The sequence below is a fragment of the Amycolatopsis acidicola genome, from assembly GCF_007713735.2.
Taxonomy (GTDB): domain Bacteria; phylum Actinomycetota; class Actinomycetes; order Mycobacteriales; family Pseudonocardiaceae; genus Amycolatopsis_E; species Amycolatopsis_E acidicola.
Genome location: NZ_VMNW02000074.1, coordinates 1 through 48,053, shown reverse-complemented (window position 1 = coordinate 48,053; position 48,053 = coordinate 1). Strand labels below are relative to the sequence as shown.

Annotated in this window: 45 protein-coding genes; 21 read left to right on the top strand and 24 right to left on the bottom strand. The window is 69.7% G+C overall.

The features are described from left to right. Positions 1-138: 138 nt before the first annotated feature. Together FPZ12_RS47145 and FPZ12_RS34205 are read right to left on the bottom strand one after the other, a co-directional pair. On the bottom strand, positions 139-255 hold the full coding sequence (locus FPZ12_RS47145) for an MFS transporter small subunit (RefSeq protein ID WP_424923665.1): 117 nt from the start codon (positions 253-255) through the stop codon (positions 139-141). Beyond that, entirely contained in the window at positions 252-1,616 is a 1,365-nt protein-coding gene (locus FPZ12_RS34205; RefSeq protein WP_144750081.1) for an L-lactate MFS transporter, read from the bottom strand. The genes FPZ12_RS47145 and FPZ12_RS34205 overlap by 4 nt, the downstream gene beginning before the upstream one ends. A gap of 109 nt (positions 1,617-1,725) precedes the next feature. Here FPZ12_RS34205 and fdhD point away from each other — a divergent pair, with 109 nt between their 5' ends. Further along, entirely contained in the window at positions 1,726-2,568 is an 843-nt protein-coding gene (gene fdhD, locus FPZ12_RS34200) for a formate dehydrogenase accessory sulfurtransferase FdhD (RefSeq protein ID WP_144750083.1), read from the top strand. A 9-nt stretch (positions 2,569-2,577) separates the two neighbouring features. Beyond that, positions 2,578-3,498 carry an alpha/beta hydrolase-fold protein gene (locus FPZ12_RS34195; RefSeq protein WP_144750085.1) on the top strand — a complete coding sequence of 307 codons (921 nt, stop codon included), beginning with the start codon at positions 2,578-2,580 and terminating at the stop codon, positions 3,496-3,498. Between the two features lie 7 nt (positions 3,499-3,505). Here the strand turns inward: FPZ12_RS34195 and FPZ12_RS34190 are convergent, their stop codons facing one another. From FPZ12_RS34190 to tig, 5 genes are all read right to left on the bottom strand, one after another. Then, a complete protein-coding gene (locus tag FPZ12_RS34190; protein ID WP_144750087.1) occupies positions 3,506-3,907 on the bottom strand; it encodes a hypothetical protein in 402 nt (133 codons plus the stop codon). A gap of 49 nt (positions 3,908-3,956) precedes the next feature. Further along, the gene (gene clpX / locus FPZ12_RS34185; protein ID WP_144750089.1) at positions 3,957-5,252 is read right to left on the bottom strand and encodes an ATP-dependent Clp protease ATP-binding subunit ClpX; all 1,296 of its coding nucleotides are present in this window, start codon (positions 5,250-5,252) and stop codon (positions 3,957-3,959) included. Between the two features lie 345 nt (positions 5,253-5,597). Next, positions 5,598-6,224: an ATP-dependent Clp protease proteolytic subunit gene (locus tag FPZ12_RS34180; protein ID WP_144750091.1), complete on the bottom strand. Its 627-nt coding sequence runs from the start codon at positions 6,222-6,224 to the stop codon at positions 5,598-5,600. A gap of 28 nt (positions 6,225-6,252) precedes the next feature. Beyond that, positions 6,253-6,867: a ClpP family protease gene (locus tag FPZ12_RS34175; RefSeq protein WP_144750093.1), complete on the bottom strand. Its 615-nt coding sequence runs from the start codon at positions 6,865-6,867 to the stop codon at positions 6,253-6,255. 137 nt (positions 6,868-7,004) lie between these two features. Beyond that, the gene (gene tig, locus FPZ12_RS34170) at positions 7,005-8,426 is read right to left on the bottom strand and encodes a trigger factor (protein ID WP_144750095.1); all 1,422 of its coding nucleotides are present in this window, start codon (positions 8,424-8,426) and stop codon (positions 7,005-7,007) included. Positions 8,427-8,626: 200 nt separating this feature from the next. Here tig and FPZ12_RS34165 point away from each other — a divergent pair, with 200 nt between their 5' ends. Continuing rightward, positions 8,627-10,195: a fatty acid desaturase gene (locus FPZ12_RS34165; RefSeq protein ID WP_243770183.1), complete on the top strand. Its 1,569-nt coding sequence runs from the start codon at positions 8,627-8,629 to the stop codon at positions 10,193-10,195. A 348-nt stretch (positions 10,196-10,543) separates the two neighbouring features. Here FPZ12_RS34165 and FPZ12_RS34160 read toward each other — a convergent pair whose 3' ends face one another. Genes FPZ12_RS34160 through FPZ12_RS34135 form a run of 6 tightly spaced genes read right to left on the bottom strand, consistent with a single transcriptional unit; the run spans position 10,544 to position 14,304 of the window. Continuing rightward, positions 10,544-10,756 (bottom strand): ferredoxin, encoded by a 213-nt coding sequence (locus tag FPZ12_RS34160; protein ID WP_144750099.1) that lies wholly within the window; start codon positions 10,754-10,756, stop codon positions 10,544-10,546. Continuing rightward, positions 10,753-11,952, bottom strand: coding sequence for an NADH-ubiquinone oxidoreductase-F iron-sulfur binding region domain-containing protein (locus FPZ12_RS34155; RefSeq protein WP_144750101.1), 1,200 nt, complete (start codon positions 11,950-11,952; stop codon positions 10,753-10,755). Before FPZ12_RS34155 ends, FPZ12_RS34160 begins: the two co-directional genes overlap by 4 nt. Beyond that, positions 11,949-12,515: a ferric reductase-like transmembrane domain-containing protein gene (locus FPZ12_RS34150; protein ID WP_208026117.1), complete on the bottom strand. Its 567-nt coding sequence runs from the start codon at positions 12,513-12,515 to the stop codon at positions 11,949-11,951. The genes FPZ12_RS34155 and FPZ12_RS34150 overlap by 4 nt, the downstream gene beginning before the upstream one ends. After that, a complete protein-coding gene (locus FPZ12_RS34145; protein ID WP_144750105.1) occupies positions 12,512-13,417 on the bottom strand; it encodes an FAD:protein FMN transferase in 906 nt (301 codons plus the stop codon). The genes FPZ12_RS34150 and FPZ12_RS34145 overlap by 4 nt, the downstream gene beginning before the upstream one ends. After that, positions 13,417-13,659, bottom strand: a complete 243-nt coding sequence (locus FPZ12_RS34140) for a hypothetical protein (RefSeq protein ID WP_144750107.1) — start codon at positions 13,657-13,659, stop codon at positions 13,417-13,419. The genes FPZ12_RS34145 and FPZ12_RS34140 overlap by 1 nt, the downstream gene beginning before the upstream one ends. A gap of 3 nt (positions 13,660-13,662) precedes the next feature. Beyond that, entirely contained in the window at positions 13,663-14,304 is a 642-nt protein-coding gene (locus tag FPZ12_RS34135; RefSeq protein ID WP_144750108.1) for a hypothetical protein, read from the bottom strand. 143 nt (positions 14,305-14,447) lie between these two features. On the opposite strand from FPZ12_RS34135, the gene FPZ12_RS34130 reads away from it, so the two are divergent. The 5 genes from FPZ12_RS34130 (at position 14,448) to FPZ12_RS34110 (ending at position 22,255) form a co-directional block, all read left to right on the top strand. After that, entirely contained in the window at positions 14,448-16,037 is a 1,590-nt protein-coding gene (locus tag FPZ12_RS34130) for a sensor histidine kinase (RefSeq protein ID WP_144750110.1), read from the top strand. Beyond that, complete coding sequence (locus tag FPZ12_RS34125; protein WP_144750112.1) at positions 16,034-18,007, top strand: ArnT family glycosyltransferase; 1,974 nt, start codon at positions 16,034-16,036, stop codon at positions 18,005-18,007. Before FPZ12_RS34130 ends, FPZ12_RS34125 begins: the two co-directional genes overlap by 4 nt. A 140-nt stretch (positions 18,008-18,147) precedes the next feature. After that, entirely contained in the window at positions 18,148-19,398 is a 1,251-nt protein-coding gene (locus FPZ12_RS34120) for a bifunctional glycosyltransferase family 2/GtrA family protein (protein ID WP_166462997.1), read from the top strand. A 20-nt stretch (positions 19,399-19,418) separates the two neighbouring features. Then, a complete protein-coding gene (locus FPZ12_RS34115) occupies positions 19,419-21,401 on the top strand; it encodes an ArnT family glycosyltransferase (RefSeq protein WP_144750114.1) in 1,983 nt (660 codons plus the stop codon). A gap of 137 nt (positions 21,402-21,538) precedes the next feature. Further along, the gene (locus tag FPZ12_RS34110) at positions 21,539-22,255 is read left to right on the top strand and encodes a PP2C family protein-serine/threonine phosphatase (protein WP_144750116.1); all 717 of its coding nucleotides are present in this window, start codon (positions 21,539-21,541) and stop codon (positions 22,253-22,255) included. Between the two features lie 108 nt (positions 22,256-22,363). Here FPZ12_RS34110 and FPZ12_RS34105 read toward each other — a convergent pair whose 3' ends face one another. From FPZ12_RS34105 to FPZ12_RS34085, 5 genes are all read right to left on the bottom strand, one after another. Beyond that, positions 22,364-22,846, bottom strand: coding sequence for an NUDIX domain-containing protein (locus FPZ12_RS34105; RefSeq protein WP_144750118.1), 483 nt, complete (start codon positions 22,844-22,846; stop codon positions 22,364-22,366). Positions 22,847-23,020: 174 nt separating this feature from the next. Next, positions 23,021-24,412, bottom strand: coding sequence for a GH1 family beta-glucosidase (locus FPZ12_RS34100; protein WP_144750120.1), 1,392 nt, complete (start codon positions 24,410-24,412; stop codon positions 23,021-23,023). A 2-nt stretch (positions 24,413-24,414) separates the two neighbouring features. Beyond that, positions 24,415-25,242 (bottom strand): carbohydrate ABC transporter permease, encoded by an 828-nt coding sequence (locus tag FPZ12_RS34095; RefSeq protein ID WP_144750122.1) that lies wholly within the window; start codon positions 25,240-25,242, stop codon positions 24,415-24,417. Next, positions 25,239-26,210, bottom strand: coding sequence for a carbohydrate ABC transporter permease (locus FPZ12_RS34090; protein WP_144750124.1), 972 nt, complete (start codon positions 26,208-26,210; stop codon positions 25,239-25,241). The genes FPZ12_RS34095 and FPZ12_RS34090 overlap by 4 nt, the downstream gene beginning before the upstream one ends. Positions 26,211-26,277: 67 nt before the next feature. Further along, a complete protein-coding gene (locus tag FPZ12_RS34085) occupies positions 26,278-27,564 on the bottom strand; it encodes an ABC transporter substrate-binding protein (RefSeq protein ID WP_144750126.1) in 1,287 nt (428 codons plus the stop codon). A 99-nt stretch (positions 27,565-27,663) separates the two neighbouring features. Here FPZ12_RS34085 and FPZ12_RS34080 point away from each other — a divergent pair, with 99 nt between their 5' ends. From FPZ12_RS34080 to glmS, 10 genes are all read left to right on the top strand, one after another. Further along, positions 27,664-28,713: a LacI family DNA-binding transcriptional regulator gene (locus FPZ12_RS34080; RefSeq protein WP_144750128.1), complete on the top strand. Its 1,050-nt coding sequence runs from the start codon at positions 27,664-27,666 to the stop codon at positions 28,711-28,713. Between the two features lie 330 nt (positions 28,714-29,043). After that, positions 29,044-30,228, top strand: a complete 1,185-nt coding sequence (locus FPZ12_RS34075; protein ID WP_144750130.1) for a metal-dependent hydrolase family protein — start codon at positions 29,044-29,046, stop codon at positions 30,226-30,228. 39 nt (positions 30,229-30,267) lie between these two features. Beyond that, positions 30,268-30,510 (top strand): DUF2630 family protein, encoded by a 243-nt coding sequence (locus FPZ12_RS34070; protein WP_144750132.1) that lies wholly within the window; start codon positions 30,268-30,270, stop codon positions 30,508-30,510. A 191-nt stretch (positions 30,511-30,701) separates the two neighbouring features. Beyond that, positions 30,702-31,406 carry a response regulator transcription factor gene (locus FPZ12_RS34065; RefSeq protein WP_279537845.1) on the top strand — a complete coding sequence of 235 codons (705 nt, stop codon included), beginning with the start codon at positions 30,702-30,704 and terminating at the stop codon, positions 31,404-31,406. After that, positions 31,403-32,890 (top strand): sensor histidine kinase, encoded by a 1,488-nt coding sequence (locus FPZ12_RS34060; RefSeq protein WP_144750134.1) that lies wholly within the window; start codon positions 31,403-31,405, stop codon positions 32,888-32,890. Before FPZ12_RS34065 ends, FPZ12_RS34060 begins: the two co-directional genes overlap by 4 nt. A gap of 53 nt (positions 32,891-32,943) precedes the next feature. Further along, positions 32,944-33,885: a glycoside hydrolase family 18 protein gene (locus FPZ12_RS34055; RefSeq protein ID WP_144750136.1), complete on the top strand. Its 942-nt coding sequence runs from the start codon at positions 32,944-32,946 to the stop codon at positions 33,883-33,885. A 12-nt stretch (positions 33,886-33,897) separates the two neighbouring features. Beyond that, positions 33,898-34,146, top strand: coding sequence for a hypothetical protein (locus FPZ12_RS34050; RefSeq protein ID WP_144750138.1), 249 nt, complete (start codon positions 33,898-33,900; stop codon positions 34,144-34,146). Next, positions 34,143-36,359 (top strand): bifunctional polysaccharide deacetylase/glycosyltransferase family 2 protein, encoded by a 2,217-nt coding sequence (locus tag FPZ12_RS34045; protein ID WP_243770182.1) that lies wholly within the window; start codon positions 34,143-34,145, stop codon positions 36,357-36,359. Before FPZ12_RS34050 ends, FPZ12_RS34045 begins: the two co-directional genes overlap by 4 nt. Positions 36,360-36,361: 2 nt before the next feature. After that, positions 36,362-36,793: a response regulator transcription factor gene (locus tag FPZ12_RS34040; RefSeq protein WP_144750140.1), complete on the top strand. Its 432-nt coding sequence runs from the start codon at positions 36,362-36,364 to the stop codon at positions 36,791-36,793. 10 nt (positions 36,794-36,803) lie between these two features. Further along, a complete protein-coding gene (gene glmS, locus FPZ12_RS34035; protein ID WP_144750142.1) occupies positions 36,804-38,618 on the top strand; it encodes a glutamine--fructose-6-phosphate transaminase (isomerizing) in 1,815 nt (604 codons plus the stop codon). A gap of 44 nt (positions 38,619-38,662) precedes the next feature. Here the strand turns inward: glmS and FPZ12_RS34030 are convergent, their stop codons facing one another. Further along, on the bottom strand, positions 38,663-39,283 hold the full coding sequence (locus FPZ12_RS34030) for a histone deacetylase (protein WP_243770181.1): 621 nt from the start codon (positions 39,281-39,283) through the stop codon (positions 38,663-38,665). Between the two features lie 97 nt (positions 39,284-39,380). Between FPZ12_RS34030 and FPZ12_RS34025 the strand changes: the two genes are divergently transcribed. After that, the gene (locus tag FPZ12_RS34025; protein WP_243770180.1) at positions 39,381-40,259 is read left to right on the top strand and encodes a MurR/RpiR family transcriptional regulator; all 879 of its coding nucleotides are present in this window, start codon (positions 39,381-39,383) and stop codon (positions 40,257-40,259) included. Here FPZ12_RS34025 and FPZ12_RS34020 read toward each other — a convergent pair. Continuing rightward, positions 40,256-40,939 carry an HAD family hydrolase gene (locus tag FPZ12_RS34020; protein ID WP_243770179.1) on the bottom strand — a complete coding sequence of 228 codons (684 nt, stop codon included), beginning with the start codon at positions 40,937-40,939 and terminating at the stop codon, positions 40,256-40,258. The genes FPZ12_RS34025 and FPZ12_RS34020 overlap by 4 nt on opposite strands. Positions 40,940-41,037: 98 nt before the next feature. Here FPZ12_RS34020 and FPZ12_RS34015 point away from each other — a divergent pair, with 98 nt between their 5' ends. Further along, on the top strand, positions 41,038-41,877 hold the full coding sequence (locus FPZ12_RS34015; RefSeq protein ID WP_166462996.1) for a metallophosphoesterase family protein: 840 nt from the start codon (positions 41,038-41,040) through the stop codon (positions 41,875-41,877). On the opposite strand, the gene FPZ12_RS34010 is transcribed toward FPZ12_RS34015, so the two are convergent. Genes FPZ12_RS34010 through FPZ12_RS33995 form a run of 4 tightly spaced genes read right to left on the bottom strand, consistent with a single transcriptional unit; the run spans position 41,843 to position 47,027 of the window. Next, a complete protein-coding gene (locus FPZ12_RS34010; RefSeq protein WP_144750152.1) occupies positions 41,843-43,072 on the bottom strand; it encodes a cysteine desulfurase-like protein in 1,230 nt (409 codons plus the stop codon). The two genes, FPZ12_RS34015 and FPZ12_RS34010, sit on opposite strands and share 35 nt — an antisense overlap. A gap of 18 nt (positions 43,073-43,090) precedes the next feature. Beyond that, positions 43,091-43,369: a hypothetical protein gene (locus FPZ12_RS34005; RefSeq protein WP_243770178.1), complete on the bottom strand. Its 279-nt coding sequence runs from the start codon at positions 43,367-43,369 to the stop codon at positions 43,091-43,093. Between the two features lie 49 nt (positions 43,370-43,418). Beyond that, a complete protein-coding gene (locus FPZ12_RS34000) occupies positions 43,419-45,647 on the bottom strand; it encodes an arylsulfatase (RefSeq protein ID WP_144750156.1) in 2,229 nt (742 codons plus the stop codon). A gap of 15 nt (positions 45,648-45,662) precedes the next feature. Then, positions 45,663-47,027 carry an MFS transporter gene (locus FPZ12_RS33995; protein WP_144750158.1) on the bottom strand — a complete coding sequence of 455 codons (1,365 nt, stop codon included), beginning with the start codon at positions 47,025-47,027 and terminating at the stop codon, positions 45,663-45,665. 93 nt (positions 47,028-47,120) lie between these two features. Here FPZ12_RS33995 and FPZ12_RS33990 point away from each other — a divergent pair, with 93 nt between their 5' ends. Then, complete coding sequence (locus FPZ12_RS33990) at positions 47,121-48,038, top strand: LysR family transcriptional regulator (RefSeq protein ID WP_144750160.1); 918 nt, start codon at positions 47,121-47,123, stop codon at positions 48,036-48,038. Positions 48,039-48,053: the final 15 nt, after the last annotated feature.

Sequence of the window (48,053 nt, the reverse complement as noted above, 5' to 3'; positions counted from 1 at the left end):
GTCCTCGCCAGGAACCGCCCACCCGCCGCCCGCCACCGCCCTCAACGGACACGCTCCGCGCGGCTCCACCGATTCAAACCCCCGGCGGTGCCGGTTGACGGCCCACCGCAAGCGGCTCCGCCACTTACAAAACAGAACCTAGCCTCCGAAGAGCTGCACCATCTTCTGGATCAGCTCGTACAGCCCGTACGCGAAGGGCAACCCGACCCACAGCCACGCCAGGGTCATCAGCCACGGACGCCCGCCCTCGTTCATTCCGCCTCCTTGACCGCGGTCCTGCCCGGCGCCGCGGCCGGTTCGTGGTAGCGCTCGTTGACCGGCCGCACCAGTTCGTTGGCGATGAAGCCGAGCACCAGCAGCGCGATCATGATGTAGAACGACATCGTGTAAAGGTCCGGACCCTGCTTGCCTGCCCGCTTCTGGCTGTCCGCGATCGCGTTCACGATCAGCGGCCCGAGCACCCCGGCCACCGACCACGCGGTGAGTAGCCGCCCGTGGATGGCGCCGACCTGATAGCTGCCGAACAGGTCCTTCAGGTACGCCGGGATCGTCGCGAAACCCGCCCCGTAGAAGGAAAGGATCACCATCGCGCACAGGATGAAGATCACCTTGGACGAGTTCCCGGTGAGCGCGATGACCAGGTACAGCAGCGCGCCGATGCCCAGGTAGCACCGGTAGATGTTCTTGCGCCCGATGACGTCCGAAGTGGACGACCAGACGAACCGGCCGAGCATGTTGGTCAGCGACAGCAGCGCGACGAACCCGGCGGCGGCCGCGGTGCTCACCGGGGCCGGGGTCTGCTTGAAGAAGTCGATGATCATCGGCGACGCCTTCTCCAGGATGCCGATGCCCGCGGTCACGTTGAAGCACAGCACCACCCACAGGCACCAGAACTGCGGCGTCTTCAGCGCGTTGGCCGCCGACACGTTCGCCGTCGTCATGAGCTTGTTGCCGCTGGCGGCCGGCGGTTCCCAGCCCGCGGGCCGCCAGCCTTCGGCCGGCACGCGGATCAGGAACACGCCCAGCGACATGAACACCGCGTAGACCACGCCCATAACGAGGAACGTGGTGGCGATCCCGCCCGTGCCGGTGCCGAAGGTCTCCAGCAGCTGGCTCGACCACGGGGACGCGATCAGCGCGCCGCCGCCGAAACCCATGATCGCGATGCCGGTGGCCATGCCCGGCCGGTCCGGGAACCACTTGATCAGCGTGGACACCGGCGAGATGTAGCCGATGCCAAGCCCGATCCCGCCGACCAGCCCGTAGCCGAGCACGACCAGCCAGTACTGCGAAGTGACGGCGCCGAGCGCGGAGATCAGGAACCCGCTGGAGAAGCAGGTCATCGACACGAACATCGCCCACCGCGGCCCCTTGCGCTCGACCAGCGTCCCGCCGAACGCGGCGGACAGGCCGAGCATCACGATGCCGAGCTGGAAGGGCAGCGCGCTGAGCGTGCCGGTCAGGTTCAGCGACTTCTCCAGCGGCGGTTTGAACACGCTCCACGCGTAGGCCTGGCCGATCGCCAGGTGCACCGACAGCGCGGCGGGCGGGATGAGCCAGCGACTCCAGTTCGCCGGCGCGACCGTGCGTCCACGGTCCAGGAAGGTGACGGCCACAGTGACGCTCCCCTAGGCTGGTGATTGAGAGTGCAATCTAGTCCCGAAAGCGTGGCGGCGCACCAGTCATTTGTGGAACTTTCGGACACCGGTTTCGGAGGGAGCGGACATGGGACGCGTCACAGTGCGGCGACCGGTGCGGAAGCTGTCGGCCGGCGGACAACGCCGCCGGCCGGATTCACTCGCGGCCGAGGAGCCGCTGGAGATCCGCGTCGGCGGCAAGGCGCTGGCGGTGACCATGCGCACCCCGGGGCACGACGTGGAGCTGGCGCACGGATTCCTGCTCTCGGAGGGCGTGCTGGGCTCGTCGTCGGACGTGTTCGCGGCGCGGTACTGCGATGGTGTCGACGATCAGGGCCGCAACACCTACAACGTGCTGGACCTCACCCTGGCCGAGGGCGTGGCCCCGCCGGAGACCGGCGTGGAGCGGAACTTCTACACGACGTCGTCCTGCGGCGTCTGCGGCAAGGCCGCCCTGGACGCGGTGAAGCTCAAAACCCGTTTCCCCCCAGGGGATTCCACGTTCTCGGTCACCCCGGAACTGCTGGCCGGGCTGCCGGACAAGCTGCGCGCCCGGCAGCGGGTGTTCGCCAGCACCGGCGGGCTGCACGCGGCCGGACTGTTCACCTCGGACGGTGAACTGCTCGCCGTGCGTGAGGACGTCGGCAGGCACAACGCCGTGGACAAGGTGCTCGGCTGGGCGCTGCTGGAGAACAGGGTGCCGCTGGGCCAGGTGGGGCTGATGGTGTCCGGGCGGGCGTCCTTCGAACTGGTGCAGAAGGCCGCGATGGCCGGGATCCCTTTGCTGGCAGCGGTTTCCGCCCCCTCCTCGCTCGCGGCGGAGCTCGCCGAGGAGAACGGGATGACCCTCGTCGGGTTCCTGCGCGGGGAAAGCATGAACCTCTACACCGGTGAGCACAGAGTGCTGGAGACGGCGACGGCGTTGTCCTGAGCTGGTTCAATGGACGCTGTGGATCAGGAAGGGAAGCGGCCGCGGCGGCAGTGGTCCCGGAGATCCTTGCTGATCGCGGGAGGTTCCGGGCTGGGCATCGCCGGGTTCACGGCCGCCACCGCGACGGGAGCGCTGCCGTTCGGTGAAGCGGTGCAGCGCGCGCTGGGCGTCACGTCGACAACCCCGGTGAGCCAGCTCGGCGTGGCGAAGGTCGAGCGCGTCTGGTCGCAGGCGCGCAACCGCCAGGTCGACCTCGTCATGCTGCTGCCGAACAAGAACCCGCCGAAGAACCTGCCGATGTCGCTGCTGCTGCACGGGTTGCACGGCCGCGCACGCACAGCCGCGCCCACCGGCACGCTCGCCGAGCTGAGCAGCCAGGTCGCCCGGCACGCGTCACCGTCCTACGGGTTCGTCGCCGTCGACGGCGGGGACAACTACTGGCACCAGGCCCACCCCGGCGACGACCCGATGGCCATGCTGCTGGAGGAAGTGCCGCAATGGCTCAGCCGGCGCGGCCTCGGCGGCACGGACGGGCTGCCGTTCGCGTGCACCGGGATGTCGATGGGCGGGTTCGGCGGGCTGCTCTACGCCCGCCGCCGCGCCGAAAACAGCCAGCCGGTGCGCGCACTGGCGCTGCTCGCGCCGGCGCTGATCCTGTCCTGGGCCGAAATGGCCAAGCGCGGCATCTTCCACGACGAGGCCGAATGGTCGTCGCTGGATCCGTTGAAGCACCTGGACTCCACGGCCGGTATCCCCATGGCCACCTACTGCGGCACGGAGGATTCGTTCATCGCCGGCGTGCGGCAGTTCAACGCCGCGACCCACCCGGCGATCACCTACACCGCGCACGGCAAACACGGCGATTCCTTCAACCGCACCGTGGTGCCCAGCTTCGTGAGCTTCATCGGCAAACACGTGCCCACGGTTTAGGAACCGTTCAGGACACCCACGTTCCGACCACCGACAGGAACCAGAACCCGACGACGACGGCGGCCAGCAGCGTCGACGCCCAGATCACCAGCAGCCTGTCCGAGGAAGCCGTCCGCATCCGGCGCAGCGCGTAGTAGGCCACCCCGAACAACGGGATCGGCAGCAGCGGCAACGGGGAAAGCCGCACGCCCGTGGCGATCAGGCACACGACGGCGAGCACCACGAGCACCACCTGGACGCAGCGGTGCACGAGTGAATCCTTCAGGTACGGGGTGATGATCCGGTACGTCAGATCACTGATCCCGCGCACGTCACCCCGGCCCTCCGGAATGACCTTGTCCTCGCCGGCGGCCTCGGCCGCGCTGCCGTTGTCGGCATCCTGGCGGGGACCCGCCCCCTCGACGCTCATCCAGTCAGTTTATCCAGCAGGGCTCTGGCCCGTCCGGGCTACCGGTCAGTTATGCGGTCTTCTCGCCGCGCTCCGTGCTACGCCGGCGCGAAGGCTGACGCGACACGATGGTCGGGTTCACGTTCTCCCGCACCGTCTGCTCGGTGATGACCACCTTGGCGACGTCGTTGCGGCTCGGGATGTCGTACATCACCGGCTGCAGGACCTCTTCCATGATGGCGCGCAGCCCACGGGCGCCGGTACCGCGCAGCACCGCCTGGTCGGCGATCGCCTCGAGCGCCGTCTTGGTGAACTCCAGCTCGACGGCGTCCATCTCGAAGAGCTTCTTGTACTGCTTGACCAGCGCGTTGCGCGGCTCGGTGAGGATCCGCACCAGCGAGTCCTTGTCGAGGTGGGTCACGTTCGCCACGATCGGCAGGCGGCCGATGAACTCCGGGATCAGCCCGAACTTGATCAGGTCCTCCGGCATCGTGTCGGAGAAGACGTCGCTCTCCTCGATCTCGGTGCGGGTGCGGATGTCCGCCCCGAACCCGAGGCCCCGCTTGCCGACCCGCTCGTTGATGATCTTCTCCAGCCCGGCGAACGCGCCGGCCACGATGAACAGCACGTTCGTCGTGTCGATCTGGATGAACTCCTGGTGCGGGTGCTTGCGCCCGCCCTGCGGCGGGACCGAGGCGGTGGTGCCCTCGAGGATCTTCAGCAGCGCCTGCTGCACGCCCTCGCCGGAGACGTCGCGAGTGATCGACGGGTTCTCCGACTTGCGGGCGATCTTGTCGACCTCGTCGATGTAGATGATGCCGGTCTCGGCGCGCTTCACGTCGTAGTCGGCGGCCTGGATCAGCTTCAGGAGGATGTTCTCGACGTCCTCGCCGACATACCCGGCCTCGGTGAGGGCGGTGGCGTCGGCGATGGCGAACGGCACGTTGAGCATCTTCGCGAGCGTCTGCGCCAGGTAGGTCTTGCCGCATCCGGTGGGGCCCAGCAGCAGGATGTTGGACTTGGCCAGCTCGACCGGCTCGTCCTTGGAGTCCTTGGGGCCGCTCTTGTCGTCGGACTGGATGCGCTTGTAGTGGTTGTACACCGCGACGGCGAGCGTGCGCTTGGCGTCGCTCTGGCCGATGATGTACTGGTCGAGGAACTCGTGGATGTCGAACGGTTTCGGCAGCTCGTCGAGCTTCACGTCACCGGCTTCGGCCAGTTCCTCTTCGATGATCTCGTTGCACAGGTCGATGCATTCATCGCAGATGTACACGCCGGGGCCGGCGATGAGCTTCTTCACCTGTTTCTGGCTCTTCCCGCAGAAAGAACACTTCAGCAGGTCCCCGCCGTCGCCGATCCGTGCCATGACCGTAGACCTGTTCCCCTCCGGAGCGCCGGATGGCGCACCTGTCCGTGTACCTGCCCTCGCCGCCGAGGCAGCGGAACTTTCAGCAACGCCTCTGACGGTACCCGCCCGACGCGTCTGACGGGAGGACCATCGGTCCCCCGAGACGTGGCCAAGAGACCCTGGCACCGCTCGGGCGGCGCTGCCGCGCGGGCCAGCCTAGGACCTTGGCCCGGTACGCGCCCTGATCGACACGCACCGGGCCAGGCCCGCGGCTCGGTGTTTCGCCGTGGCGAAGCCGATCCCACTGCCCGGGACCGGCCGCGCGGTTCTCCCGCGCTCGCCACTGACGAAACAGTGCCCGGATCAGCTGTCGGAGGCCTTGCGGTAGGGCAGCACCTCGTCGATGATCCCGTACTCCTTGGCCTGGTCGGCCGTCAGGATCTTGTCGCGCTCGATGTCGGCGCGGACCTCGTCGGGCGTCTTGTTGGTGTGCTTGGCCAGCGTGGTCTCCATCAGGCGGCGCACCCGCTGGATCTCGTTGGCCTGGATCTCCAGGTCCGACACCTGACCGTACGTGCCTTCGGTGGCGGGCTGGTGGATCAGCACACGCGCGTTGGGCAGCGCGAGCCGCTTGCCCTTGGTGCCCGCGGCCAGCAGCACCGCGGCGGCGGAGGCGGCCTGGCCCAGCGCGACCGTCTGGATGTCCGGGCGGACGAACTGCATCGTGTCGTAGATCGCCATCAGCGAGGTGAACGAGCCACCGGGGGAGTTGATGTAGATCGTGATGTCGCGGTCCGGGTCCTCGTGCTCGAGGTGCAGCAGCTGCGCCATCACGTCGTTCGCCGAGGCGTCGTCGACCTGGACGCCCAGGAAGATGACGCGCTCCTCGTACAGCTTGTTGTACGGGTTGGACTCCTTGATCCCGTAGCTGGTGCGCTCGACGTACGAGGGCAGGATGTACCGGGACTGCGGAAGCTTGAATTCACTCATTGACTTATCTCCTACTTACGCGCCCGGGTCAGCGGCTGCCGTTGGCCGAGGGGAGCTGGTTGTCCCTGGTGAGCACCTGGTCCACGAAGCCGTACTCGCGGGCCTCCTCGGCGGTGAACCAGCGGTCGCGGTCACCGTCCTGGATGATCTGCTCGATGCTCTGCCCCGTCTGCTCGGCGGTGATGCGCGCCAGCTCCTGCTTCCACTTGCCGAACACCTCGGCCTGGATCGCGATGTCGGAGGCGGTGCCGCCGACGCCGGCGGAGGGCTGGTGCATCAGGATCCGGGCGTGCGGCAGCGAGTAGCGCTTGCCGGGCGCACCCGAGGAGAGCAGGAACTGCCCCATCGAGGCGGCCAGCCCCATCGCGTAGGTCGCCACGTCCGGCTCGATGAGCTGCATCGTGTCGTAGATGGCGAAACCCGCGGTGACCGAGCCACCCGGGGAGTTGATGTAGAACCGGATGTCGGACTCGGAGTCCTCCGCGGACAGCAGCAACAGCTGCGCGGTGATCCGGTTCGCCACCTCGTCGTTGACCTCGGAACCGAGCACCACGATGCGCTCGGCGAGCAGCCGCTCGAACACCGAGTCGGTCAGGTTGAGCCCCGCGGTGCTGGTCCGCGCCTCGGGCTTGTGCTGCGTCACGTCTGCCTGCCTTTTCGCCGCCGTGGATCCCCGCGGAGATCCACTGTGGACTTCCGTACTCAATGAGATCTTGCAACCGACCCTAACGAACTTGGGCGGCGCGGAATGCCCGACACCGCCCAAGTTCGCTGAGAGCTTTACTTTTCCGCGCCGGACTCCGCGACCTCGGTGACCTCGGTCTCAGCGGCCTCGGTGGCCTCGCCTGCCTCGCCCGCTTCGGCGGCGGGAGCCTCGTCCTCACCGGGGCCGAACAGCTCCTCGAGGTCGATCTCGGCGCCCGAGGCGTCGGTGACCTTCGCCTTCCGCACGACCGAAGCCAGCGCCTTGCCGCGCCGCACGTCCGCGTAGATGGCGGAGAGCTGACCGGACTGCTGCGCCCGCTGCACGTACTCGTCCGGGCTGACGCCGAAGCGCTGGGCCTGGTAGATGATGCGCTCGGTCAGCTCCGCGTCGTTGACGCTGGTCTGCTCGTTGTCGGCGATCGTGTCCAGCAGCAGCTGGGTGCGCACCGCCTTCTCCGATTCGGTCTGCACCTCGGTGTTGAAGTCCTCCAGGGTCTTGCCCTGCGACTCCAGCACCTTGGCCAGCGCCTCCTCGCTGTGGTCGAGGTCGTGCACCGCGTCGTGCTTGCGGCTCTCCACCTCGGCCTCGACGACCTTCTCCGGCAACGGGATCTCGACCTGCTCGAGGAGTTCCTCGAGGATCTTGTCCCGTGCCTGGACACCCTGCTGGACCTTCTTCATCCGCGCCAGCCGCTCGCGCAGGTCGGCCTTGAGCTCGTCGATCGTGTCGAACTCGCTGGCCAGCTGGGCGAACTCGTCGTCGGCCTCGGGCAGCTCGCGCTGCTTGACGCTCTGCAGCGTGACCGAAACCTCGGCGTCACGCCCGGCGTACTGGCCGGCGACCAGCTGGGTGGTGAAGGTCTTCGTCTCGCCCTCGCTCGCCCCGATGATCGCGTCGTCGATCCCGTCGACGAGCTGGCCGGAGCCGATCTCGTAGGACAGCCCGGAGGTCGAGGCCTCCTCGACCTCCTCGCCGTCGACCGTGGCGGACAGGTCGATGGAGACGAAGTCACCGTTCTCGGCGGGGCGCTCGACGCCGGTCAGCGTGCCGAAGCGGGCCCGGAGCTGGTCCAGCTCGGCGGCCACCTCCTCGTCGGTGACCTCGACGTCGTCCACGCTGACGGTGAGCCCGTCGAACTCGGGCAGGGTGATCTCCGGCCGGATGTCGACCTCGGCGGTGAACTCCAGGACCTCGCGGTCCTCGAGCTTGGTCACCTCGAAGTCGGGCTGGCCGAGCGTGCGCACCTCGCCGGCGCGCACCGCCTCCATGTATTTGGCCGGGATGGCCTCGTTGACGACCTCATCGAGCACCGGCGCGCGGCCGATCCGGCTTTCCAGGACGCGAGCGGGCGCCTTGCCGGGCCGGAAGCCCGGGATGCGCACCTGCTGGGCGATCTTGCGGTAAGCGCGGTCGAAGTTCGGTTTGAGTTCGTCGAACGGCACCTCGACATTGATCTTGACTCGCGTCGGGCCGAGCTGCTCGACGGTGCTCTTCAACGTGTTCTCCTCGAGCCGTACAGGGTTGGTGATGCTGCTGGACACCGGGCACGCGAAGTGCCCGAAGTCCGAGTCTAGGCCAGGCACTTGACAGGCCAGGCTCGGGCCTGCGGCGAGCGCCCGGCCGGCGCGAAAGTTTACATTCCTCAAGGTTTTGTCTACATTCTTCGCAGCAGGTCCCCCGTGTGGAGGAGCCGGACGTGACAACCGTTGAGGCGCGGGCATTTCCCCGGTCGCGGGTGAAGGTCCCGGCGGTGGTGACGCCCACGCTGGTGCTGTTCGGCGCCGCGCTCGCGCTGGCGGTTTCCGCGGGATGGCTGACGCTCGCCGAGGGCACCACGCCCCTGCTGACGGTCCCGCTGGAAATGCTCGCGATGCTCGGCCTGTTCGTGGTCGTGCACGAGGCGTCGCATCATGCGACGGGCAGGCTGACCTGGTTGAACGACGTGCTCGGCCGGGTGGCGGTCCTGTTCAGCTCGGCGTTCGTCTCGTTCCCCGCCGCCCGCTACCTGCACCTGGAACAGCATCGCCACGGCGGCAGCGGGCACCTGACCCCGTGGAACCTGCGCGGCCCCCGCTGGCAGCTGCCGCTGCGCTGGATGGCCACCGATCTGTGGCACACGTTCGCCTACTTCAAGCGGACCGCGGACCGGCCGCAGGCCGAGGTGGCGGAGTCGCTGGCGCTGCTCGTGCTGCTGCCCGGCACGCTCGCCGCGGTGGCCGGCACCGGGAACGGCTGGGAGCTGCTGCTCGTGTACCTGCTGCCGCAGCGGCTGACGATGCTGCTCGCTTCGTGGTGGTTCGACTGGTTCCCCCGCCACCAGCCGCCGGACGCGTGCAGTTATCACAGTGTGCACAGCCGGTATCCGTCCTTGCCGTTCTATCGGTACCAGCAGGCGTGGCGAGCGGACCGCGAGCCGGACGCGGCTCCCCCGCCCGCCCCGGCGTGCGGAGGCGAATTCCACCGGCTGGCCGTGACGAGGGTGGAGCGGCCGCTCGACCGCGTCGTCGTGGTGTCGCTGGCGTTGCCTCCGGAACTGCGCGCGGAGTTCCGCTTCTCCCCCGGCCAGCACGTCACGCTGCGGACGCGGGTGGAGGGCGCGCTGCTGGAGAGGCAGTACGCCGTCTGTTCCCGGCCGGGCGAGGAGGAGCTGCGTCTCGCGATCAAGCAGGTGCCGGACGGCTGGTTGTCCAACCACGCCACGAAAGTGCTGGCGCCCGGCGACGAGCTGGAGGTGCGTCCGCCCGAGGGGTCGTTCACCTTGACGCCGGATCCCAGGGAGGCGAAGCACTTCGTCGCGATCGCGGCCGGGATCGGGATCGCGCCGGTGCTGCCGATGCTCGGGCACGCGCTGGCCACCGCGCCCCGCTGCCGCGCCACTCTGCTTTACGTCAACCGCACCGGCGCCGACACTTTGTTCGCGAGGGAGCTGAGCGCGCTGACGCGTCGTTTCGAGGGACGGCTGCGAGTGGTGCACTTCCGCACCGACGAGCGCGACCCGGACCTCCGGCCGGCGCGGACGGGCAACCCGTTCGACACGATCGGCTCGGCGCTCGCCATTTGTTTCGAGCGTTACCAGCCCGGCGCGCTCGACAGCGCGAGGCTGCGGTTCCTGCTCTCGGCCCGGCTCCACCCGGCGAAGGTGGACGAGTGGTTCCTGTGCGTGCCGCCGCCGCTGGCGGACACGGTGCGCGCCGTACTGGCCGAACACCATGTCCCGCCTGACTCGGTTCATGGTGAAACGTTCCACGTGATGGCGCGGGTTTGACCGATGGCGCCGGGTAGCCCACGCGGTCCACGGTGCTGGAACATCGCCACGCGATGAAGCGCGTCTGACCGGCGGCACCGGGTAGCCACGCGGTCCACGGTGCTGGAACATCGCCACGCGATGAAGCGCGTCTGACGGGCGACACCGGGTAGCCACGCGGTCCACGGTGCTGACATATCGCCACGCGATGGAGCGGGTCTGACCGATGGCGCCGGGTACCCACGCGATCCACAGTGCTGAAACACCGCCACACGATGAAGCGGGTCCGACCGACGGCACCGGGCAGCCACGCGGCCCACGGTACTGCAGCCGGTTGATCTTCCTTGAGCCGCAAGGGACCCAGCCCGTCTACTCCCCCTTGAGCCGCAGAGCGAGCGTGGGGCACAGGCGCACCGCGCGTTTCGCGTGTTCGGCCAGCTCCGGGCGGATCGTGGTCTCGCGAGCACGGTCACGCGGCACCGGATATCCCCACGGGTCACGGGAAAGCGTCTCCGGCAGCAGTTCCGTGCACAGCCCGCGGCCGTCGCACGCGGTCCAGTCGATGTGCAGCCGCACGGTCATTTCGTCCTCCTCCCCGCGCATTCCCCGCGCAGGTGCCAGGCGATCTCGTCGCCGAAGACGGCGAGCGTGCTCCGGACGAACCGGGCCGTGCCGTCGGGATGGTGACAGGCGCCGCGTCCCTCGACGAGGTCGGCGAGGCGGGCGGCCCTGGCAGGCAGCTCGGCCGTTCCGGCGCCGGTGGCCAGCGCCTGCAGGGTTTGCGCGAGCGCGGGCAGGCCGTTCAGGCAGGGCCCGCATTGCCGGGCGCTCTGCGCGGCCAGATAAGCGGCGACTTCAGCGGACGCTTTCAGGCCACAATGGCCGGTGCCGAGCGCGACCATCACCCCGGCGCCGACCGACCCGCCGATCGCGCTCAAATCCTTGCGTGTCAACGGTATTCCGAAGTTCGCCGCGGGGACCCAGGTGCCGTGGTAGCCCCCGACGAGCACCGCGCGCAGTTCGCTCGACGGACCACCGGCCAGCGCCAGCACCTTTCCGAGCGACGTGCCCAGCGGGACCTCGTGCACGCCCGGTTCACGCACCGCGCCGCTGACCGTGACGAGGAACGTGCCGGGCTCCTCGGCCGTGCCCCGGCGGCGGAACCACTCGGCGCCGTAACGCGCGATCTGCGCGATGTGCGCCAGGGTTTCCACGTTCTGCACCAGCGTCGGCCTGCCGTGCACGCCCGAGCGCGCGGTCAGTTCGACGCGGTCCGCGGGAAGCGCCGCCTTCCCCTCGATCGCCGCCACCACAGCGGATTCCTGCCCGCTGAGGAAGGCTTCCGGCGCGTGCACGACGGAAACGGGAATCGCGTCCCAGTTACGCATCGCGCGTTCGGCGAGCGCCGCGCGCACGGAATCCGAGACCCGGGCGGACACGTACAAATAAGCCTCGCCCGCGCGTACCGCTTGCGCGGCAAGCTGGAGCCCGTCCAGGACCAGGTGCGGTGCCCGCGCCAGCAGCGTTTCGTCCTTGCTGCTGGCCGGTTCGCCCTCCGCGCCGTTGCCGATCACGACGGGCGCGTCTCCCTCGGCGACCACGGAAAGCTTGCGCCACACGGGAAATCCCGCTCCCCCGCGTCCGGTGAGTCCGGCCGCGCGCAGCTCGTCGATCAGCGGGCACTGCCACGGGATCGGGCCGCTGATCCGGTGGTGCGCCTCGAGATCGGGCGCTGCCGCGTCGAGCAGTCCGGCGACTTCGGTGAGACTGACGGTCATACCCGGACCTCCATCGTGGGGGCGACAGCCCGGCGTTCGGTGAACCGGGCCGACAGCCGCCAGCCGAGCGCGCCGAGCACAGCGGCGACGCAGACGATCGCGAGCACGAGGAACCAGGCGCTGAACGAGTCGGTGCCGGTGCCCAGCGCGTGCACGAGCGCGATGGGCCACAAACCGTAAGCGGCCCAATGGATTCCGCGCCACGTGCGCAACCCGATCCTGGTGCGCAGCAGGCTCGTGACGACCAGCGCGATCATCAGGTCCAGCGCCACCGTGCCGAGCCCCTGCCAGAACGGCCGGTAGTTGCCGACGAACGGGAAGACGAGGTCGAAGATCCGCAGCTGCGCGTACGGGTCGAAGAGCAGCAGGCCCACGTGCAGCACGAGGAAAACCGTGGCGAGCAGGCTGGTGTTGCGATGCGTCTCGGCCACCGCGAACCGGGGCAGCCACGGCGCGGGACGGCCGGAGCGCGTGGCGATGCCGAGCACCATCGACAGCGTCAGCAGCACGAGCGCCACCACGCCGGAACCCCGGCCGAAGTCCCAGAGGGCTTGCGAGGTCATGACGGCCATCCGCCGAGGGTGTGCACACGGCCGTCGCGGGCGACGAGGCGGGCGGGCACGCCGAGCCCGGAAAGCCACTCCGGCGCGTCCTGTCCGCGGACGAGTGCCGCCGTGGTCCAGGTGTTCGCGTCCACGCAGCGGTCGGCGACCACCGTGACGCTGCGCCAAGTACGCGGCGCGGGCTGGCAGGTGCGCGGGTCGAGCACGTGATGCAGCAGCCTGTCCCCGCGCCGCCAGGTGCGGGAGTTGGTACTGGACGTGGCCATCGCCGCGCCCGAGGGAACGGAGACCGTGCACGACGGATCGTCGGCCCGGTCCTGCACCAGGATCTTCCAGCCGTCCGCCGGCCCCGCGCCCGCGGTCGCGATGTCCCCGCCGAGTTCGACGAGCACACCGGTGCCGAGCGCACCGGCGGCCAGCCGGGCACAGTGGTCCGCGGTCCATGCCTTCGCCGTGGCGCCGAGGTCCATCCGCACGCCTGCGGGCACCGTCAACCGGTTGCCCGTCAAGCGAATCCGCTGCCAGCCGGGCGCGGGCCGCACCTGGATGGGCAGCGGCGGACCGTCCACGGCCACCAGCGACAGGTCACGGTCGTACCCGAGCCGGGCGAGCGCGTCACCCAACGTCGGATCGACGTCGCCGCCGGTCCGGCGTGCGGCTTCGAGCGCGGCCGAGACGAGCCCGGCCAGCAGGTCGCTGATTTCGACGTCCGTGCCCGCGCGCTCGGCGAGCGCGAGCTCGGAGCCGGGGCGGAACCGGCTGCAGGCCTGATCCACCGCGGCGAGTTCCGCCTCCACCAGCGCTTTCGCGTCGGCGAGCGCCGCGGCGTCGTCGACGACGACGCGTGCGGTCGTGCTCCACACTTCCCACTGTGCCGTCGTGTCATCGGTGATCAGCGGCATCAGGATCCTCCCGACTGCGCGTGCGCGGACCCGTCGCTCGAGGACATCCCGCTGGAGCCCGAGTACGACTGACTGTCCGAAGTGGACGACTGACTGGTGGAGGTCTGGGTCGACGTCTGGGTCGACGACGTGTCGTCCCCGGCGACGCCGCAGGCGACGAGGGTCGCGCCGGCGACACCGGCGACCGCCAGCCCGGTGGTCACCAGCGCCACCCGGCGCATCCCGTGCTCACGCGCTCCCACGGCTCAGCCCTGACCCGTCGTCTGGCCGCTGCCGCTCGAGCTGGAGTCCTGCTTCGGCAGGGTGCCCTGCTGCTGTTGGCCCGCGGGCGCGCCGCCCGCTCCCTGCCCGGCCTGATCGCTACCCTCGGTGAGGGTGTCGGCGGTCGCGGTGTCCCCGGAAACGGAAGCGACGACGGTGACCGTGTCGCCGGTGGCGATGCTGCTGATGTTCTGGTTGTCACCGACCGCGGTGCCGCTGTCGATCGTGTAGGTCTTCGTGTAGCCGTCGGTGCTCTTGGCGGTCAGCGACGTCGCGCTGATCTCGGTGACGGTGCCGGTCTGCATCAGCTCGGTGGTGTAGCCGCCGTTGCCGTCGGAGACCACGTATTCCCCGTGCAGCGCGCTGCTGAGCGTGCTCGCCCCGCTGGTGCCGCCGGGCATCTGGCCGCCGCCGGGGCCGCCCTGCATCCCGCCTTGCGAGCTGCTGGAGTCACTGGACGTGCCTGCCACATAGATCGCGGCACCGCCGGCGCCGACGACGGCGACCGCCACCGCGACGGCGGCGAGCGTCTTGCGGCTGTCCCAGCGCTGCGGCGGGCGCTGCTGCGGCGCGCCCCAGTTCTGGTCGGGGGTGGTGTGCTGCGGGGGCAACTGTTCGGTAGTCATGGCCCCGAGTTTTCGAGCGCGCTCTGTGTGAAGGCTGTGGGAGTTGTGAAAGGAGGCTGTGTCCCTTCACCGTCCCGCAATCACACAGCGGTTACACAGGAAGCACACAAGGACCCCACACGAAAATCGACCATCTTCGAGTCATGAACGTGCGGAAGTCTGCCCACCGGGCAGAGCCGCGGCGGCGGGTGCGGCCGCTGCGGACCAAACTGATCGCGGCACTGGTCGCGCTGCTCACCGTGGTGTGCCTGGTGATCGGCGTGATCAGCCTGTTCTCCCTCAGCGCGTTCCTCACCCAGCAGGTCGACAAGCAGCTGCACGACACCGTCAACCGCTCGCAGACGTTCAACGGCGGGCCGGGGCACGACCGCGGCGGCGACGCGCTGATGGCCGCGGGCACCGCGACCGGCACCGTGTACGCGCTGTTCTCCGCCACCCAGACCAAGGCCGAGATCCTGGACACCGAGCCGGGCTCGCCGGTGCCCGTGCCGCAGAACATGAACCCGGCCGACGAGCAGGTGCTGCACCAGGTCGTCGCGGACGGCCGGACGCACACGATCTCGCTGTCCGAAGGCGATTACCGCGTGATCGCGGTGAACACGAACGGCGGCGTCGAGGTGTTCGGGCTGCCGATGAGCCAGCCGAACGCCACGCTCCTCACCGTCGGCCTCATCCTCGGCGGCGTCGCGCTGGTGGCGGTGATCGGCGCGGGCGTCGTCGGCGCCTTCGTCGTCCGCCGGACCCTGCGGCCGCTGGACCGCGTCGCCGCGGCGGCGTCGAAGGTGACCGAAATCCCGCTCGACCGCGGCGAAGTGGCGTTGTCGATCCGGGTGCCGGTGACCGACACCGACCCGGCCACCGAGGTCGGGCAGGTGGGCTACGCGCTCAACCGGATGCTCGGCCACATCGACAACGCGCTCGACGCCCGGCAGGCGAGCGAAACCCGGGTGCGGCAGTTCGTCGCCGACGCGAGCCACGAGCTGCGCACCCCGCTTGCGGCGATCCGCGGCTACGCGGAGCTGACCCGCCGCTCCGGCGACCGGGTGCCCGCCGACATCGCGCACGCCATGAGGCGTGTCGAATCCGAGGCGTCGCGAATGACGACGCTCGTCGACGACCTGCTGCTGCTGGCCAGGCTCGACGCCGGCCGCCCGCTGGAAGAGTCCGAAGTGGACCTGAGCAGACTGGTCGCGGACGCGGTCGGCGACGCGCACATCGCCGGCCCGCAGCACCGGTGGAAGCTGGAGCTGCCGGACTACCCGGTGAGCGTGACCGGCGACGCCCAGCGCCTGCACCAGGTGCTGGCGAACCTGCTCGCCAACGGCCGCACGCACACGCCGCCCGGCACGACGGTGACCACGCGGCTGGCGGTTTCGGCCGACGGCAGCGCGGTGCTGACGGTCACCGACAACGGCCCCGGCATCCCGCCCGATCTGCTGCCGAATGTCTTCGAGCGGTTCGCCAGAGGCGATTCGTCGCGTTCGCGCGCGGCCGGCAGTACGGGGCTCGGGATGGCGATCGTGGCCGCCGTCGTTTCGGCGCACCACGGCAAGGTCCACGTGCACAGCAGGCCCGGACGCACGGAGTTCGAGGTGCGGCTGCCGCGGGCGGTACTCACCATCGACGCCGACGTGACCGATGAACTGCCCGTTCAGGTGGTCCGGACGTCCACAGGCTTCTCACAGGAACGGCACAACCTCGGCCAAGGTGTGCCCGAGACCCTGGATCCATGACCGTATTGGCCGAGCGCTCTTCGCCTGACAGCCCACCGAACACCAGCCGGCGCAACCGCCTGCTGCACGGGAGACCAGGCGACCCGCGCTGGGTGCGGCCCGCCCTGTTCGCGCTGCTGGTGGTCAGCGCCGTCCTTTACCTGTGGGATCTTTCGGCTTCCGGCTGGGCCAACGCGTTCTACTCCGCGGCCGCGCAGGCCGGCGGGGAGAGCTGGAAGGCGTGGTTCTTCGGCTCGAGCGACCCGTCCAATGCGATCACTGTGGACAAAACGCCCGCCGCGTTGTGGGTGATGGGACTGTTCGTGCGCGTGTTCGGGCTCAGCTCGTGGAGCGTGCTCGTCCCGCAGGCACTGATGGGCATCGGCTCGGTGTATGGGATCTACGCCACAGTGCGGCGGGTTTCGGGCCCCGGCGCCGGTTTGCTGGCCGGGCTCGTGCTCGCCGCGACGCCGGTCGCCGCGCTGATGTTCCGGTTCAACAACCCGGACGCGCTGCTCGTGCTGCTGCTGATCATCGCCGCGTACTGCACGGTGCGGGCGGTCGAAAAGCCCGGTCCGAAGTGGCTGGTGCTCGCCGGGATCGCGGTCGGCTTCGGCTTCCTCGCGAAAATGCTGCAGGCGTACCTGGTGCTGCCCGCTTTCGCGATCGCCTACCTGATCGCCGCGCCGACCGGGATCGGCAAGCGGCTGCTGCACCTGCTGGCCGCGCAGGCGGCGGTGATCGTCTCCACCGGCTGGTACATCGCGGTGGTGGAGCTGTGGCCGGCGAGCAGCCGCCCGTTCATCGGCGGCTCGCAGACGAACAGCATCCTGGAACTCGCCTTCGGCTACAACGGTTTCGGCCGGATCACCGGCGACGAGGTCGGCAGCCTCGGCGGCGCGCAGAGCAGCGGCAGCTGGGCGCGGCTGTTCGGCAGTGAGATGGCGGGCGGGATCGCCTGGCTGCTGCCGGCGGCGGTGCTCGCGCTGGCGGCGCTGATCTGGCTCACCTGGCGCGCGCCGCGCACCGACCCGACGCGTGCCTCGGCGGTGATCTGGGGCGGCTGGCTGCTGATCACCGGCGGGGTGTTCAGCTACATGAGCGGCATCATCCACCCCTACTACACGGTCGCGCTCGCGCCCGCGGTCGCCGCGCTCGTCGGCATGGGCGCGGCGCGGTTGTGGCGGCTGCGCGCGAATCCGATCGCGGCGGGGCTGCTCTCCAGCGGTGTGGCACTCACCGGACTGACGGGGTTCCTGTTGCTGGACAGGGAAACCGATTTCGTGCCCTGGCTCAAGTACCTGGCGCTGATGGTTGCTTTGCTTGCGGCGGCGGCGATCCTGGTCGCCGACCGGCTGCCGCGCCCGGTGACCCGCGGGGTCGCGGTCGTCGCCTTGGTGGCGTCGCTGGCCGGGAGCGGGGCCTACACGATCGCGACGGCGGCGACGAGCCACAGCGGGGCGATTCCGGCAGCGGGCCCCAGTGGCAGCGGGTTCGGCGGCGGTGGCGGCGGCCCGCGCGGCGGTTTCGGCGGCGGCCAGAACGGCGGTCCCGGCGGGCAGACCGGGGGCCAGGGTGGAATGCCCACCGGCGGTCAGGGCGGTGGCCCCGGCGGCGGGATGGGCAGCCTGCTGAACACGACCACACCGAGCGACGCGCTCGTCGCACTGTTGCAAAAGGACAGTGAGTCCTACACCTGGGCGGCGGCCACGGTCGGCTCGAACCCGGCTGCCAGCTACCAGCTGGCGGCGGACGTCCCGGTGATGGCCGTCGGCGGGTTCAACGGGACCGACCCGGCACCGACGCTGGCCCAGTTCCAGGAACTGGTGAAGGAGAAGAAGATCCACTACTTCGTCGGCACCGGAACCGGGGGCTCGATGGGCGGCAGCACTTCGGGCAGCGACGACGCCGAGCGGATCGCCGAATGGGTCGCGGCGAACTACACCGCCACGACCGTCGGCGGGACGACCGTGTACGACCTCACCTCATGAGTCAATGAGCTGTCCCCACCGGGGGCTCCTTCCGTGCCGGCGCGGCGCGGAAGGAGCCCTTTTTTCGTCCGTCCATTCTTCACAGAACGCCCACAGGACATGCACAACGGCACCCCAGCGCGGTGCCGGATCGTAGAAGCATGACAGCCACGATGCACACCGAAGCCGGTCCACGGCCCGGGACGACACCCGTCGACACGCGGACCGCGCGGCCGGTGCTCGACGTCGTCATTCCCGTCTACAACGAAGAAACCGACCTGGAGCCGTGCATCCGCCGACTCCACGCGCACCTCGCCGCCACGCTCCCCTACAGCTTCCGCATCACCGTCGCGGACAACGCCAGTATCGACGGAACCCTGTACGTGGCCGAGCGGCTCGCGCGCGAATTCGCCGAAGTGGAGGTGCGGCACCTCGCGCAGAAAGGCCGCGGCCGCGCGCTCAACGCCGTCTGGTCCACTTCGGACGCTCCCGTGCTCGCGTACATGGACGTCGACCTGTCGACCGACCTCGCCGCGCTGGGGCCGCTCGTCGCGCCGCTCATCTCCGGGCATTCCGACCTCGCGATCGGCTCGCGCCTCGCGAAGGGGGCACGGGTCGTGCGCGGGCCCAAGCGCGAGTTCATTTCCCGTTGCTACAACCTGATCCTCCGCGGCGCGCTGGCCGCGAAGTTCTCCGACGCGCAGTGCGGGTTCAAGGCGATCCGCGCGGACGTCGCCCGCCAGCTGCTTCCTCTCGTCGAGGACACGGGCTGGTTCTTCGACACCGAACTGCTCGTGCTCGCACAACGCGCGGGCCTGCGCACGCACGAAGTCCCCGTCGACTGGGTGGACGACCCGGACTCGTCGGTGGACATCATCGGGACCGCCACGGCGGATCTCAAGGGCGTGGCCAGGATGATCCGCGGGTTCGCCACCGGTTCCCTTCCGGTCAGCGAACTCCGGGCCCAGCTCGGCCGGGAGCCGATCGGCGTGTCCACCCCCGGCGTGCCCCCGAAACTGGCCACTCAGCTGGTGCGCTTCGCGGTCGTCGGGATCGGGAGCACGCTCGCGTACCTGCTGCTGTTCCTGGTGCTGCGCAACGGAATGGGCGCGCAGGCGGCGAACTTCGTCGCGCTCGGCCTGACCGCGATCGCCAACACCGCGGTCAACCGCCGGGTCACGTTCGGCATCCGCGGCTCCTCGGGCGCGGCGCGGCACCAGTTCGAGGGGCTGATCGTGTTCGGCCTCGGGCTCGTGCTCACCAGTGGCTCGCTCGCCCTGCTCAACGCGCTGGCGTCGCCCGGCGTGGTGCTCGAACTGACCGTGCTGGTGCTGGCGAACCTCGCCGCCACGATCCTCCGCTTCGTCCTGCTCCGCGGCTGGGTGTTCCACCCCCGGCGCCAAGACCACTGAAAAACCCTTGGGAGACAATGATGACCAGCGTCCTGACCGGGCCGCCCCGCACGGAGCCCCGGCACCGCGCCCCGGAACCCGCGCCCCCGCGGGGAAACAGCAGGCTGCGCCGGCTGATCTTCGGCAACGGGGACCAGCCGTCCTGGATCCGGCCTGCCGCGCTCCTGCTGCTCGTCGGCACCGCGGTGCTGTACCTGTGGGATCTGACGGCTTCGGGCTACGGCAACAGTTTCTACGCAGCCGCCGTGCAGGCGGGCACCGAGAACTGGAAGGCATGGCTGTTCGGCTCGCTCGACTCCGGTAACTCGATCACGGTCGACAAACCGCCCGCCGCGTTGTGGGTGGCGGTGGCTTTCGCCCGCGTCTTCGGTTTCTCCAGCTTCACGGTGCTGGCGCCGCAGGCGTTGATGGGCGTGGCTTCCGTCGGCCTGCTGTACGCGACGGTGAAGCGCACGTCCGGTCCGGTGGCCGGGCTGATCGCCGGGGCGGGACTGGCGCTGACTCCGGTGGCCGTGCTGATGTTCCGCTTCAACAACCCCGACGCGCTCCTGGTGCTGCTGCTCGTCGCGGCCGCCTACTGCACCGTCCGTGCGATCGAGAAGGCGAGCCCGAAGTGGCTCGCGCTCGCCGGGGTCGCCGTCGGGTTCGGCTTCCTGACCAAGATGATGCAGGCGTTCCTGGTGCTGCCCGCCTTCGGACTGGCGTACCTGACCGCCGCGAAGACCTCGCTCGGAAAGCGTTTGCTGCACCTGCTCGGCGCCGTGGTCGCGGTGGTCGTGTCGGCGGGCTGGTACGTGGCGCTGGTGGAGATCTGGCCGGCGAGCAGCCGTCCGTACATCGGCGGTTCGACGACCAACTCGTTGCTGGAGCTCGCGCTGGGCTACAACGGCCTCGGCCGGATCTTCGGCGGCGAGGGCAACGCCGGTGGTGGCGGCGGCGGTGGTTTCGGCGGCACCGCGGGCATCACCCGGCTGTTCAACTCCGAGTTCGGTGGCGAGATCTCGTGGCTGCTGCCCGCCGCGCTGATCGGGCTGGTCGCCGGGCTGTGGTTCACCCGCCGGGCGGCCCGCACCGACAAGACGCGGATGGCGCTGGTGCTGTGGGGCGGCTGGCTGCTGGTCACCGGCGTCGTGTTCAGCTACATGAGCGGCACCGTGCACCCGTACTACTCGGTGGAGCTGGCCCCGGCGATCGCCGCGCTGATCGCGATCTCCGGTCAGGCGCTGTGGCGCGGACGGCACAACGTCCCGGCGCGGGCGGTGCTCGCGGCGATGATCGCGGTGACGGCGATCTGGGACTACATCCTGCTGGCCCGCGATTCGGACTACCTGTCGTGGCTCAAGTTCGTGATCATCGTGCTGGGCGTGCTCGGGGCGACCGCGGTGGCGGTCGGGGTGCACGAGTTCCGGCGGATGGCGACCGTGCTGATCACCGCCACCGTGCTGGTGTTCGGTCTCGGCAGCACCGCGTACGCGGTCACCACGGCGAGTGTGGCGCACACCGGCTCGACCCCCACGTCGGGGCCGACGACGAGTTCGATGGGCGGCATGGGTGGCGGAATGCCCTCCGGCAGCGCACCTTCGGGCACCGAACAGGGTGGCACGCCGCCCGGCCAGTCCACTTCGGACTCGTCGGGCACTGCGTCCCGCGGGATGATGGGCGGCGGCTCGTCGTCCAGCACCGAGCTGACCACGTTGCTCTCGCAGACGACGACGAAGTGGGCGGCGGCGGTCGGCAGCTCGCAGACCGCGGCGGAGCTGGAGCTCTCCAGCGGTAAGGCCGTGATCGCGATCGGCGGCTGGAGCGGCACCGACAACTCGCCGACGCTCGAGCAGTTCAAGTCCTACGTCGCCTCGGGGCAGGTGAAGTACTACATCGCCGGCGGCGGCATGGGCGGCGGGATGAGCGGCAGCGACTCGTCCTCCAGCGCGATCGAGCAGTGGGTGGAGGCGAACTACACCGCCACCACCATCGGCGGCACGACCGTGTACGTGCTCAGCTGAGTCCGGAAACGAAGGCGGGGCCGGGTGTGATCCCGGCCCCGCTTTCGCTGTGATGTCACAGGTTCGCTTCACATCCGGCACAGCCTTGCCACAGCGGAGGGGACGAAACTCGAAGACACAGGCCGAAGGAGGGCATCATGCTCCACCCTCTCACCCAGACTCCCACCTGGCACACCGCGAGCGCGCAGGGCCCGCGCTTGGTCAACGCCGACGCCGTGGGCGCCTACGCCGATCCCGCCACCCAGCAGGTTGTCTTCGCGCTGGCCGACGGTGTCGGCGACGACCAGTTCGCCGCGCGGGCCGCCCGACTCGCCGCGGCCGCCGCGGTGCGGACGCCGGCGGCGGAAGGCCCGATCGCCGCGCTGCTGGCCGCGCAACGGGCGCTGCGCGCGGACCCCACGGCGGGCGACTGCGTTCTCGTGGTCGCGTTGCCGTTCGCCGAGGGATACCGGATCGGCTGGGTCGGCGACGTACGGGCCTACGCGTGGACGGGCTCCACGCTGCGGCAGCTGACGAAGGACCACACGCTGGCGGAGTACTTCCGCGACCGGGGTGAGGAGGTGGTGCCGCGCATGGAGCACATCGTGACCACCAGTGTCCGCACCGCCGAGGCGACCGCGTTCGGGCGGGCGGAGGTGCACGGCGCGGCCGGGCTGCTGCTCACCAGCGACGGTGTGCACAAGAACCTGTCCCCCGCGGCGATGGCCGAACTGCTGCGCCACCCGGCGAACGCCGCACAGTCCCTTGTGGACTCCGCCCTAGCCGCCGGCGGAACCGACAACGCGACGGCGATGCTCGTGGAGGACGCCCCCTTTTCAGACCTGACCACGGAAGCCATCCCGACGGCGGCGTGAATGCCGTCCGTGCCCGCGACGGTGCTGGCGAGGGCGGGTGCTCCGGTGGATTGGGCACGGCGCGAGCGCTGCGGCAGCAACGCCAAGTGCGCCGGTGCGTGTTCTCGGTTACGTGAGCTCGGTTCCGTTTTCGGACAAAAGTGGTTCACCGGCCTGAGCGGCCCGGAGTGCAATGGCGAGACGCGCCGCGAGCGTTGCTTTCAGCGACGGCACCGCGTCGAGGAAGAAGAGCCCAGCGGAAACGATCTCCGGATCGGTCAGCTCCAGCGCGGCGACCTCGGCGTTGGTGATGAGCCCGCCGTCGAAGACGAACGCGATGCCTTCGGGCATGCGGCCGTCGTCCGGCACATAATCGATCACCAGGAGCCGGGTGAACACACGCTCGATCCCGAGCTCCTCACGTACCTCGCGGGACGCGGCCGCCCATGGCGACTCGCCCGCATCGACGGAGCCGCCGGGGATCTCCCACTGTGCCTTGTAAGAAGGCTCTACGAGCAGCACCCGGCCTTCGGCGTCGCGAAACAGGACGCCCGCCGACATGCGCTTGCGGTCGAGCGAACGCACGTACTCGTCGAACGGCAAAAGCTCCACCCGCCGACACTACAAGGGCGCGCCCGCACCGTGATGCGGACGCGCCCTGCCTCGTGGAGGGTCTCGGCGCACCCGACCGTGTGCGTGCCCTGCCCGGGACCCCCGAGGACCGGCCACGGTGGTGCCGCGGCGTACCGCGCCGCCGCCGCGGCACCACCACCCCCGCGAACGGGCTCAGCCCGTGGTCGGCAGGGTGTTGGTGGTGGCGACCACCGAGTAGTAGTGCGCCGAATGCTTCAGCGTCCGGCGCTGCGTCTCGTAGTCCACGTGCACCAGGCCGAAGCGCTTCGAGTATCCCTCCGCCCATTCGAAGTTGTCCAAAAGGGACCAGTAGAAGTACCCGCGGAGATCGACCCCCTGCGTCAGCGCCGCGTGCGCCGCCCGCAGGTGTGCTTCGAGGAAGCCGATCCGGTCGGTGTCGACGATCTGGCCGTCGCTGCCGACGACGTCCGGGTAGGCCGCGCCGTTTTCCGTGACATACAAGGGAATGTGCGGATAATCCCGGTGCACGTTCACCAGCGTCTCGGTGAGCCTGTCCGGCTCCACCTGCCAGCCCGACGCCGTCAGCGGCACCGTCGGGTCCGGGATGAAACGCACCTCCTCCGCCCCGATCCACTCCGGCCCGGCGGGCTCCGAACCCGGCACCGGCTCGCGGGTCACCTCGTAGCCCCGGTAGTAGTTCACCCCCAGCATGTCGATCGGCGCGGAGATCAGCTCCAGATCGCCTTCGCGCACGAGCTCGCCGAAACCGAAGCGGGCCAGGTCGGTCAGCAGGTCCTCCGGATAACGCCCGAGCAGCACCGGATCCATGAACAGCCGGTTCATGAGGCCGTCGATCTTCCGGACCGCTTCGGCATCCTCGCCCCGCACCGGGTACAGGTTCAGCGTGATACCGGACTCCGCCGCCGGGGCGTACCGCCGCAGCTCCGCCATTCCCAAACCGTGCGCCAGCAACAGGTGGTGCGCCGCCGCGGCCGCCGCCTCCGGATCCTGGCGCCCGGGCGCGTGCACACCCGAGCCGTAGCCCAGAAAAGCCGAGCACCACGGCTCGTTCAGCGTGGACCACAACGGAACCCGGTCACCGAGCCGTTCCGCCACCGCCTCCGCGTAGCCGGCGAACCGGAAGGCCGTGTCGCGGTTCGCCCAGCCGCCCTTCTCCTCCAGCGCCTGCGGGAGATCCCAGTGATACAGCGTGGCCCACGGCCGGATCCCGTTGGCCAGCAGCTCGTCCACCAGCCTGTCGTAGAAATCGAGCCCGCGCCGCTCCACCGGCCCGCCGTCAGGCCGCACCCGTGACCACGCGATCGAGAACCGGTACGTGCCGAGGCCCATGTCCCGCATCAGCGCGACGTCGTCGGCATATCGGTGATAGTGGTCGGCCGCCGGCTCCCCCGTATCGCCGTCGGCCACCGCGCCGGGACGGCGGCAGAAGGCGTCCCAGATACATTCCGTGCGACCGTCCACAGTGGTCGCGCCTTCGATCTGGTACGCGGCGGTGCTGGCACCCCACACGAAACCGGTGGGAAACTCCAGCCCCGCCGCGAGTCGTTCACCCAGAACAGACATGCCTAACCTTTCACAGCACCCTGCATGATCCCGGCCACGATCTGGCGGCCGAGCAGCAGGAAGACGATGAGGATGGGAATCGTGGCCAGCGTGGTCCCCGCCAGCACGAGCGAGTAGTCGACGTAGTAGCCGCTCTGCAGCCGCTCCAGCGCGAGCTGCACGGTCGGGTTCTCCGCGTTCAGCACGATGAGCGGCCAGAGGAAATCGTTCCACGACATCATGAACGTGAACATCGCGAGCACCGCCGCGGCGGGCCGGATGGCGGGCACGCACACATTCCAGAAGGTACGGAACACGCTGCAGCCGTCCACCCGCGCCGCCTCGATCAGCTCGTACGGCACGGCGTCCACAATGTACTGGCGCATCCAGAACACGCCGAACGCCGTGACCAGGTTCGGCACGATCACCGCCTGCAGATGCCCGGCCCAGCCGAACTGGGACATCGCGATGAACAGCGGGATGATGCCCAGCTGCGTGGGCACGGCCAGCGTCACCACGATGAACACGAACAGCGGGTTGCTGCCGCGGAAGCGCAGTTTGGCGAAGGCGAATCCGGCCAGCGACGAGAACAGCACCGTGGTCAGGGTGACCGTGCCGGACACGATCACGCTGTTGCCCAGCGCCTTCCAGAACGCGACGAGGTCGAACACGCGCGAGGCGTTGGCGAAGAAGTTGCCGCCCGGCACCAGCGACGGGAGGCTTTCCCCGAGCATCCCGCTGTCGCGGCTGGCGACCAGGAACGACCAGTAGAACGGGAAGAACGAGAACAGCACGAACACGACCAGCGCCGCGTAGACGAAGAAATTGGGCTTGCCCAGCCGGGAGTTCATTTCAGCCTCCCCATTCTCCTGGTGAGCAGGAAGTTGACCAGCGCGAACACGATGATGATCAGGAACAGCACCCAGGCGATCGCGGACGCGTAGCCGAGGTCGAAGTTCTCGAAACCGAACTGGTACATGTACAGCGTCACGGTCTGGAACTGGTGCGTGGAGCCGCCGTTGTTCGAACCGGGCATCGCGTCGAACAGCTTGGGCTCGGTGAAGATCTGCAGCCCGCCGATGGTCGAGGTGATCACCACGAAGATCAGCGTGGGGCGCAGCATCGGCAGGGTCACGTGCACGAACCGGCGGATCGCGCCCGCACCGTCCACAATGGAGGCTTCCATCACATCCTTGGGCAGCGCCTGCATGGCGGCCAGCACGATCAGCGCGTTGTAGCCGGTCCAGCGCCAGTTGACCATCGTGGCGATGGCGACGTGGCTGGCGAACCGGTTGGCCTGCCACTCCACCCGGTCCAGCCCGAGCCCCTCGAAGATCGAGTTGACCAATCCGTAGCGGGGCCCGAAGAGGTTGCTGAAGATGATGCCGAGCGCGACCAGGCTCGCCGCGTACGGCAGCAGCACGCCGACCCGCCACGTCGTCGGCCCGCGCAGCCGCATGTTCAGCAGCGCCGCGAGCAAGACGGCGACGATCACCTGCGGGATACTCGAGAGCAGGAAGATCGAAACCGTGTTGACCAGCGCGTTCCAGAACTGGCCGTCGCCGAAGAGGTCGACGTAGTTGCCGAAGCCGAGGAACTTCGGGTGGTCGTCGCCGATCTCCCAGTCGAACATCGAGACGTAGGCCGTGTAGAGCAGCGGGAACAGGCCGGCCACCCCGAAGACGACGAAGAACGGCGCGATGTAGAGGTAGGGCGAGTACTTGACGTCCCAGCGGGACAACCGATAGCGCCACTTCGTCCGGGGTGACGGTTCCCCGTCGGGTGTTCGCCGCCGTGGTTCGACCACGGTGCTCGTCATCCGGTCTTTCCTTTCCAGGCCGCACCGGCGTGCCCTGGCCGCGGCCGCGGGCACGCCGGTGGCAGGGTCACTTGACGATCTTCTTGGCGCCGTCGACGACCTGTTGCCAGGCCTGGTCCGGTGGCATGCCCTGTTCCACCGCGGTCAGCGCGGGTTTGGTGACGTTCTCCTGGATCTGGCCGTCACCGGGGCCCTTGTACTGGGCCTTGGTCACCTTCTGTGCCTGGGTGGCGTAGAGCTGGCCGATCTTGACGTCGCCGAAGTAGGCGTCGGTCTGGTTCAGCAGCTCCGGCGAGGTCAGGTCCTGCACCTGGCTGGGGAAGTTCCCCTTGGCCTGGAAGGCTTTCAGCTGCTGCTCGGGCGCGGTCAGCCAGGCCGCGAGCTCCGCGGCCTCCTTCGGGTGCTGGCTCTGCTTCGGCACGGTCAGATACGAACCGCCCCAGTTGCCGCCGCCGTTGGGGAAGGAGTCGGTGACCGCCCACTTGCCCGCGTTCTCCGGGCCGGAGTCCTCCTTGACGACGCCGAGCATCCACGACGGGCACACGGTGGTGGCGAAGGCGCCCTGCTGGAACCCGGTCTTCCACTCGTTGCCGAACGCCTCGAGCTTGGCCGACTGGCCCTGCCCGATGGCCGTGGTGATCCTGGTCCAGGCGTCCTTGATGCCGGGGTTGGTCTCGATCGTCAGCTGGTCGTTGCGGTCGAGGTAACCGGTGTCGAGCTGGTTGACCATCGAGTTGTACAGCTGCGAGGACGCGTCGAACCATGGCTTGCCGGTCTTCTGCACGTACTGCTGCCCGGCCGCGAAGTAGCTGTCCCAGCTGGCGAACATCGCCTTGACGCTCGCCGGGTCCGTCGGCAGGCCGGCGGCGGAAAGCAGGTCGGTGCGGTAACACATCGCGAGCGGCCCGATGTCGGTGCCGTAGCCGATGAGCTTGCCGTCCTTGTCCTTGCCGCCGTCGTACTTCCACGACAGCCACCGGTCGGCGGTGACGTCCTTGGGGCCGATCTCGGTGAGGTCGTTGAACTTGCTCGACTTGTCGATGATGTCGGAGAAATGGCCCTCCTCCACCGCGACGACGTCTTCGAGCCCGGAGCCCGCGGCCAGTTTGGTGATCAGGTTCTGGTGGTACGGGCCGCCTTCCCCGGTCTTGTGGTGGGTGATCTTGATGTTGGGGTGCAGCTGCTGGTACTCGGTGAGCAGGCTTTCGTAGCCGAACTCGGTGAACGTGCCGATGGTCAGCTCGATCTGCCCGGAGTCACCGGACGAGGACCCGCCGCCACCGCAGGCGGCCAGGCTCGCGCCCAGCACCGCCAGTCCGATCGCGAGGCTCACACCCTTGTGAAGATGTCGCACGTCTCTTCCCTTGTTAGTGGGGTTCGCGGGAGAGAACTGGGAGCGCTCCCAGAACGAGACTGAGTGTGTCCCCGACCACCACGGGTGTCAAGTTGCGATATGGTTGAGAGCGCTCCCAGCAGGAAGGGTGGGTACGTGGACGATCGGCCGACTTTGGAAGACGTCGCGGCGTTCGCCGGGGTGTCCCGTTCCACCGCGTCGCGCGCGCTGAACGGCGACGCGAACGTGAGCAGCCGTGCCAAGGATGCCGTACTGGCCGCGGCGCGGGATCTCGGCTACTCCCCGAACCAGGCCGCGCGTTCGCTGGTCACCCGGCGCACCGGCGCGGTCGCGGTCGTGCTGTCGGAGCCGGAGGACCTGCTGCTCGGCGACCCGTACCGCAACGCGGTGATGCGCGCGGCGTACCGGGCGCTGGCCGACTCGGGAAGCCAGATGGTGTTGCTGTTCAACGACGGACCGGACGACCACGCCCGCACCCTGCGCTTCCTCGAAGGCGGTCACGTGGACGGCGCGCTGGTGTTCGCGCCGCACCGCGCCGACCCGCTCCCCCGCGCGCTGCGCCTGCTGCGGTTGCCGATCGTGTTCGGCGGGCAGGCGGGCAATCTCACCCGCGGGGTGCACGTCGTCGACTTCGACAACCAGGACGGCGCACGCCTTGCGGTGCAACACCTTCTGGACCGCGGACGCAGGCGGGTGGCCACCGTCGCGGGGCCGCAGGACCAGACGGCGGCGGTGCACCGGCTGTGGGGCTGGGAGAAGACGCTGACCGACGCCGGGCTCGATCCCGACGGGCTCGCCGAGGAAGGTGACTTCACTTTGGACGGTGGCCGCGCGGCGATGGAACGGTTGCTGGCAAGGCATCCCGACGTGGACGGGGTGTTCGTGGCGAGCGACCTGATGGCCGCCGGCGCCCTGCGCGCGTTGGCGGCGGCGGGAAAACGCGTGCCGTCGGACGTGTCGCTCGTCGGTTTCGACGATCACCCGATGCTGGCGCCCACCCTGGAGCCGCCGCTGACCACCGTGCACCAGGCGCCGGCGGATCAGGTGGGGGAAATGGTGCGCACCCTGAACGCCTTGCTGGCAGGCGAACCCGTCACCCCGCGGCGCACGGTACTGCCGGTTTCGGTCAAGATCCGCGAATCCGCTTAGCGAGTTCCGCGACGGTCGCAGCCCACCTAGTGTCTCGTGATCTTGTGGTCCTTACGCGCGGGTGTGTTTGCCCGCCAGGGCGCCGAGTTGGCCCCTGGCGTCGCCGAGTTGGCCCGGGACGTCGCCGAGTTGGCCGACCGCTGCCGCCGTGGGCAAACTCAGCGACCGGAGCGGCAAAATCAGTGACGCAGCGGGCAAACTCACCGACCGCAGGGGCAAACACGGCAACGTAAACCGGACAGGGTCACGAAATACTTGTTGGCCAATCACCGACGATTTTGTTCCACCGCAAGACAACCGTAGGCTGGGAGTAGGCGCGCGGAGGCGGGGATGGCCATGCGGATCGCGGTCAGGGCGGAGCGGTTGTTCGACGGTTCCCGGATGCTCGCCGATCCGGTCCTGGTTCTCGACGGCACCCGGATCGCCGGTGTCGACTACGACTTCCCGCCCCCGCCGGACGCGCTGGTCGTCGACCTGCCCGGCGCGACCCTGCTGCCCGGGCTGATCGACACGCACCTGCACCTGGCGTTCGACGCGAGCCCCGACCCGGTGGCCGCGCTCGCCACGAGAGATGACGATGCCGCCTTGCGCGCCATGGGGGTGGCGGCCCGGCGGGCGCTGCGTGCGGGTGTCACGACGGTCCGCGATCTCGGCGACCGCGGCTATCTCGCCCTGACGATGCGGGACAGGCCGGGGCACCTGCCGACGATCCTCGCCTCCGGGCCGCCGATCACCGTGCCCGGCGGCCACTGCCACTACCTCGGGGGCGCGGTGGCGCCCGGCGGAATCCGTGCCGCGGTGCGGGAACACGCCGAACGCGGGGTGGACGTCATCAAGATCATGGCGAGCGGCGGCACGTACACGCCGGGCACGCGCCAGGAGGACCCGCAGTTCGAACCCGGCGAAATCCGGGCAGCGGTCGAGGAAGCACACCAGCACGGACTGCCGGTCACGGTGCACGCGCACGCCACGAAGTCCATTGTGGACGCCGTCGATGCGGGCGTTGACGGGATCGAGCACGTCTCGTTCTGGAGCGCCGACGGCGTCGACGTGCCCCCGCCGGAGCTGATCCGCCGCATCGCGCGGCAGCGGATCGTGGTCGGCGCCACGATGGGCATCCGCCCGGTGCCGGGCGTGCAGCCGCCGGCCAAGGTGGCGCGCCGGCTACCGCTGATCCACGCGAACCTGCACCGGCTGGTGAAGGCCGACGCGCGGCTGGTGGCGGGCTCGGACGGCGGGCTGAGCCCGCTGAAACCGCACGACGTGCTGCCACGCGCGCTGCCCCTGCTCGTGCGGATCGGCTACCGCCCGGCGCAGGCGCTGCGGGTGCTCACCGAGGTAGCGGCGGAGGCGTGCGGGCTGGCCGGTCGCAAGGGCCGCCTCGCGCGCGGGTTCGACGCCGACGTGCTCGCCGTGGACGGGGACCCGATCGAGGATCCGGCGGCGTTGTGCCGGGTGCGGGCGGTGTTCGCGATGGGCAGCCGGATCGCCGCCGGTGTGCCCCCGCCGGGTTGATCCACCACGGCGGCCGCCCGGCGAGGGTACGGTGTCTTCGTGAGTGAAAAGGACATCATCGGCAACATCGACGGGCTCATCGCGGAGGAGCACGAACTCCGGCAGCAAGCCATCGGTGACGGTCTGGACGAGGCGGGCCAGGCCCGGATCAAGCAGGTCGAGCAGCAGCTCGACCAGTGCTGGGACCTGCTCCGCCAGCGGCGCGCGCGGCGCGAGTTCGGCGAGGACGAGACCTCCGCCGAAGTGCGCCCGGCCACCGAGGTCGAGAACTACCGCCAGTAGCGCGGTTCCTTCGCGGACGGTGACGATGTCCTGCCCGAGCGCAGGGCATCCACCGCTGTCGATACCGCCCCGCGGCGTCCAGCACGGCCTCGATCTCCCGGTTCGCCTTCACAGCCCGCGCTCAGCCTTTACCCAACTCCCTGCCAACTTCGCGGGCGACGCTGGGACGGACTGGGAAGGAGTCCGGACAGGTGCGAGCGGAACGGCAAGCGCGGCTGCTGGTCGTGGACGACGAACCGAACATGGTGGAACTGCTCGCGGCGAGCCTGCGCTTCGCCGGGTTCGAGGTGACCACCGCTCCGGACGGGCCCGCCGCGATAGCCGAGGCACGCCGGAGCAGACCGGACCTGATGGTGCTCGACGTGATGATGCCCGGGCTCGACGGGTTCGACGTGGTGCGGCGGCTGCGCTCGGAAGGCATGCGGGCGCCGGTGCTGTTCCTCTCCGCGCGCGACGCCCCGGAGGACAAGGTCACCGGCCTGACCCTCGGCGGCGACGACTACGTCACCAAGCCGTTCAGCCTGGACGAGCTCGTCGCCCGGATCGACGCGGTGCTGCGCCGCAGCGGCGGGGCCGGCGCGGTGCCGCCGTCGGAAAAACTGACGTTCGCCGACATCGAGCTGGACGAGGGCACGCACGAGGTGTTCAAGGCCGGTGAGCAGGTGGAGCTTTCGCCCACCGAATTCCGGCTGCTGCGCTACTTCCTGCTCAACGCGGGCCGGGTGCTGTCGAAGGAGCAGATCCTGGCCGGGGTGTGGCAGTTCGACTTCAACGGCAACAACGGCGTGATCGAGTCCTACGTGTCCTATCTGCGCCGCAAGATCGACACCACCGAACCGCGGCTGCTGCGCACCGTGCGAGGGATCGGCTACCAGCTTCGCGCGCCGCGGCGATGACCGGCGTCCGCGCCTGGCTGCGGACTTCGATCGCCCGGATCCCGCTCCGCACGATGCTCATCGTGCTGCTGCTCGCCCTGATCCTGGCCGCGCTGCTCGCCGTCGCGTTCGCCTCCACCGCGGCGCTGCACTCCTATCTGCTCGACGGGATCGACGAGCGCCTGCACCAGGTCGTGAAGGGGGCGAGCGGGTTCAGCGGCGTCCAGCAGAACTCCGCGCCCCGCCTGCCCAGCGACTTCGTCGTCGTCGTGACCGACGCGTCCGGGCACGTGCTCAACACCATCGCTTCGCCGCTGCAGCAACAGGCCGCGACCCCGGCGATCCCGGTCATGACGCCCGCGCAGGTGCAGGCGCTCGGCGGCGGGTTGTTCACGGTCGATTCAGCTGGTGGCGCGGACGGCAGTTGGCGGGTGCTGGCGACAGTGGGCTCGGACGGTTCGTCTTCGGTGTTCGTCGCGACCAGCCTGTCCGAGGTCGACGCGACGATGAGCAGGCTGTCGCTGCTGGACCTGCTCATCGGCGGGATCGTGCTGCTGGTGTTCGCGGTGCTCGCGCGCTGGCTGGTGCGGCGCAGCCTGCGCCCGCTCACCGAGGTGGAGCGGACCGCCGAAGCGATCATGGCCGGCGATCTGGCCCGCCGGGTTCCCTTGCGGGACACCAGGACCGAGGTCGGCAAGCTGAGCCTGGCGTTCAACAGCATGCTCAACCGGATCGAGTCCTCGTTCCACGCGCAGCGCGTGTCGGAGTCCAGCGCGCGCCAGTCCGAGGAACGGATGCGGCGGTTCATCGCCGACGCCAGCCACGAGCTGCGCACGCCGCTCGCGTCGATCCGCGGGTTCGCCGAGCTGTACCGGCACGGCGCGGGCAGCGACAGCCTCGACGTGCCGCGGATCATGAGCCGGATCGAGTCGGAGTCGATCCGGATGGGCAGGCTCGTGCAGGACCTGTTGCTGCTGGCGCGCCTCGACGAGGAGCGCGAACTGCAGTTCGGGCCGGTGGACCTGGTGGAGCCGGCGGTCGACGCGGTGCACGACGCGCGTGCGCTGGCCCCGGAACGCACCATCTCCCTCGACGTGGACTGCGCGGGCGGGCCCGCCGTCGTCCACGGCGACGACCACCGGATCCGGCAGATACTGGCGAACCTCGTCGGCAACGCGGTCAAGTACACCGACGCTTCGATCACCGTGCGGGTGCGCACCGGCGACAACGGGTTCGCCGCGCTGGAAGTGGCCGACGACGGGCCGGGGCTGTCCGAAGAACACGCCGCGCGGCTGTTCGAACGCTTCTACCGCGCGGACATCTCGCGTGCCCGCTCCAGTGGGGGTTCCGGGCTCGGGCTGGCGATCGTGGCCGCCATCGCCGCCGCGCACGGCGGACGGGCCGAAGTGGACACTGCGCCGGGCGCGGGCGCCACGTTCCGGATTTTCCTGCCCCTGCGGGAGAAATCACCGGGGTTCAGCGGATCACTGCCGGTCACTGGGTGAATTCACCGGACTGATACAGCAGATTCCCAGGTAGCGCGGCGAAGCTGGGTGTCATGAGACGACGCCTGGCCGCCGCGCTGCTCGCGGTGCTGCTCCTGGTCGCCGCCTGCTCGTCGGGCACAAGTACGAAGCAGGGCACCAGTTTCGCTCCCTATGTCGACGTGACGGGCACGCACACCGCCCTGAACGAGATCGCGAACACCAGCGGGCAGAAGGACTTCGTGCTCGCGTTCGTGCTCGCGAGCGAGTCGGGCTGCACGCCGGCCTGGGGTGGCACGAAGTCGCTCGCGGACAGCACGATCACGCAGGAGGTCAACGCGCTCAAGGCGATGGGCGGCAGCGTCACCGTCGCCACCGGCGGCGCGAACGGCACGTACCTGGAGAACACCTGCACCAGCGCCACCGCGCTGACCACGGCCTACGAATCGGTGCTGGACACGATCGGCACCAACTCCCTCGACCTCGACATCGAGCAGGATGTCCCCACCGCCACCGTGGCGCAGGCACTGAAAACCCTGCAGGACCAGCGGGGCACGAAGATCATGCTCACGCTTCCCGTCGACAGCACCGGGTTCACCGACTCCGGGCTCACCCTGCTGCGCGCGGTCAAGGCGGCCGGGGTCGACATGACCGTGAACGCGATGCTGATGAACTTCGAGGAGACCGGGGACTGGGCGAGCAGCCTGGTGTCCACAATGGACGCCGTCACCACGCAGGTGAGGAGCGTCTGGACCGATCTCGACGACAACGGTGCCCACCGGATGCTCGGTGCCACGCTGATGATCGGCCGGAACGACACCGGCCAGGTGACCACCACCGACATCGCCCGCACCGTGGCGCAGGCCGCCGTCGACCGCGACCTCGCCTACCTCGGCCTGTGGTCGGTCAACCGCGACAACGGCGACTGCGCCGGCACCACGACCACCAGCGGCACCTGCAGCGGCGTCTCGCAGTCCGCCTACGAGTTCACCCACCTTTTCCAGCAGTTGGCCTGAAAGGACGTTCCCATGCTGAAAGCCCCGCAAAGACCCGCTGACGAACCGACCGTCCGCCTGCGTCTTCCCGCCTCCCTGACCGCCCCTTCGGAGCCGGTGTTCGTGGACAGCAGCGGCCGCCGCCTGCTCTGGCTGCGGCTCGCGCTCTTCGGCGTCGCGATCGCGTGCGTCGTGTTCGTCGTCGCGCTCGTGCTCAGCGTGACCGCGGGCGGGGTTTCGCCCAGCGTCGCGGCTTCCATCCCGACCACCGCGTCGAAGTGAGAGGCCAGCGCGCGCTGAAGGGTCTGCGCCGCGCCCCGCGCTGGATACTCGCCGGGATCGTCACGGTGCTGTTGGCCTGCCTGCTCGCCGTCTCCGGCGTGGCCAACTCCGCCATCGGCAACGACGCGGACGCGGATCCCAGCGGCAACGCCAGTTCCGTGCCCTCGTCGATCCTCAACGGCGGCGCGATCATCGACGCCACCGGCGATTCCGTCGTCTCCTACGACGTCCCGGACAAGACGATCGTGCTCACCTTCGACGACGGCCCCAGCGACACCTACACCGAGGAAATCCTTTCCGTCCTGGAAAAGTACGACGTGGACGGCACCTTCTTCGAGGTCGGCTCCAACATCACCAAGTACCCGGACGAGGTGAAGGACCTGGTGGACAGCGGTTCGGAGATCGGGCTGCACACCTTCACCCACCCCGACCTGACCAAGGTCTCGGACACGCGGATGGAGCTGGAGCTGTCCGAAACCCAGCTGGCGCTTTCCGGTGCCGCGGGCGTCACCTCGAACCTCGTGCGCCCGCCGTATTCGGCCACGCCCAAGGCGCTGGACAACGACGACTACTCCGAGGTGCAGAAGCTCGGCGATCTCGGCTACATCACCGTACTGACCGATTTGGACAGTGAGGACTGGCAGACCGACCTGAGCGTGGACCAGATGGTGGCCAACGCGACCCCCGAAAACGGGGAGGGCGCGGTCATCCTGATGCACGACGCGGGTGGCGACCGGAGCAAGACGGTCGCGATGCTGGAACAGCTGATCCCCAAGCTGAAGGCCGAGGGCTACACGTTCACCACCGTCAGCGGCGCGCTGAACATGGCCAAGTCCAACGGGGCGGCCAGCGCCTCGGACCAGTGGCGGGGCAAGGTGCTCGTCGGCGCCGTCGGCGTCTCGACCGGGTTCCTCACCACGCTCAGCTGGTCCCTCGTCGGTGTCGGCGTGCTCACCGTGGGACGGCTGGGGCTGATGCTCGTCTTCGCCCGCAGGCACAAGAAGAAGCGGCGCGACCCCGGCTTCCGCTGGGGCCCGCCCGTGCGGGCCCCCGTCTCGGTGATCGTCCCGGCGTACAACGAAAAGGAGTGCATCGAGGACACCATCAGGTCACTGCTGGCCAGTGATCATCCGGTCGAGATCATCGTGGTGGACGACGGTTCCACCGACAACACCGCGGAGCTCGCGCGCGGCATCGGGCATCCGGCCGTGCGGGTGATCGAGCAGCGCAACGGCGGGAAGGCCTCCGCGCTCAACACCGGGATCGCCGCCGCGCGGCACGAGCTGATCGTGATGATGGACGGCGACACGGTGTTCGAGCCGACCACCGTCGGCAGGCTGGTGCAGCCCTTCGCCGATCCGGAGGTCGGCGCGGTGGCTGGCAACGCGAAGATCGCCAACCGGCGCGGGCTGCTCGGCAAATGGCAGCACATCGAGTACGTGATGGGTTTCAACATCGACCGCCGCGTCTACGACTCGCTGCGCTGCATGCTGACCGTGCCGGGCGCGGTGGGCGCGTTCCGCCGCCGGGCGCTGCTCGAGGTGGGCGGCGTCAGCGACGACACGCTCGCCGAGGACACCGACCTCACGATCGCCTTGTCCCGCAAGGGATGGCGGGTGGTCTACGAGGAACGGGCCCGCGCGTGGACGGAGGCTCCGTCGAAGATCCGGCAGCTGTGGATGCAGCGCTACCGGTGGTGCTACGGGACGATCCAGTCGATGTGGAAGCACCGGCGGGCGATCTTCCAGAAGGGCCCGTCGGGGCGGATCGGCCGGTGGGGGCTGCTGCACCTGGCGCTGTTCCAGGTGGTGCTGCCCACGATGGCGCCGCTGATCGACATCCTCACGGTGTACGGGATGTTCTTCCTGAACCCGTGGCTGACCGGCGGGCTGTGGCTGGCCATGCTGCTGGTGCAGCTGCTCGGCGCGGTGTACGCGTTCCGGCTGGACGGGGAGAAGCTGCGCCCGTTGTGGCTGCTTCCCTTGCAGCAGATCGTTTACCGGCAGCTGATGTACGGCGTGCTGATCCAGTCCGTGATGACGGCGCTGGCCGGGACCCGGTTGCGCTGGCAGAAGCTGCGCCGCTCCGGCGGCCTCGGCTCGGCACTGCCCGCGCCCGGCGCCGGGCCGGGAACCATCAGCGACCTCCCAGCGGTTTCTGGGCCCGCACCCAGGTCCGGGGCGCAGCCTGGGAATACCGAAGACAGGAGGTAGCCATGACCATGGCAGCACCGGCACCACGAGTGTCCGAAGAGGACGTTCCGGTGCCACGACCGGGAGTGCTCGTCGTCGACGACAACGCGACCCTGCGGGAACTGCTCGTGCGGGGCCTGCAGCTGGAAGGGTTCGACGCCTGCGGCGCGGAGGACGCGCTGCACGCGATCGTCCTGCTGGACGGGTTCCGGCCCGATCTGATCGTCACCGACGTGCAGATGCCCGGGATGAGCGGGCTCGACCTGGTGCGCATCGTGCGGGAACGGGACACGTCGATCCCGGTACTGGTGATCAGCGGGCGTGACGGCGAGTCCGACAAGGCCGCGGCCTTCGCCGCGGGCGGGGACGCGTACCTGGTGAAGCCGTTCGGCTGGGCCGAACTGCTGCACCGGGTGCACTCCCTGCTCGGGCCGGCATACGCGGAAAGCAGATAGGAGAAGGAAAATGTGCGGGATCGTGGGATACGTCGGCCGGCGGGACGCCGCGCCGATCCTGCTGGAAGGCCTGCGCCGCCTGGAGTACCGGGGCTACGACTCGGCCGGGATCGGCGTGGTGCGTGACGGCAGGCTGCGGATCGGGAAACGCGCCGGGCGCGTGGGCCAGCTGCGTGAGGCGCTGCCGGCGGACCTGAACGGGAACGTGGGCATCGCGCACACCCGCTGGGCCACGCACGGGGCACCGACGGATCGCAACGCGCATCCGCACACCGACGCGGCCGGCGACGTCGCGATCGTGCACAACGGTGTACTGGAGAACGCGGACGAGCTGCGGGCGCGGCTGTTGCACGAGGGCGTGGACCTGGTGTCCGACACCGACAGCGAACTGCTCGCCCACCTCATCGCCCGCGCCGGGCACGGCCTGGCCGACGCGGTGCGCGCGGCGCTCGACGAGGTGGAGGGCACCGTCGGGTTGATCGCCGTGGACCGGCGCCGGCCGGACACGCTCGTCGCCGCCCGCCGCGGCAGCCCGCTGGTGCTGGGCATCGGCGCGGGCGAGGTGCTGATCGCGTCCGATGTGGCCGCGTTCGTGCGGCACACACAGCAGGTCGTCTATCTCGACGAGGACGAGATCGCCGTCGTGAGCCCGGACGACTACCGCACTTTCGCGCCCGGCGCCGCGCCGACGACGCGCGCGCCGGTGCGGGTGGCGGCCGAGACCGGTTCCTACGAACTCGGCGACCACCCCGACTTCATGCACAAGGAGATCCGCGAACAGCCCGCCGCGATCGCGCGGGTGCTGGCGGGCAGGCTCGACGAACGCGCGGCGACCACCCGGCTCGACGGGCTCGGGCTGGAGCCGCGGCATTGGCAGCGAGTGCGGCGGGTGACGTTCCTCGGCTGCGGGTCGGCCTATTACGCGGCGGAATACGGCGCGCAGCTGGTCGAGGACCTCGCGCGGATCCCGGCGCGGGCGGAACCTTCGTCGGAGTACCGGTATCGCAACGCCGTCGTCGATCCCGACGCGTTGTACGTCGCGGTGAGCCAGTCCGGCGAAACCCTGGACACCCTGGCCGCCATCCGTGAACTCAAACGACGCGGGGCGCCCGTCGTCGGTGCGGTGAACGTGGTCGGCAGCTCCATCGCGAACGAATGCGACGGCGGGATCTTCCTGCACGCGGGCCCGGAACAGTCGGTGGCGGCGACGAAATCGTTCACCAACATGGGCCTCGCGTTCGCGCTGCTGGCCGTGCAGCTGGGGCGGTTGCGGGATCTCTCGCTGGCACAGGGCGCGCGGCTGCTGAGCGGGTTGCGGCGTTTCCCGGACGAGGTCGAGGCGGCGTTGAAGACCGACGACCAGATCACCGAGCTGGCCGCACGGTTCCGCGACTGCTCGCACATGTTCTTCGTGGGCCGGGTGCGCGGATGGCCCATCGCGCGTGAGGGCGCGCAGAAGCTGAAGGAGGTTTCGTACGTACACGCGGAGGCGTACCCGGCGGCCGAGCTGAAACACGGGCCGTTGGCGCTGGTCACCCCGGCGATGCCGACGATCGCCGTCGTTCCCGACGACGAGCTGCTGCCGAAGAACCTGGCCACCCTGACCGAGATCCGGTCACGCGGCGGCCCCGTCGTCGCGGTGACCAACGCCGACCTGCCGCCGGACGCCGCCGACGAGGTGGTGCGGGTGGGCCGGTGCGAGCCGGAGCTGGACCCGCTGGTGCTCTCGGTGCCGCTGCAGCTGTTCGCGTACCGGATGGCACGGGCGCTGGGGCGGGAGGTCGACCGGCCGCGGAACCTGGCGAAGAGCGTGACCGTGGAGTGATCGCCAGGGCGTCCACAGTGGATTCCGGGCTGTGGATCCGGTCCTCACGGCGTTCGTTCGATCCTGAGCAATCCGGCGATCCCCTCGGCTGTCCACGTGCCGGACGCTCCCGGGAGCGCGGCGACGTAGGCGCCGACGCGCTCCGGCGTCCAGCCGTGGGCCTCCACGAGGCCGCGCGCGAGCATCCGGAGGTACGCGGCCGAGGGCGGGTTCTTCTCGACGTCGGCCGCCGACCACGGGGCGGTGAAGGTGACTACCGGGAAGCCGTCGCGCTCCCCCGCGTACACGAGCGTCTCGTACCGGCCGGGCCCCACGCGGTGACGCCCGTTGGCGAGCACCTCGGTCAGGTCCAGGTCCTCCCCCGGTGCGCGGTGCATCTCCTGCGCCGCGATGTCGGAGAACTGCCCGACCGTCACCAGATACGCCCGGGCCGCGGCCGTGCCGGGCAGCGCCGGGTCGTAGAACGCGGGGCCACCCGTCCACGTCGGCGACTCGGTGGCGAAGTAGATCCCGCCCGGCAGGAAATGCGGCTCGACCCGTTGCGGCGGCGAGGAATCCCGGCACCCCACGCACGAGCGCAGACCACCCGGCGGCGTGCCGCCCCGGAGGTAGTAGCCCAGGCGTTCGGCGTGCATGTTCGATCCGTAGCTGACATACCAGAGCACGCCCCCGATCATGACTCACCCGGGGACGCGTCGGCCCGGTGAGGCGCGGGAACGGGAAACCGCAGGTACGCTCCAGCGCGAACGAAGGGGAGCCGGAGTGACCGAGACGTCAGCGCGAGAGCAGCGCGTGCCCGGCGCGGTCGCCGAACGGGCGCGGGCCGCGCTCGGCTCGTTGCCGCGCGGCGAGGCGCGCGCGGTGCAGGCGTTGCTCGCGCAGGGCTCCGACGTGATCCGCGTGTCGGTGAGCGAGATCGCGGCCGCGGCGGGCACGGGCGTCGGCACGGTCGTGCGGGCCTGCCAGAGCCTCGGGTTCAAGGGGTTCCAGGACGCGAAGATCGCGCTGACCCAGGATCTCGCGCCGCTGGTCGGGGAACGCTCGCCGGAGCACATCGACCGCGGCGACCGGCCGGCCGAAGTGCTCGCGAAGCTCGCGGCCAGCAGCGCGGAAGCGCTTTCCCGCACCCCGGTCAGCGTGGACGGGGAGGCGCTCGCCCGCGCCGTGGAGCTGCTCCGCGCGGCGCCGCGCGTGCTGCTGCTCGGCGTCGGCACCAGTTCCCCGCTCACGCAGGACATGGCGTACCGGCTGCTCACCATCGGCATCTCCGCGGAGGCGCCCAGCGACGTGCACGTCCAGCACGTGCGCGCGCGACTGCTGCGCCAAGGCGACGTCGCCGTCGCGGTGAGCCATACCGGCTCCACGCGCGAGACCGTCAACGCGGCGCGCGGCGCGCACGAGGCCGGGGCGTCCGTCGTCGCCGTGACGAGCTTCAGCACCACGCCGCTGACGGAGATCGCCGACGTCGCTCTCGTCGCCGGCGGGCTCGAGACGAGGTACCGCGTCGAGGCGATGACCAGCAGGCTCGCGCATCTCGTGGTACTCGACTCACTCCTGATCAGCCTGGTACTCGCCGAGCCCGAACGCTCCGAGACCGCGCAAAAACTCCTGGCCGACGTACTGGCCGAGCACCGCTTCTAAGCGGCGGCCCGACTCGACAGCAGCCGCGCGACCGCCGGGTCCTCCATCGTCGTCACGTACAACACCGGCCGCGCCGGCCACGGCAGCGGCGCGAACGACGGCCAGTCGCTCGCGGTGACGACCACCAGCGACAGCCCCGCGGCCTGGGCGGCGAGCGCGCCGGCGGGCGAATCCTCCAGCGCCACCACATTTTCCGGCCGCACGCCGAGGTTCCGGCACGCCGCGAGGTACACGTCCGGCGCGGGCTTCGGCCGGGCGACGGCGTCCGCACTCACCACTGTCCCGAACCGCTCCCGCAGCCCCGACCGCGCCAGCATGTCCCCCAGCACGTCGGCCGGGGCGTTCGAAGCGACGCCGAGCGGGAGTTCGCCGGACAACCTGTCCAGCAGGGCCGGGACCCCGGGCAGCACCGGCGGCGGGCACTCGTCGATGGTGGCCCGTAAGGCGGCGTGCAGGATCGTGGCGACCCCGGCGCGGCTGCCCGGCCTGCCGACCCATTCCGTGATCAGTTCCGCCGCCGACGAGACGGAACTGCCCACCAACGCCGTCTGCTGCCGCTCGTCGAGCCGGCGCCCGACCGCGGCCGCGGCCACCGTGAACGCCCGCGCCCACGTACTCGCCGTGTCGAGCAGCAGGCCGTCACAGTCGAAAACCGCCGCCTGGAGTGCCAGTTCGGACAAGACGGACTCCTTCGTCGCCGTCGCGGACCATAATGAAGAGTATTCCATGGCGAACACAAGGCGGAATATCATTCCGTCAGCCGACGAAAGGCAGCGGGATGGGCGTACACGGCGGGCCTCTGCGACTGGGCACGATCACCGACAGCCACGTGGCCGGGATCGGCGCGGCGGACACGTACTTCAACAACCGGGTGCACCTCGGTCTCTCGCGCGCTCTGCTGACCGAAGCGCTCAGCTGGCTCACTCCGCGCGTGGACGCGTTGCTGCTGCTGGGAGATCTGACCCAGTCGGCCACGCCCGAGGAGTTCCGGTTCGTGCTCGACGAGCTCGACGCGACCGAGCTGCCCTGTTTCGTCGTTCCGGGCAACCACGACTGCCCCGCCCCCACCGACGACGGCCTGCTCGCCGGTCACCTCAAGGGCCGCGAGCGCATCCGGATCCCCGGCAAGGAGCCGCTGGGCCCGGCGCTGCTCACCGCGGGCCACCTCACCCGCACGGCCGGCGGCGAGTACCACAACCGGCTGGAAAACCCCGCTCCGGCAAGGCTTCCGGTGCTGCTGACACATTTCCCGGTGCTGGACCTGCGCCCCGCGATCAAGGACCGCGGCTGGCAGTACGCCGGCGACCTGACCAACCGTGCCGAGCTGGAAAAACAGCTGCGGGCGTGGCCGGAGCCGGTCCTGGTGCTGCACGGCCACCTGCACACCCGGGCGCACGCCGTGGCCGGGAACGTCCTCCAGCTCGGCATGGGCGCGCTCGCCGAGGCACCGCACGATGTGGCGCTGGTGTCCATCGACGCGAGCCCGCGCGGACTCCGCGTCACGCGCGAATGCCACCAGGTCTTGGAGGTGGCGCCGGGCACGCGTCCGGCCGTTCTGTCGCCGGAGTCGTCCTCGTTCACCTTCACCGGCCGGACCTGGCTTTCCGAGGTCGGCTAGCGAGTTTCCGCACGGCCTCCAGCAGCCGCCGGACATCGGATTCGTTCGTATAAGGGGCAATGCCCGCGCGGACCGCGCCGCCGTCGCCGAGGCCGAGGTGACGTGCGCATTCCACAGCGTAGAAGCTGCCCGCGGGCGCGTTGACTCCTTGCGCGGCAAGACTCCGGTACACCTCGGACGGTTCGTGCCCGGCCACGTCGAACAGCACGGTGGGCGCGCGGCGCCGGTCTGGATCGCCGTAGCGGGTCACGCCGGGGATCTCGCTCAAGCCTGTGTCGAGCCGGCGCAGCAGACTTTCCTCGTAGCGCTCCAGTTCCGTCATCGACGCGAGCAGGCGTGCCCGGCGGGATCCGTTGCCCGGCACCAGGTCCGTGAGGAAGTCGATCGCCGCCGTGGTGCCCGCGAGCAGTTCGTAGGGCAGGGTACCGAGCTCGAACCGCTCGGGCACGGCATTCGTGGACGGCAGCAGCTTGTCCGGGTGCAGGGTGTCCAGCAAGGCGGGCGAAGCGGCCACGAAACCCAGGTGCGGGCCCAGGAACTTGTACGGCGAACAAGCGTAGAAATCCGCGCCGATCGCCGTCACGTCCACGGGCGCGTGTGGCGTCAGGTGGACACCGTCCACATAGCACAGTGCGCCCGCCTCATGTGCGTTCTCCGTAATCGCCGGCAGATCGGGCCGGGTGCCGAGCAGGTTCGACGCCGCCGTGACGGCGACTAGGCGGGTGCGCTCGGACAGCAAACCAGCCACCGCTTTCACCGGCAGCTCACCGGTCTCCGGGTCGAACTCGGCCCACCGCACGGTGCAGCCCCGCGCTTCCGCCGCCTGGACCCACGGGCGGATGTTCGCGTCGTGGTCCAGCCGGGTGACCACCACTTCGTCGCCCGGGCCCCAGTTCTTCGCGAGCGTGCGGGAAAAGTCGTAGGTCAGCTGGGTCATGCTGCGCCCGAAGACGATGCCGGACGGCTGCCCGCCCACGAGATCCGCGGCGGCCTGACGGGCCTCGACGACGACCTGCTCGGCGCGCCGTTCGGCCGCCGTGACGCTCCCCCTGTTCGCGACCGCCGCGACGAGCGTGGCGGTGACGGCCTCGCCCACCACGCCCGGGACCTGCGAGCCGCCCGGCCCGTCGAAGTGGGCCGCGCCCTCGCCGAGCGCGGGGAACCGCTTGCGTACCGAGTCGACGTCGTAAGCCATGCCCCCAGCTTGCCTCACTCAGCGCGGTGGCCGTGGCCCCGCGAAACTCGCCCGCCACCCGGCGGCCAGCGCGCACGCCTCGGCCTCGCTGCCCCGCACGTGCTCGATGACCGCGTCATCACGCCAAAGCATGACCGCGGCGACCCCGGCGGCGACCGGGGTCAGGCCGATGCGCCACAGGTGCCCGCCGTGCCGGAACTCCAGCTCGGCGAGCAGCCAGCGGCCGTCGGTGGTGGTGCTGACCTGCCAGGCCGGATCGCGGCGGAGGTCGGCGACCGAACGCGGGTGCCCGTCCACACCATCCACTGTGGCACAGCGAAGGGGCACGAACCGGACGGCGCGCTGATCAGTCGATCACCTCGTGCACGTCGAAGGGGCCGTCGTCGGCGAGTGTGAAATCGAGGTGCCGGAGCGCGCCGGTGAACGCGAACCCGCGCGGATAGTCCCAGGACACCGGGGACAACGAGTCGCGGCCGATGGTCAGGCCCTGCCAGCCGATCATGAACCGCGCTGTCGAGGCGATCGTGCCCACCCCGATTTCGCTGTCGTCACACCACAATGAGGCCTTTCCGCACAGCTGCCCGGTCTTGGTGAACCGCATCGCGAGCCGCTCCGGGCTGCCGTGCAGCGGGCCTGCCACGTGATAGCGGGTGCCCTGGTGGTTGTACTCGTAGTGCAGCTGCCCGTTCCGGACGTAGAGCACGTGCCCGCCGCAGACGTCGCCGTGAGCGACCAGCACGCCTTCGTCGCCTGCCGTCATGTCCACCGCGGCCTCGATGGTGAACGACCGGTCGTAGATCAGCGGCGTGATCCCGCCCGGCACCCTGGTCATGCCCGGGTAGTAGCGGTAAGAGCGACGCCGTCGCGGCGAGCTGGCGCTGTGGTAGCGCGCGGCGCGTTCGGCGAAGTTCCGGTCGTCCAGCGGGAAGACGTCGTAGCGGGCGGCCTCCGACCACCAGCGGCCGATCAGGTTCTGCAGCACCTCGGGATGTTGCGCGGCGAGGTTGTGGCATTCCGAGAAGTCCTCGTCGAGGTGGTAGAGCTCCCAGACGTCGTCGTCGTAGGACGTGCCGCGTTCGTGGTAGGCCACCGCCTTCCAGCCCTCGTGCCAGATCGCCCGGTGCCCGTACATCTCGAAGTACTGCGTGCCGCGACGGGTGGTTTCGTCCGCGCCGCCGAATGTATAGCGCAGCGACGTGCCGTGCACCGGGAGCTGCGGGAGCCCATGGCGCAGCTCCGGCATGTCCGCGCCGACGAGGTCGAGGATCGTGGGGGCCACGTCGATCACGTGGTGGAACTGTGACCGCAGGCCGGAATCGGTGATCCCGCGCGGCCAGGACACGACGAGGGGCGCCCGGACGCCGCCGGCGTGGGTGTTCTGCTTGTAGCGCTTGAGCGGGGTGTTCGCGGCCTGGGCCCAGCCCCACGGATAGTTGCTGTGATTCCGGGGGCCGCCGATCTCGTCGAGGCCGGCAAGGTTCTGGGCGGTGGTGACCGAATCGCCGTTCTCGTAGGCGATGGTGTTGACCGTGCCGTCCCGGCCGCCCTCCTGGCTGGCGCCGTTGTCGGACATCAGCACGATCATCGTGTTCTCGCGGGTGCCGAGCCGCTCCAGGTGCGCGAACAGCCGGGCGAGCTGGTCGTCGGTGTGTTCGACCATCGCCGCGAACGCCTCCTGCATCCGCGCCATCACCCGCCGGTCGTCGGCGGGCAGCTCGTCCCACGGAACGACGGAATCGTTGCGTGGCGCCAGATCCGTGCCCGGAGGTATGACCCCGGCGCGCAGCTGTTCGGCGTGCCGGGCCGCGCGGACCTCGTCCCAGCCCTGGTCGTACCGGCCACGCACGCGCTCCAGGTACTCGCGGGGCGCCTGGTGCGGCGTGTGGGCCGTACCCAGTGCCAGGTAAAGGAAGTACGGTTTGTCCGGGGCGCTGGACTTCTGGTCGGAGACGAAGTCGATGGCGTGGTCCACGAGATCCTCGGTGAGGTGGTATCCCTCCTCCGGGGTCTTCGGCGGCTCCACGCGCTGGTTGTCCTGCACCAGCTCGGGGTAGAACTGGTCGGAAATCCCTTCCAGGAAGCCGTAGTAGCGCTCGAACCCGCGCGCGAGCGGCCACTGGTCGAACGGGCCGACGCTGGAGGTCTGGTCGAGCGGGGCCAGATGCCATTTGCCGTAGCAGGCGGTGCTGTAACCGTTGTCCTTGAGCACTTCGGCGACGGTCGCCGCGTGCGGCGTGATCGTGCCGCGCTTGCTCGGGAACCCACTGTCCGCATTGGACAGCAGCGACATCCCGACGGAATGGTGGTTACGCCCGGTCAGCAGCGAAGCACGCGTCGGCGAGCACAGCGGGGTGACGTGGAAGTTGGTGTAGCGCAACCCGTTCCCGGCCAGCGCGTCGATCGCCGGGGTGGCGATCTCGGAGCCGTAGCAGCCGAGCGTGCCGAAACCGACGTCGTCCAGCACGACGAGGATGATGTCCGGGCTGCCCTCGGGCGGGCGCGGCGGCTCGGGCCACCATGGGCGTGAATCGGCGTAGGTGGTGCCGACGTGTCCCGGCTCGCTCGCCGTGGTCATGAATCCCTCCTCGTTTCAGCGGGCGGCCGCGACCTTGCGGCCGAACCTGCGTTCCGCGGTGTGCTGGACCTCTTCCAGGGTCTGGCCCTTGGTTTCGATGGACAGCACCGAAATCACCAGCACGTTGAGCGCGGCGATCGCGGCGATGACCAGGAAGGCGCCGCCGCCGAGCGCGTCGAACACCAGCGGCAGCGCGAACGTGCCGACGACGCTGCCGAGCTTGCCGATCATGTTGACGACGCCGATCGCGCGGCCGCGGAACTCGGTGGGGAAGAGCTCGGGCGCCCAGGCGTAGAAGGCCATCGACGTGCCGCCGTTGATGAACCCGATGGCCGCGGCGAAGGCGATCAGGACCGCCGCCGACGAGTGGATCGCCGCCCACAGCACGAAACTGGCCACCACGACGATCGAAGTGCCCGCGATGGCGAGGAACCGCCGCCCGATGCGCTCGACGACGTAACCGCAGACGATCAGGCCGATCACGACCGCGAGCAGGGAGGTGCAGCCGGTGAACAGCAGCGAGGTGAACGTGCCGGGCGAGACGATCCGCGAGATCAGGGTGGGTTGGTAGAGCAGGATCGCCGAACCGTAGAGGTTGTTGCAGCACCAGTAGAAGCAGATGCCGGCGAGCACGAGTAGCAGCGGCCTGCGGAAGAGTGCGCGCGCGGACGCTTGCGGCGCCGCAGTCGGGGCGAACTTGGGGAGTTCGGCGTTTTCGTCGCCCTGCGCGTACCGCCACGCCGCTTGCGCGTCGGCCTCCCTTCCCTTGCTGCGCAACCACCTCGGGGAGTCGGGGGTGCCGTGCCGGAGGAAGAGCAGGACGGCGGCGGCGATCGCGCCGGTGGCCATCGCCCAGCGCCAAGCGCCGGTGCCGGCCACGGTGAAGATCAGCAGTGTGACCGCGATGGCGACGACGGAGCCCAGCATCCAGGCGACCCCGCCGAACGCGGTGTACATCCCGCGGCGGCGCGCGGGGATGAACTCGGCGATGAGCGCCGCGGCGGCGGGCATGTCGGCGCCGATCGCCAGGCCGATCACCAGCCGGACCGCGATGATCTGCCACGCGGACTGGGTGAGCAGGAAGGACAGTGAGCCCACGAGGAACAGGATCATCGAGGCGAAGAAGACGACGCGCCTGCCGTAGCGGTCGGTGAGGGGGCCGCTGATCGCCGAACCGAGTGCCATGCCGAGGAACGCGGCGGCGGTGAGCAGGCCGAGCTGGACGGATCGGAGGTGGAACTCCGGCGTGATCCCCAGTAGTGCGCCGGAGAGGATCAGCAGGTCGTAGCCGTCGACGAAGTAGCCCCCGATCGCGGTGATCGCGATTCTGCGTTGCGGGCGCGTGAGCCGTGCTGAGTCCTCGACTGACGTCATCGTCATGGTCCGTTTCTCAGGGGATGGTGGACCAGACGCTAATCAGTGGAGAGGCATACGTCTAATATGTGTTGCGACTTGCAGGTATAAGCTTTCCGGATGGATGTCGGGAAGCTGCAGCTCCCTTGGCTGGCCTCGTTTCTGGCCGTGGTGGACGAGGGCAGCATGACCGCGGCCGCGAGTTCGCTGCATCTGAGCCAGCCTCGGATCAGCGCGCACATCGCGGCTTTGGAGGGTGTGGTGGGTGCGCCGCTGTTCGAACGGCGGCCGCGCGGGGTCGCGCTCACGCATCTGGGCAGCCGTTTCCTGCCCCGCGCCCGCCGCGTTTTCGACGAGCTGCGGCTGGCGGCGGATGAGCTCGACGCGGCGCGGGACAGGCTGGAGGGCAAGCTGCGGATCGGCAGCTACCCGGGCGCGAGCGCGATGCTGATCGCGCCTTTGCTGGCGCAGTACCGATTCCGGCATCCGGCGGTGGAGACGGACCTGGTGGAGGGCGACGCGGCTCAGCTGGAGCGGGCGGTGGCGCGCAAGCAGGTGGACTTCGCCGTGCGGCCGGTCGGCCCGCCCGCCGATGCCGGTTTGCCCGCGAAACCGTTGTGCCGGGAGAAAATCGTGGCGGTGGCGCCGTCGGACAGTGCTTTGCGGGTGACCGGGGACCTGGATTTCCTGGCCGGCGAAACGGCCATCGTGAGCGGCGATCCCCAGACGGGCTGGGCAGATTACCGCGACCGGCTGGAGGAGTCGGGCGTCGAACCGGCTCAGGTCATCGTCGCGACCATGCCGACCACCGTGACGGCCTTCGTCCGGGCGCGGCTGGGCATCGGGCTGCTCGGTGCCTTCGCGGCAAGCGCCGCCCACGGCGACGGCACGATGCTGCTGGAACTGCCGCCGCCGCTGTGGCAACGGGAGGTACACATCCTGCACGGTCACGAGCCCCTGCCGCCGCCCGCGCAAGCCTTCACCCACCTCCTGCGGCGGAGAGGACCGGAACTGACCCGGGGGTTGGCCGTTTGGTGAGCGGTGGGTGCGGCG

What these genes read in the sequence shown, in the direction of transcription:
- FPZ12_RS47145 (WP_424923665.1), bottom strand. Translation starts at nt 255, where the DNA reads ATGAACGAGGGCGGGCGTCCGTGGCTGATGACCCTGGCGTGGCTGTGG.
- fdhD (WP_144750083.1), top strand. Translation starts at nt 1,726, where the DNA reads ATGGGACGCGTCACAGTGCGGCGACCGGTGCGGAAGCTGTCGGCCGGC.
- FPZ12_RS34195 (WP_144750085.1), top strand. Translation starts at nt 2,578, where the DNA reads ATGGACGCTGTGGATCAGGAAGGGAAGCGGCCGCGGCGGCAGTGGTCC.
- FPZ12_RS34190 (WP_144750087.1), bottom strand. Translation starts at nt 3,907, where the DNA reads ATGAGCGTCGAGGGGGCGGGTCCCCGCCAGGATGCCGACAACGGCAGC.
- clpX (WP_144750089.1), bottom strand. Translation starts at nt 5,252, where the DNA reads ATGGCACGGATCGGCGACGGCGGGGACCTGCTGAAGTGTTCTTTCTGC.
- FPZ12_RS34180 (WP_144750091.1), bottom strand. Translation starts at nt 6,224, where the DNA reads ATGAGTGAATTCAAGCTTCCGCAGTCCCGGTACATCCTGCCCTCGTAC.
- FPZ12_RS34160 (WP_144750099.1), bottom strand. Translation starts at nt 10,756, where the DNA reads ATGACCGTGCGGCTGCACATCGACTGGACCGCGTGCGACGGCCGCGGG.
- FPZ12_RS34155 (WP_144750101.1), bottom strand. Translation starts at nt 11,952, where the DNA reads ATGACCGTCAGTCTCACCGAAGTCGCCGGACTGCTCGACGCGGCAGCG.
- FPZ12_RS34150 (WP_208026117.1), bottom strand. Translation starts at nt 12,515, where the DNA reads ATGACCTCGCAAGCCCTCTGGGACTTCGGCCGGGGTTCCGGCGTGGTG.
- FPZ12_RS34145 (WP_144750105.1), bottom strand. Translation starts at nt 13,417, where the DNA reads ATGCCGCTGATCACCGATGACACGACGGCACAGTGGGAAGTGTGGAGC.
- FPZ12_RS34135 (WP_144750108.1), bottom strand. Translation starts at nt 14,304, where the DNA reads ATGACTACCGAACAGTTGCCCCCGCAGCACACCACCCCCGACCAGAAC.
- FPZ12_RS34130 (WP_144750110.1), top strand. Translation starts at nt 14,448, where the DNA reads ATGAACGTGCGGAAGTCTGCCCACCGGGCAGAGCCGCGGCGGCGGGTG.
- FPZ12_RS34125 (WP_144750112.1), top strand. Translation starts at nt 16,034, where the DNA reads ATGACCGTATTGGCCGAGCGCTCTTCGCCTGACAGCCCACCGAACACC.
- FPZ12_RS34120 (WP_166462997.1), top strand. Translation starts at nt 18,148, where the DNA reads ATGACAGCCACGATGCACACCGAAGCCGGTCCACGGCCCGGGACGACA.
- FPZ12_RS34115 (WP_144750114.1), top strand. Translation starts at nt 19,419, where the DNA reads ATGACCAGCGTCCTGACCGGGCCGCCCCGCACGGAGCCCCGGCACCGC.
- FPZ12_RS34110 (WP_144750116.1), top strand. Translation starts at nt 21,539, where the DNA reads ATGCTCCACCCTCTCACCCAGACTCCCACCTGGCACACCGCGAGCGCG.
- FPZ12_RS34100 (WP_144750120.1), bottom strand. Translation starts at nt 24,412, where the DNA reads ATGTCTGTTCTGGGTGAACGACTCGCGGCGGGGCTGGAGTTTCCCACC.
- FPZ12_RS34095 (WP_144750122.1), bottom strand. Translation starts at nt 25,242, where the DNA reads ATGAACTCCCGGCTGGGCAAGCCCAATTTCTTCGTCTACGCGGCGCTG.
- FPZ12_RS34090 (WP_144750124.1), bottom strand. Translation starts at nt 26,210, where the DNA reads ATGACGAGCACCGTGGTCGAACCACGGCGGCGAACACCCGACGGGGAA.
- FPZ12_RS34080 (WP_144750128.1), top strand. Translation starts at nt 27,664, where the DNA reads ATGGTTGAGAGCGCTCCCAGCAGGAAGGGTGGGTACGTGGACGATCGG.
- FPZ12_RS34075 (WP_144750130.1), top strand. Translation starts at nt 29,044, where the DNA reads ATGGCCATGCGGATCGCGGTCAGGGCGGAGCGGTTGTTCGACGGTTCC.
- FPZ12_RS34060 (WP_144750134.1), top strand. Translation starts at nt 31,403, where the DNA reads ATGACCGGCGTCCGCGCCTGGCTGCGGACTTCGATCGCCCGGATCCCG.
- FPZ12_RS34055 (WP_144750136.1), top strand. Translation starts at nt 32,944, where the DNA reads ATGAGACGACGCCTGGCCGCCGCGCTGCTCGCGGTGCTGCTCCTGGTC.
- FPZ12_RS34050 (WP_144750138.1), top strand. Translation starts at nt 33,898, where the DNA reads ATGCTGAAAGCCCCGCAAAGACCCGCTGACGAACCGACCGTCCGCCTG.
- FPZ12_RS34040 (WP_144750140.1), top strand. Translation starts at nt 36,362, where the DNA reads ATGACCATGGCAGCACCGGCACCACGAGTGTCCGAAGAGGACGTTCCG.
- glmS (WP_144750142.1), top strand. Translation starts at nt 36,804, where the DNA reads ATGTGCGGGATCGTGGGATACGTCGGCCGGCGGGACGCCGCGCCGATC.
- FPZ12_RS34015 (WP_166462996.1), top strand. Translation starts at nt 41,038, where the DNA reads ATGGGCGTACACGGCGGGCCTCTGCGACTGGGCACGATCACCGACAGC.
- FPZ12_RS34010 (WP_144750152.1), bottom strand. Translation starts at nt 43,072, where the DNA reads ATGGCTTACGACGTCGACTCGGTACGCAAGCGGTTCCCCGCGCTCGGC.
- FPZ12_RS34000 (WP_144750156.1), bottom strand. Translation starts at nt 45,647, where the DNA reads ATGACCACGGCGAGCGAGCCGGGACACGTCGGCACCACCTACGCCGAT.
- FPZ12_RS33995 (WP_144750158.1), bottom strand. Translation starts at nt 47,027, where the DNA reads ATGACGATGACGTCAGTCGAGGACTCAGCACGGCTCACGCGCCCGCAA.
- FPZ12_RS33990 (WP_144750160.1), top strand. Translation starts at nt 47,121, where the DNA reads ATGGATGTCGGGAAGCTGCAGCTCCCTTGGCTGGCCTCGTTTCTGGCC.